Origin of the sequence: Streptomyces sp. NPDC102274, from assembly GCF_044766385.1 — a bacterium.
GTDB lineage: Bacteria > Actinomycetota > Actinomycetes > Streptomycetales > Streptomycetaceae > Streptomyces.
In genome coordinates, this window is the sequence record NZ_JBIWLW010000012.1 from 112883 (window position 1) to 170295 (window position 57413).

Below are 57413 nucleotides of genomic sequence, written 5' to 3' on the forward strand. Positions count from 1 at the left end.
GCCTCGCCGCCATCTACGACCCACTCGATCCGGACCGCAGCGATCTCGACGCGTATCTCGCGATGGCGGAGGAGTTCGGCGCGCGGTCCGTGCTGGACATCGGGTGCGGTACGGGCGTGTTCGCACTGCTGCTCGCCGGGCGCGGGATTACGGTCAGCGGGATCGATCCCGCGCGGGCGTCCGTCGACGTCGCGCGTGGCAAGCCGGGCGCGGAGCGGGTGCGCTGGCTCGACGGCGACGCGGGGGACCTGCCGCCCATGCAGATCGACCTGGTGACGATGACCGGGAACGTCGCCCAGGCGATCGCCGATCCGCAGGCGTGGCGTACGACGCTGCGCGGCGCGTACGAGGCGCTGCGGCCCGGCGGGCGGCTTGTCTTCGAGACGCGCGATCCGGCGCAGCGCGTGTGGGGGGAGTGGGCGGAGTGGACGCGCGAGACCACGTACCGCATGACGGACATCCCGGGCGTCGGCCACGTCGAGACCTGGGCCGAGCTGACGGACGTGAGCCTGCCGCTGGTGAGCTTCCGGGGTACGCACGTGTTCGCCGCGGACGGGGACGTACTGACCTCGGAATCGACACTTCGCTTCCGCGAACGTACGGAGATCGAGCGGGACTTGCACGAGCATGGCTTCGTCGTCGAGGACGTACGCGACGCACCCGACCGGCCGGGCAGGGAGTTCGTGTTCGTGGCGCGGCGCGGTACCGCGGAGCCCGTCCCTCCCGGAATGCCCTAGATGAATGAGTCCAAGGGGTCAGTGGTCATACTTCGTGAGCGAGCGGAGGGTGGCTTGTCCGGTTGCGTCGTTGTGCCAGATCGCGGTGGTCAGGGCGAGGATGCGTTGCATGACCCGGACGATGACGCCGCCGGCTGTGCGGCCTCGGTGGCGTTCGAGGTCGAGCTGGCCCTTGAAGGTTTCGTTGATCGACTCGATGATCTGCCGGAGTGGCTTGAACAGGTGTGCGCCGGGCCGTTCGTTTTCCGTCAGGCGCTGCTGGAACCGACGTGCGGCATCATCTGCCTACGACGGTTACGAACCTCATTCTGAAACGCCCGGTACCGAGTCTCCGATGTCAGCTTGTTTTGAAGTTGCTTGAGGGTTTGCGGCGGAAGCGGATCGACCTGTGGCTTGTGCTCGGTACCGCCCCGGTGTAGTGCCGAACTCCCTCTCGAAGGCGTGGGAAAGTGCGTACGGGCTGCCGTAGCCGACTCGGCCGGCGATGGTGGCCAGGGTTTCCCTGGTGTCGCGGAGCAGGGTGGCGGCAAGGATCACGCGCCACCAGGTGAGGTACGTCATCGGAGGGCGGCCGACCAGGGTGGTGAACCGGCGCGCCAGAGTCGGGCGGGAGACGCCCGCCTCTGCTGCCAGATGGTCATTGCTCCACGGCGCGGCCGGCTTGGAGTGCATCGCCCGTAGGGCGGCGGCTGTCACCGGGTCGCCCAGTGCGCGGGGCCAGGCTCCGCTGGTGGTCTCGTTCATCCAGGAGCGGATCATGTAGATGAGGAGAAGGTCGAGCAGGTTCGGAAGCGCCACGCAGGAGCCGGGCCGCATTTCGTCCTGCTCCCCGGCGAGCAGGTCGATCGCGGCACGGAGTTCGAGGTGGCTGCCCACGCGGCTGGGAAGGTGGACGACCTCAGGCAGCTCTGCCATGAGCGGGTGCATGCGGCTGCAGTCGAGCCAGTACTTCCCACAGAGCATCTCTATCTCGTCGCGATCAGCCCGGGCTCGCGGCCCTGTCCCCGCAAGCCATTGCTCGAACGGCACCGCCTTCTCCTCCGCGACCGCCGCGTCGACGGGAGAATCGGCGATCACATGGCCAGAGCCGTGAGGCAGCAGCACCGCGTCACCCACACCGAGAGGTATCGAGGCGCCGCCGTCGGTCAGCAGCCAGCAGTTGCCCTTCATGACGACGTAGAAGCCCGCACCGTCGTAGCGGTCCAGCCGCGCGCACCAGCTCCCGCTCGTCCGCACCCGGTGGGACCAGGGGTGTCCAAGGTGCACGGCAGAGATCGCGTCACTCACCACATCCATCCGCCCAGGATATCTCCCGGCATAGAGCATGAGACGGATACGTATTTTATTGAGCAAGATAAACATTGAGGGGATCGTTCGGCCTTTTTAAGGTCGAGCACATGACGAACGAGAACGAGAGTGTGCAGAGCATGGTGCTGGGGGATGTCGAGGTCATCCGGGTCGTTGAGTGGCACGAACCGTTCCTGCCCACATCCGGCATGTTCCCGGGAGCCGGTGCCGATGTGTGGAAGGACAACGAGGACTGGCTTGCACCGGACCACTGGGAGCCGGAAAGCGACGTGGCGGTGCTTGCTCTGCAGAGCTGGGTGCTGCGCAGCGGCGGGCGGACTGTCCTGGTCGACACCGGAGCGGGCAAGGGGCGCGAGCGACCGGGCATGGGACCGTTCCACCACTCTCGGAGTGATTTCCTCGGTCTCCTGGGGAGGGCCGGTGTTCGCCCGCAGGATGTCGACGTCGTCGTGAACACTCACCTGCACGTCGATCACGTCGGCTGGAACACCGTCGACGCGGACGGTGAGTGGGTACCGACGTTCCCCAACGCCCAATACCTCCTTCCGGCCGCCGACGACTTCCATTACGGTCCGGAAAACGCGTACGGGAACGGCGCGCGTGAGGCCGACCGCCTGGTCTACGAAGACAGCATCACGCCCATACACCAGGCTGGACAGACCGTGCTGTGGGACGGCTCCCACCACATCGACGAACACCTCATCCTGGAGTCCGCCCCCGGCCACACTCCCGGCTCGTCCGTGCTGCGACTCGCGTCCGGGAGTGACCGGGCGGTCTTCGTCGGAGATCTGCTGCACAGCCCGGTGCAGATCCTCGATCCCTGCTGCAACAGCAACGCCTGCCTGGCCCCGGAACAAGCGGTGGCCAGCCGCCGTCGGATTCTCGGGCGGGCGGCTGATGAACGGGAGCTGCTCGTCCCCGCACACTTCGGTGGTGCGGGTGCCCTGGAAGTCCGACGGGACAGTGACGGGTTCGCCCTCGGTCCATGGGTAACAGCCGGCCCGAAGAAGAGTGCGTCCGCCTCTGAGTGAGCCTCGGCCCCACCCCGCTCACCGCGCCGTCCGCCGAGGCTCTCAACGCCTCGGCGGACGGCGCGACCGGATCCGCCTGGTTCAGCCCGTGGGAGTCCACGGGCTGAACCAGGCGGATCCGGCATCCACACGGAACCCCCGGCCTGGAGGCCGTCCCTCATGACGCACACGCTGACCGACCGGCCCGCAGCCAGAGCGAGCAGCGCTCTTGTCCCGGTGCTCGCCTTCACGGGCATCGTGGTCTCCGCGATGCAGACCGTGCTCGTCCCGGTGATCAAAGATCTGCCGCAACTGCTGGGCACCGAGCCGGGCAACGCGACCTGGGTCATCACCTCGACTCTGCTTTCCGGCGCCGTCGCCACGCCGATCATGGGCCGCCTCGGCGACCTCCACGGCAAGCGCCGCATGCTGATCCTCAGCCTCGCGATGATGGTCGTCGGCGCGCTCGTCAGCGCCCTCACCGGCGATCTGCTCACGATGGTCGCAGGCCGAAGCCTCCAGGGCTTCGCGATGAGTGCGATACCCCTCAGCATCGGCCTGACGCGCGACATACTCCCCCGCGAGAAGCTCGGCTCGGCGATGGCCCTGATGAGCTCTTCCATGGGTGTCGGCGGCAGCCTCGCCCTGCCCGCTGCGGCCGTGGTCGCCCAGCACACCGACTGGCACGCGCTCTTCTACGGCACCGCCGGCCTCGGCGTCCTCTGCATCGCCCTCACCATCCTCTTCGTCCCCGAGTCCCCGACCCGCGCGCAAGGCACTTTCGACGTTCTCGGCGCGATCGGGCTGTCTCTCGTGCTCGTCGTCTTCCTGCTGCCGATCAACAAAGGCGCCGACTGGGGCTGGACCTCCGGCACCACCCTCGGACTGTTCGCCGCGGCGGCGGTCGTGCTCGTCCCGTGGAGCGTGACGGAACTGCGTCTCAAGGCACCGCTGGTGGACCTGCGCACCACGACCCGCCCTGCGGTGCTCTTCACAAACCTCGCCTCGATCATGGTCGGCGCCTCGTTTCTGGTCGTCTCGCTGGTCCTTCCCCAACTGCTCCAGCTGCCGAAGGCCACCGGCTACGGCCTCGGCCAGTCAATGGTGATCGCGGGCCTGTGCATGGCGCCGCTCGGCCTGACCATGATGCTCACGGCCCCCGTCTACGCCCGGCTGTCCGCGAAATACGGCCCCAAGGTCACCCTGATCCTCGGCATGGTGATGATCGCGATCGGCTACGGCGCCGGCCTCGGCCTGATGAGCGCCCCCTGGCAGAGCCTCGTCATTACAGCGATCCTGGGCGTGGGCATCGGCCTCGCCTACTCCTCCCTTCCTGCCCTGATCGTCGGCGCGGTCCCCGCCACGGAGACGGGCTCGGCCAACGGTCTCAACACCCTCATGCGCTCGATCGGCTCCTCGGTCTCCAGCGCCGTCATCGGCATGGTTCTCGCCAACACCGCGCACCCTGTGAACGGCGTCACCGTCCCGACCATGCACGGCTTCCGTGTTTCCTTCCTGATCGCGACAGGCGCGATGGCGATCGGCCTGCTCACAGCCCTCTTCCTGCCCCGGGCCGACCCGCCCGACCCGTCGCAGCACCGCGCCGGCAGCGAGGAGCACGCCAACCTGGAGCCAGCCGAAAGGGCCCCCTCCAGCGCTACCGCGGCCGTGTCATGGACGCCGACGGAACCCCGGTCGCCCGCGCCAAGGTCACCCTGATCGACCGCTGCGGCAGCCAGGCCGGCGCCACCCTCGAAGATTTTCACCGTCCGGCTGCGAACGGTGGCGGCGGGCCCGGCGTTCTTTTCGGTTCCTGAACAGGCGGGCTCCAGCAATGGGAAGAGACCGGGCGTCCCGCCACCTGCACCCCCGCGCTGGTCCCCACCGGCGACGGCTGGAACCTGCGGCTCTCCCGCTCACGCATGTTGCCTAAGGGGTGCCCACGGAGATGAGAACGAGGGTGTCCAAGATCGTTGTGTGACGAACGACGTGGACACCCTCGCAACAGCACTCTATGCGACGACCGACGACCTGCTGAAGAAGCGCCCTGACCTTGCACCGTGGCGCCCCGGGGTCGGGATCGCGCCTCGTCTGAGCGATCCTGAACTGGTCACTCTCGCGATGATGCAGGCCATGCTCGGCTTCACCTCCGAGGCGAGATGGTTGCGCCATGCCCGCCTTCACCTGCGGCATCTCTTCCCGTATCTGCCCCAGCAGTCCGGTTACAACAAGCGACTACGCAAAGACGCCGGACTGATGCGGAGTATCACCCGATTCCTGGCCACGGACACCTCGGTATGGAGCGACGACGTGTGGATGGTGGACTCCACGCCGGTGGAATGTGGCCGCTCCCGCGAAACGGCCAAACGCTCCGACCTGGCCGGATGGGCCGAGTACGGCTACTGCGCGAGTCACAGCCGCTTCTTCTGGGGCCTGCGCCTGCATCTGGTCTGCACTCTCCAGGGCCTGCCCATCGCCTTCGCCCTGACCGGAGCCAAGGCCGACGAACGCGAGACCCTCCTCGACCTCCTCGCCGCCGATCCCGACCTCCTCAGCGAGCGTGCCGGACAGACAGTCATCGGCGACAAGAACTACTTCGGCCGCGACTTCGAACATGAACTCGCTCAAACCGGCGCCCAGTTGTTGCGGCCGGCCCGAAAGGGCGAACGCGAACGGCCCGGCGCACACCTGTTCAAGCCACTCCGACAGATCATCGAGTCGATCAACGAAACCTTCAAGGGCCAGCTCGACCTCGAACGCCACCGAGGCCGCACAGCCGGCGGCGTCATCGTCCGGGTCATGCAACGCATCCTCGCCCTGACCACCGCGATCTGGCACAACGACGCAACCGGACAAGCCACCCTCCGCTCGCTCACGAAGTATGACCACTGACCCCTTGGACTCATTCATCTAGGGAGCGTGCGCACCACACAGCACCGCGCAGACGGAACTTTGAAGACACTCCCTAGCGGGTGGCGACCACGTAGTCCTACTTGATGTGGGTGAGGAAGAAGTCGCGGATATCCCCGGCGAGCAGCTCCGGCACCTCCATCGCGGCGAAGTGGCCGCCGCGGTCGAACTCCGACCAGTGCCTGATGTCGTACAGCCGCTCGGCCAGCGGTCGCACCGACTGGGTGATGTCGTGCGCGAACACCGCCACGCCGACCGGTACCCGGCACGGCTCTGTCCGCCGCGGGGCATCGTGGTGCAGCCGTGCCGAGGAAGCCGCGGTGGCGGTCAGCCAGTACAGCGAGATGTTGGTGAGCATCCGCTCGTCACTGATCGGCGAGCGAGGGTCGGTCCACTGCGCGAAGCGCTCGGCGATCCAGGCCAGCTGGCCGACCGGCGAGTCGGTCAGCGCGTAGCCGATGGTCTGCGGGGTGAGGGCCTGCAGAGCCTGGTACGGCGGACGATTCGCCATCAGCTGCCTGACCTTGTCCAACCGAGCTTCATCCGTCTCGGACAGTTCGATGTCGGCGTCCGGAACCGGTGCGGTCGGCAGGTAGTTGACGTGCACCCCGACGACCTGCTCGGGTGCCACCGCGCCGAGCGCCATTGAGATGCCCGAGCCGAAGTCGCCACCCTGCGCGCCGTAGCGCTCGTACCCGAGACGGCGCATCAGCTCGGCCCAGGCCCGCGCGATCCGGACGACGTCCCAGCCGCGCTCGTGGGTCGGCCCGGAGAAGCCGTAGCCCGGGATGGACGGGATCACCAGGTGGAAGTCGCGCGACAGCGGCTCGATCACATCGAGGAACTCCAGGAACGAACCGGGCCAGCCGTGGGTGAGGACCAGCGCGAGCGCGTCCGGTTTCGGGGACCGGACGTGTACGAAGTGGATGCTCTGGCCGTCGATCTCGGTGGTGAAGTGCGGAAGCTCGTTGAGCTCGGCCTCGTGCTCGCGCCAGTCGTAGCCGGTGCGCCAGTATTCGGCCAGTTCCTTGAGCCGCGCCAGCGGGAAGCCGTAGTCCCACCCGGCGTCGGCGACCTCGTTGGGCCAGCGGGTGCGGGAGAGCCGGTCGGTCAGGTCGTCGAGGTCGGCCTGGGGGATGCCGATGCGGAACGGCTTGATCATGGTCATAACTCCAGGGATTCATCAGCCCTCAAATGTTGGGGCGACCAACGTTTGACGCCCAAACGATATCACGATCGTAGGTGCACCCAACGATTCGATAGACTTGCCCCATGGAGAACCCATTCGAGGAGACGCCCGCCAGGTGGGAGAGCCTGCCAAGCTGGCTGCTCACCCAGACCGCCACCCACGCGCACCGCCTGGTGGCCGACGGGTTCTCGGCCGTCCACGCCCGCGGCTACCACTACCGCCTGCTGGCGACACTGGAGGACTTCGGCCCGGCCAGCCAGGCCGGGTTGAGCCGCCGTAGCGGCATCCACGTCAGCGACATAGTCGGCGCGATCAACGAGCTCGCCGATCGCGAACTGGTCGAGCGCGCCCCGGACCCCTCCGATCGGCGGCGCAACATCATCTCGCTGACCGCCGCGGGCAAGCAGCGGCTGCGGCGGCTGGAGAAGCCGCTGGCCGAGTGCCAGGACGAACTGCTGGCTCCGCTGTCACCCGAGGAACGACAGCGGTTGACCGAGCTCCTGTCCAAGCTGTTGGACCACCACAACCGGTGAACCGGCACCCCTGAAGAGCCCTGGAGCCGACTGGGAACGCGCCCGAGAATTCCTCGAAAGAGAGAGTGGGAGGGGCAGCCACACCACCGCGAGCACCGCGCCGAACGTCGCCGGCGTCGCGACCTGATCGATGGAAGTCACCGAGCACCCCCGGCGACAGCGTGGGTGCGGAGAAGGTCGGACGCTCAGTCCCGCTGCCCGCCGGTCGGTGCCTTCAGCAGCCGGTTCAGCTCGTCCCCGGCCTCGTCGTACCCGGAGTCGGAGATCCGTTGCAGCTCGCGCAGGTCGCCGGCCAAGGCCGCGCGTCGAGTGAGCAGGAACCCGGCACGCATGGATCCCTCGTCCAACAGCTCGCTCAGCTCCCCGAGATCGCCGGCCGTGTCGGCGAGGTCCGCCAGCCGGTCCAAAGCGGTCTCGTTGCCCTCATCGGCCAGCTCGCGCAGGGTCTCGCGATCAATACTCGTATTCGCCATGGCGTCATGCTGCAACCCTGCCCCAGGGGAAAGGTCAAGTGGGACGATGGATGGGACGATAGCCAGGTGATCACCATCGGGCAGCTGGCCAGGTACGTCGGAGTGTCGATCAAGACCATCCGCGTCTATCACGACAAGGGCCTGCTCCCCGAGCCCGACCGCGACGCGTCCGGCTACCGCCGGTACGGCGCGAACGACGCCATCGACCTGATCAAGATCCGGACGCTCGCCGAAGCCGGCATCCCCCTGGCCCGTATCCGGGACCTGAGATCAGCGACCGACGAGGAGTTCCAGCAGGCGCTGCGCGAGATCGACGACGAGCTCACCGCCCGCATCCGCGGCCTGCGGGCGACCCAGGGGCGTCTGCGCCGGCTCGCCGTCGGGCGTCTGGCGCCGCTGCCCACCGAGGTCGGTGCCTACCTGGAGGACCTGGCCCGCTGGGGATTCACGCCTCGCTGGGTGGACCTGCAACGCGATCTGTGGATCCTCATGTTCGCCGCCCACCCGGACCGTGCGATCACACTGTTCCGCGACCAGGCCGAGGCCCTGGCCGACCCTGCACTACGGCAGCTCTTCCTCGGCTATGACCGCGCGCACGACCTCGATGCCGACGATCCCAGCATCGACGACCTCGCCCGCCGGATCGCCGAGGCGAATCGGGAACGCTACGGACCCGATGAACTGCCGCAGCTGGATGCAGGCTCGGAGATCCCCGCTCTCATCCAGGGCACGGTCAACGCCTCTTCCCCGGCGTGGCGGCGGCTCGACACACTCATTCGCACACAACTGGACGCATGACTCGACGTGCGTGGACGCACGGTCCCGGCTACGTGTGGAAATCAGTCAGCCACGAACTACAGGGCGGGTCGAGCGTCCGGTGCCGGATGAGCTGTGGCAGCTGCGGGAGCTGTAGGAGCTGTCCGCAGGGTTGTTCACCCGTGGTCAGCGGCGCGTGAGCGCGAAGATGCCCCAGCCGAGGTACTCGCATTCATAGCGCGGTTTCAGGAAGTCGACCGCGTACACCCGGACCCTCATCCAATGCTCCCCCACTCGCTCACACGATCACCAACCACCTTCCCGACCCGCTTCGGCCAGGCCGCTATCCCCTTGCGATCAGTTCTTCGCGGCGGGGGACAACTGCTTCCCGCGCTCCGGATCTTCAGCTCCGTGAGGTAATCGTCAACGGCTCCGCGTGTGCAGTCACTGCGCCCGTAGACGCTGTGTCCCGCGCCCTCGTACGGCAGCAGGACAGTCGTCCCGCAGGTCTGTCGGCGCACACGGGGTCGCCCACGTGTAGTGGTTCGCCGGGTCGTGCAGCGAATCAGGCGAGACGGGAATCGGGGAAGGCACCGGGACATGGGCGGGGTTGACTCAGGGGGGCGCCTTAGGAGTGTCTCTTCGTAAGAGTCTTTCTTGGATGTGCTCAGGCATGCTGATCGGTAGCCGGCATCAGCGCGCGGTCCGGCCGATTGCGTCGAGGAGCCTGAGCTCTTCCTCTGCCAGCAGCAGTGCGCCTGCCGCCAGATTGTCGATGAGGTGGTCCGGGTTGCCGGTTCCTGGAATGGCCAGCACATGTCGGCCCTGCTGCAGGGTCCATGCCAGACGTATCTGTGACGGCGAGACTCCGTGTGCACGGGCAAGGGTGAGAATCTGTTCGCGCTCGGTGCGGACGGCTCCCGACTCCCGTCCCTCACCGGCGATGGAGAAGAAGGGCACGAACGCCACGCCGCGTGCCGCGCATTCGTGGAGCATCTGTTCGTCACCGCGCGCGTCGATACCATAGCGGTTCTGGACACACACCACCGGTGCGATCGTCCGGGCCTCGGCCAAGTGGCTCGGGCGGGCGCCGGAGATGCCGAGGTGGCGGATGAGCCCGGCGCCGCGCAGCTCGGCCAGGGCCCCGAAGTGTTCGCCGATGGAGTCCTGGCCCATGATGCGCAGATTGACCACGTCGAGGTGGTCGCGGCCGAGCTGGCGCAGGTTCTCCTCGACCTGGCCGCGCAGTTGGTCGGGCCGTGCCGGGGTGGTCCACTCGCCGGACGCGTCTCGTGTGGGACCGACCTTGGTGGCGATGACCAGGTCGTCCGGGTACGGGGTCAGGGCTGCGTTGATCAGCTCGTTGGCGGAGCGCAGCCGGGAGAAGTAGAACGCCGCGGTGTCGATGTGGTTGACGCCGAGTTCGACCGCGCGGCGCAGCACGCTGATTGCCTGGCCGCGGTCACGGGGGGTTCCGTCGTGGAAAGCGGCGCTGCCGGTCAGGCGCATGGCGCCGAAGCCGATCCGGTTGACGGTGAGGTCCCCGAGCAGCCATGTGCCCGGGGCCTCCGCAGCGATCATGTCCGACGTCATCTATGTCATCAGCTCCTTCCGAACAGTCCTCACCTCTGGGCGGTTTGAGGCGAGGCAGGCGTGGAGTATGCGCAGACGAGAGCAGTGGCGAGAAGGCATTTGGGGTCGGGTGAACGTCACAGTGAAACCGGGAATCTGCGTCCGCCGCGCCGGGTTGGAAATGGTGATGTTTCCTCGCACGGACTCCCGCAGGCGTCTGAGTCTTCCCCGGACTTGGTGCGGCGCCGCCAGGAGCGGGGTGGTATCGATCCGCCGGGCCTGACGTCCCTGCCGGCACCGACACCCTGCCGAGCTGTCCCTGATCGACTTCAGAACACCCCGTACTGAGGTCTTCGGACTGCTCAAGCCATCCAGCGTCAGGCAGGGGCAGGACACAACGTCCGGCCCCTGCCTGACGCTTGCAGCGGCCCGGTGCTCTCCGTCGTCCACTTCCTCGGGCGTTTCACCTTCAGGAGGGGTCGTCCGGGGCGGTTGGTCGGCGTAGTCCCGCGATGACGAGCTCGACCAGTCGACGCGCGTCGTAGTGGGGATCGCTGTCCGCGTCCACGCAGAGGTTCCCGACGCCGCGCATGAGCTCGTAGGCCTCCAAGTCTGAGCGGATCTCGCCAGAACTGGCCGCGGCGTCGAGCAGTTGGGCGCACACGGGCACGAGGCGGTCGAGGAAGTAGGCGTGCAGCGTGTCGAAGCCGGCGCTGTCGGACCGCAGCACGGCGGAGAGTCCGTGCTTGGTGACGAGGAAATCGACGAAGAGGTTGATCCATTGCCCCAGTGCGGCATGCGGAGTCGCGCTGGTCGCCAGCAGGGCTGGACCGGCCTCGGCGCAGGCGTCGACCTGGTGCCGGTAGACAGCGATGATGAGATCCGCCCGCGTCGGGAAGTGGCGGTAGATCGTGCCCAGCCCGACGCCTGCCCTGGCCGCGATGTCGCGTACCGGCGCTTCCACGCCTGACGTGACGAAGACCGCGGCGGCCGCGTCGAGCAGGGTCTCCTTGTTGCGCCGGGCATCCGCCCGCTTGGAGGGGGCAGCGCGCCCCGCGCCCCCGTCACTGTCGTTCATCGCGCCGCTCCCTCCGCCACCGAACCCGTCAGACGGACACCGTTCCACATCCTTCCGGAACGAGGTTCCGTTTGCTCATGATGCCAGAGCAGGGCCCGGCGACCAAACCACGCTTTGTCACCACCCAATGCCGACAGGACCACCAGCTCCATGTCGCACTACCGCGGTACCGCGGTGCCCGGGCGGACGTCGGATTCGGCTCCGCGAACACGAAATGGGAGCCGGTCTTGTGGGAGCCGGTCCTTGAGCCGCGACGGCGGCGCCGTCATGGCCGAATCGATGACCGGACGGCTCAGCGAAGCTCCTGGATGCGGACCAGGTTGCCGGCGGGATCGCGGAAGGCGCAGTCGCGGATGCCGTAGGGCTGCTCGGTCGGTTCCTGGACGACCTCCGCGTCGCCCGCCTGCACCTTCTCGAAAGTATCGTCGAGGTCCCGGGTGGCCAGCAGGATCCAGCCATAGGCGCCCTTGGCCATCATCTCGACGATGGTGCGGCGCTCGTCCTCGGTGATCCCTGGGTCGGCGGCAGGCGGCGCCAGGAGGATGGACGTGCTGGGCTGACCGACGGGGCCGACCGTGATCCAGCGCATCTTGCCCTGTCCGACGTCGCTGCGGACCTCGAAGCCGAGGACGTCGCGGTAGAAGGCCACGGACGCGTCCGGGTCGTCATGCGGGAGGAAGCTCGTGTGAATGGTGATGTCCATGTGGATCAGGCTAAGCGCGGCTCCGTGACCCGCGCTTCTCGATTCCTGACCGCCGGCATGAGGGCGACCGCGCCGCGACTCAGAGGTCTGCCCTCACGCTTCGGAGAGGAGCTCCTGATCGGAGGGAGGTTCCTGGTGATCGGCAGGAGGACCCGGAAGCGGGTGTTCCCCGGCTGGGACTGTACGCGGATGTCGCCCCGGTGCTTGTTGACGACGATGCGGTACGAGATGTCGAGGCCGAGGCCGGTGCCGTCGCCCACGGACTTGGTCGTGAAGAAGGGTTCGAAGATCCGGGGCCTGATCTCCATCCCGGTGACCGTGGGGCGCGCCGTGTTCCGGCTGCCGTACGTCTGGTCCCGTATGACCATCGACCGCGATGGCGACGTCCTCGGTGGGGGCGCCCTCACGTACACCAGCCGACGGCGCCGGCCCGGCCCGCGGGGCGCGTACAGCAGGATCCGTATTCGCGTCGGTGAACCGGTCGGGGAACCCACCACTCTGGAGCACTTCGTGACCGCGCGCTGGGGGATGCACACCACCGTTCGGGGCCGCGCGGTGTATCTTCCGAACACCCGCCCGCGCTGGCCGCTGTACCACACCGAACTTACCGAGTGCGTCGAGGACTTGGTGGCGGCCGGAGGGCTGCCCGCACCCGCCGGGGATCCGGTGAGCGTGCTGTACTCGCCGGGAGTGCCGGTACGGTTCGGCCTCCCCGCCCGCGCCGACGGGCCGCCGACCGCCTGATCCCCGCTGCCACACTCCGGCTCACACTGCCCCACCGCCATAGGAGACCACCCGGAACCGCGATGGTATAATGGTATGACAGTTAACCTCAGTTGGAGATCTTCGACCGGAGAGGACACCCGATGCCGCCCGAAGACCAGCGACGCAGCCCCCGACAGGACATAGGACATGGCACACCGGAAGCGGGGTACCGGTGAGCGGCACGGCCGCGGGCGGCGGCACGCTGATCGTCGGCGCGAGCCAAGCGGGCTTGCAACTCGCCGTATCACTAAGGCAATTGGGCGATACAACACCGATCACCCTGGTGGGCGAGGAACCGCATCCGCCCTATCAGCGGCCACCCCTGTCGAAGGAGTTCCTGACCGGTGAGGCGGATCTCGCGTCACTGGACTTTCGTGTGCCCGGCTTCTACGAGGGCGCGGGGATCGACCTCATCCGTGGCGAGCGGGTCACCGATGTCTCGCTGAGCACCGCCGGCCGGCCCGGTTCCGGTGTCGCGGTGACGGCGGGCGGGCGCACCCTGGCGTTCGACCGGCTGGCCCTCACGGTGGGTTCCACTCCACGACGGCTCACCCTGCCCGGCTCGGACCTCGGCGGCATCTGCGTACTGCGGGACCGCGACGAGGCGGCCCATCTGCGCTCGCGGCTCCTGACCGCCGGGCGGGTCGTGGTGGTGGGCGGCGGTTTCATCGGGCTGGAGACGGCGGCGGTGGCCCGGGCGCTCGGCAAGGAGGTCACCGTCGTCGAGACGGCGCCCCGGCTGCTCGGCCGCGCCGTGGCCCCGGTCGTCTCCGACTTCTATCTGCGGGCGCACCGGCGGCGCGGGATCCGCGTGCTTCTGTCGGGCTCGGTCACCGGGTTCGACGGGACGGCCGGGCAGGTGACCGGGGTGGTACTCGCCGACGGCACCCGTCTCCCGGCCGATCTGGTGCTCGTCGGGGTCGGCGCTGTTCCCCGTACGGAACTCGCCGAGCGGCTCGGGCTGGAGTGCGACCAGGGCATCGTCGTCGACACCGACGCCCGTACCAGTGATCCCGCGATCTGCGCCGCGGGCGACTGCACCGTACAGCCGCATCCCACGACAGGACTCGGCAGGGTACGGCTGGAGTCCGTACAGAACGCCGTCGCCCAGGCCACCATCGCGGCGGCGACCCTCCTCGGGCTGCCGGCGGGGCCGAGGGCGGTGCCGTGGTTCTGGTCGTACCAAGGCGATCTGAAGCTCCAGATCGCCGGGCTCTCCACGGGTTACGACGAGTATGTGGTGCGTGGCGATCCGGACAGCGAGCGGTTCTCGGTCCTCTACTACCGGGACGGCCGGCTCCTGGCGGCCGACTCCGTCAACAGCCCGGCCGACTATATGGCCGTACGCGGGGCGCTCACCCGGGGCGCCACCGTCGAGCCCGGCGCGGCGGCCGATACGGCCACCTCCCTGAAGCTTCTGGTCACCGGCTCGCGCACCGACGCCGTACTGCCGAACTGACACCTGGCACGCGACAGCGGCGCACACAGGTCCGGCCCCGTCCTCCCACAGCGAGGACGGGGCCGGACCTGTGTCGGAAGGCCGTCAGATGACCGCCGCTTCGAGTGACTCCGGAGCGAACAGTTCCTCGGGGGTCCACAGCCGCGCGGAGAGCCCCTGTTCATGGTGATAGCGCAGAAAGGTGGCCAGGGTCTCGTGGTTGTCCTTGACCCCGTACGACCAGTAGTCCCTGCCCAGCAGGGTCCTGGCCTCCTCGAGCTGCGGGATCAGCCAGGGCAGCATGAAACGCAGCGCCGAGGTGTCGTACAGGCTCGCGTACGCCTCGTCCCTGGCGGTCAGCAGCGCCTTGTTGAGCGACTGCGCGACCCACGGATACCTCTCGTACACATCGCGCCTGATCACGACCACATGCATGATCGGGAAGATACCGGTCTCCCGGTAGTACTCCTTCTCACTGGCGACGACATCGGTGAACACCCGCCGGACCCGGGGGTCCCCCGCGACGAACGGGCTGGGGACACGCGGGGTGCACAGCGCGTCGATCTCGCCCTCGGCGAGCATCTCGGAGAGCGTCCGGTCCTCGCGGATACGGCTGATCCGCACCGAGTCCGGCAGGTCGACGCCGGCCTTCTCCACTCGCCCCGCGGTCTCCTGCCCGCCCGTGAGATAGGTGACCGAGTCGTACGGAACGCCGTGCCGGTCCCCCAGGATGCCGCGCATCCACACGCCTGCGGTGAGCTGGTACTCGGGCGTGCCGATCCGCTTGCCGCGCAGGTCCTCCGGTGCGGAGATACCGGAGTCGGTGTGGCAGTACAGCGAGCCGTGCCGGAACATCCGGGAGGTGAAAACGGGCAGGGCCACAAAGGGCGAGGGGTCGGCCCGCAGCGACAGGACGTACGAGGAGAGCGACATCTCCGCCACCTCGAACTCCCGGTGCCGCATCATCCGAAAGAATGTTTCCTCGACGGGCAGCCTGAGATAGTTCAGCTCGATGCCGTCGGCACGGACCGTCCCCTCGGCGAGGGCGCGGGTACGGTCGTAGTCGCCGCAGGCGAAGGTGAGACGCAGTCGTGACATGGGATACCTACCTGCCTTCCGCAGTGAGCCTGGCGTCGAGTCGCGGGTAGACCCGGCGGGCGTTCTCCTCGAAGACCTTGCGGCGCTGGCCCTCTGTCAGTCCCGTACGGTCGAGATAGCGCTTGGTGTCGTCCCAGGCGATACCGGTCTCCGGGTCGACACCGCGCACCGCGCCGAGCATCTCCGACGCGAAGAGCATGCTGTCGGCTCCGATCACCTGGTGGAGCAGGTCGATACCGGGCTGGTGGTAGACGCAGGTGTCGAAGAAGACGTTGCGCGCGAGCAGTTCGGCGGGGTCGGGCCGGCCGAGCCGGACGGCGAGACCGCGGTAGCGGCCCCAGTGGTACGGCACCGCGCCGCCGCCGTGCGGGATCACGAACCGGAGCGCGGGGAAGCGTGCGAAGAGGTCGCCCTGGACGAACTGCATGAACACCGAGGTGTCCGCGTTGAGGTAATGGGCGCCGAGCGTATGGAAGCTGGGGTTGTGGGAGGTGGAGACATGGACCATCGCGGGGACGTCCAGCTCCACCATCGCCTCGTACAGCGGGAACCAGTACGGGTCGGTCAGCGGTGGCGAGTCCCAGCGGCCGCCGGACGGGTCGGGGTTCAGATTGCAGCCCACGAAGCCCAGTTCGGTGACACACCGGCGCAGCTCGGCGACCGAGTCGTCGATCGGGCCGCCGGGGGTCTGGGGCAACTGGCACACTCCGGCGAAGTTTCGCGGGAACAGGCCGACGATTCGGTGGACGAGATCGTTGTTCACCCGGGCCCAGGACCGGGCCGTGGCCGGGTCGGGCACATGGTGCTCCATTCCGGAGGCCTTCGGGGAGAAGAGCATGAGATCGCCGCCCCGCCGGCGGAGCACCTGGAGCTGGTTGCTCTCGACGCTCTCCCTGATCTCGTCGTCGCTCATGACGGAGGGCACCGGCAGCGGCAGGGCGGGGTCCCGGAGGCGGGCGAGCTGTGCGTCGCGGAACTCCTGGTGCCGGGGCGGGGCGGTGGTGTAGTGGCCGTGACAGTCGATGATCATCGATATGCGGTCCTCGTTCGTCGTCTGCCGGATCTGCCGGGGCTGCCAGATCTGCCGGGGCTGCCAGATCTGCCGGGGCTGCCGGGGCTGCCGGGGCTGACCCGTCTCATCGGCTGTGGCTCAGTGGTCCGGTGCCCGGTCCACATAGGTGAGCCCCTTGCGCGCCAGCCTGTCGCGCATGTCGTGGACATCGAGGCCGAGTTCACCGGCCGTGTACCGCGCGCGGGAGACGGCTTCCTTCTCCTCGCGGGCGCGGGAAGCCTCCAGCACCTGGGCCGCGCGGAGCCGGGGTACGACCACCACACCGTCGTCGTCGGCCACGATCACATCGCCGGCTTCGACGCGCTGACCCGCGCAGACGACGGGGGTGTTGACATCGCCCAGGGTCTCCTTGACGGTGCCGTACGCGCAGATATGGCGCGCCCATACCGGGAAGCCCATCTTCTGCAGCTCGGCCACGTCACGGCAGCCGGCGTCGATGACCACGCCGCGGACTCCACGGGCGGCGACGGCGGTGGCGAGGAGTTCGCCGAAGTAGCCCGCCTCGGAGGGCGAGGTGGGGGCGACCACAAGGATGTCCCCCTCCCCGCACTGTTCCACCGCGACATGCAGCATCCAGTTGTCCGCGGGCGGCACACTCACCGTCACCGCGGTGCCCGCGATGTGCGCGCCGCGGTAGACCGGCCGCAGTGCGGGCGAGAGAAGTCCGGTACGGCCTTGGGCCTCGTGCACGGTGGCGACACCGTACGCGCCGAATCCGTCGGCGGTCGCCCGGTCCGTACGGAGGGGATCGCGCACCACGACGCTCATATCGCCGCCTCCGCCCAGGGCAGCAGGGACACATGGACGACGTCCTCGCCGTAATCCCCGCCGACGGTCCGGATGGCGCGGTCGGTGTCGCCGAGGCCGAAGCTGTGGGTACTCAGCTTCTCCAGCGGGAAGCGTCCCGAGGCGAGCTGCTCCAGGGCGAGTTCGCAGGAGCGGAAGCTGTGGCCGCGGGCGCTCAGGACGCTGATGGACTTCTCGGTGATCTTCTTCAGCGGGAAGTCGGGGAAGGCGGCCAGCTCGCCCTGGACCACCATCGTGCCCTCGCGGCGCTTGAGCACCTCGACACCGAGCAGGACGGGAGCGGTGCCGGCGCCCGCGGTGCAGTCCAGCACCACATCGACACCCCGGCGGCCGGTGATCTCCCGCACCCGGGCGACCGCGTCCTCGCGCCGTACGTCGATGACATGGTCGGCGCCGAGTTCCTTGGCGAGGGCCAGCCGGGCGGTGTCCCGGGTGGTGCCGGTGACGATGATCAGGGAGGCGCCCGCCTGCTTGCAGGCAACGATCTGGGAGAGGCCCTGCTGTCCCGGGCCCTGGATGAGCACCGTCGAGGCATAACCGACGCCCGCGGTGACCAGGGCCCACTCGATGCCGTTCGACAAGGGGGTGACCAGGCCGGCGAGTTCGGGGGAGACACCGTCCGGCACGCGGTGGATCACCGCGTTCCAGGGCAGGTACAGATACTGCGAGAAGCCGCCCCAGAGGTGGTACGGATTGTTCGCCGAGGTGTAGCCGTAGCGCCGGGCGTCCGGGTTGGTGCGCCAGTCGGTGGCCTCACAGTGGCGGTATTCGCCCTGGTGGCACCACTCGCAGCGGAAGCATCCGACATAGTGCTCGACGAAGACACGGTCGCCCTCGGCGAGTCCCCTGCGCTCCATGAAGGTACGGCCGGCGCGGGCGATGACCCCGACATTCTCGTGTCCCATGATCACCGGGTCGGCAAACGGCGGCTTCGCGTACATCTTCACGTCCGTGCCGCAGATTCCGGCGACCTCGACCTTGAGCAGCGCTCCGTCGTCCGGAATATCCGGCATCGGGAACTCGCGCAGCTCGGTCGTTCCCGGCGCGGTCCTGACCGCCGCCAGCACCTGCTCCGCCATGGCTTCTCCTCACCCTCGGGGGCTGTCGGGCCGCCACACTACTCTATGGACTGATGGACTGACCATGGTACCTTTCGGGCGTCAGCCTGCCGGCGGGCCGTCGGCGGACCGCCACGAGAGACACGAGAGAGCCGAGCAGACACCATGGCCGCACCTCAGCTCAGGACCGTGACCCGCACCCAGGGCAACAACGAAGCACTCAAGACCGGCGAGGTGGTTCCGCGGGGCTTCCGCTTCGACTTCGAGGAAGTGCCCGTACTCGTCGACGCCTTCCGGCGCATGGTCCGGGGGCTGGAGTTCGACATCAGCGAGATGGCGCTGACCACCTATCTGGTGGCCAAGGCGCACGGCGTACGGTTCACGGCGCTGCCGGTGTTCCTGGTACGCGGCTTCCACCATGGCGCGATCCTGCGCGACCCGGCGTCGGACATCCGGGTCCCCAGGGATCTGGAGGGCCGCCGGGTCGGTGTGCAGCGCGGCTATACGGTCACCACCGGCGTCTGGGCACGGGCGGTGCTGCGCGACGAGTACGGGGTGGATCCCGGCCGCGTGCGGTGGGTGCTGTCCGGCGACGAGCATGTGAGCGCGTACCGGCCGCCGGAGAATGTCGAACCCATGGCTGGGCAGCGCTCCCTGGCGGAGCGGGTGCTCGACGGCGAACTCGCCGCGGTGATCGGCGCGGTCTCCGGCCCGGACGCGGAGCGGCTGACACCGCTGATCCCGCACCCCGAGGAGGCGGGCTTCACGGCCCTGCGCGAGCGCGGGTTCTACCCCGTCAACCATCTCGTGGTGGTACGGGACGAGCTGCTGGCCGAGCGACCGGAGCTGGGCGCGGAGGTCTTCGACGCCTTCGCCAGGGCGAAACAGCTGTACACCGACCGGCTGCGCGAGGGGGTTCCGGCGAGGCGTGACGCGGCGGACCTGATGTACGGGCGGGTCATGGAGACGACCGGCGCCGATCCGCTCCCGTACGGCATCGGGCCGAACCGGGCGGTGCTGGAGACGCTGATACGGCACGCGGTCGACCAGCGGATCCTCGACCGGGCGCCGGTGCTCGAAGAGCTCTTCGCCGAGAGCACGCTCGGTCTGGAGGCCTGAGGACCCGCACGGTCCTGGGGCGTGTCTTCAAAGTCCCGCCTGCCCGGCGCTCGGGCGGACGGCGCCACTTTGAAGACACGCCCCAGCGGGCCTCGGACCCGTACTGTCCGCGGCCCGTATCCATCTCTGAAGCCGCACTCGCCACTGGAGGAGAGACCATGCACATCGTCATCGCCGCGGACCACAACGGCGTGGTACTCAAAGGCCATCTGGCGGTATGGCTGGCGGCGCGAGGCCACACCGTCGACGACCGCGGCGCCTACGGGGACGCCGAGGAGTTGGTGGACTATCCGCCGCTCTGCGCCGATGTCTGCTGGCAGGTCACCGATGGTCCCGCGGACCGCGGGATCGTCCTGGGCGGCAGCGGGCTGGGCGAGACCATCGCCTGCAACAAGTTCCCCGGGGTACGGGCCGGCCTCTGCCACGATCTGTGGAGCACCAGGATCTCGCGCGGCAACAACGACTCCAATGTCCTGGTGCTGGCCGCGAAGGTGGTGACACCGGGGGCCGCCGAGGAGATCGTGGCCGCGTGGCTGGACACACCGTTCAAGGGCGGGGTGCACCGACGGCGGCTCGACCAGATCGCGGCGATCGAACGCGGCGGCGGGGCACGGGCGCTCCGCGACAGCGGACCGCGCTAAGACCGCAGGCCGCGCCCCGTGAGGCGTCCGGGGCGCGGCCTGCCGTAACCCTTCGGGGCGCTACTCCCCTACCCCGTCCAGGAATTCGAGCACTCTGGCCGACGCGCTGCGCTCCGTCTGCTCGGTCACGGGGACGCCCCAGTACTCCGCCAGCGGAAGGCATTCCTGGAGGTAGCGGGCCGCGGACGGCGCGTGCGAGTCGTCCTGGCCGGGCACCACGAGCGCCGGGACATCGAGGGTCAGCAGGTCCTCGGGTTCGGGGCCCGGCACCGTATCGCGGTCGAAGAGCAGCCGTGCCATACCGCTGACCGTCACCTGGTACCGGTCGGCGTCCGTCCGCGCGTACCGCTCGGCGAACTCGTCGTCCCGGCGGATGACGCGCGCCCAGGGGCCCACCCGGGGATCGGCGGTGAAGCCCGCGTCGGTGCTCCGCGCCAGATCCACCACCCCGGCCGGGCCGTGCTCCTCGGCATGGGCGAGGTGCCGCAGGAAGCGGGCGTGCTGTTTCAGCCGGTACTTGGCCCCGCCCGCGGGCGAGTAGAGCACCATGCTCAGCACCCGGTCGGGGCGGGCCACGGCGAGCGCCGCCGCGGTCGAGCAGCCGACGCAGCCACCCATCAGATGCGCCCGGCCGATTCCCAGGTGGTCGAGGAGGCCCACGCCCTGGGCGGCGTAGTCGGCCCAGGAGATCCGCTCCAGCCTGCCTCCGGACCGGCCGGACTCACGGCGGTCGAAGGTGATGCAGGTGTACCGCTCGGTGAGATGGGCGAGGAGGCGCAGCCGCCGGTAGATGCCGACCTCGCGCCAGCCTTCGAGCGAGGAGTCGAAGCCGCCCGGGGAGAACATCAGCAGCGGCGGGCCGTCGCCGGCCACCTCGTATCGGGTGGGAATCCCGTCGATAACGGCGGTGGGCATGGCGCGGTTCCTCTCTTGTCGGCCAGGCGGTATCCGATAAACAGCGTCGCCCGCCCGGGGGGCCGGGCGGGATGTGTCGGACAAGGCCCAGGGTGTGTTTCAGAAGTAGCGTCGTCCACCCGCGGGGCGGGCACCGCGGCGGCCGGTGCGTTCGACAACGCGGCGAGTGTGCGCGCCGGGTGTCGCGGTGCGGACGGGACGTCCGAAACACGCCCTGGGCGGCTGGCGCTCAGTCCGTGGCAGGGGGTGGTACGGGGATGCCTCCGGCGATCTGCCGCACGGCCCGGACATCCCCGGCGTAGGCCGTGATCGCGTCGAGCGTGACCTGGGCGACGTTCGCATAGGTGTCGGGCGGGTCGTCGAGGGCCGAGGCGGCATAGCCGATGGCCGCGTTGACCATGCGCATCCGGCCGTCGAGCCAGGGCCCGCCGCCGAATCCGCCCACGACCGGGACGGAGACCGCCTCGGCGACGGCGGCTCCGACGACCGGGCCCGAGTTGGTGAAGTTCAGCAGCGCGGCGCCCGCCTCCTCCAGCCGTCTGGCCTCGGCGACCAGCGCGTCCTTCATCGCCTCGGGCACCTGGTCGGCGGCGGAGGGGATCGCGCGGTACTCGACGCCGTACCGCAGAGCGGTCTGCGGGGTGATGCCGAACTGCGCGCACACCGGGATGCCCGCGCGGGTGATGGCCGTGACCGCCTCGGGGAAGTCCGAGGCGCCGTCGAGTTTGACCATGTCGGCGCCGGCCTCCTTGACGAACCGGATCGCCGCGCGCACCGCGCTGTCGGTGCCCTCCTGGAGGGGGCCGAACGGGAAGTCCGCGCTGACCAGAGCGCGGCGCACCCCGCGCCGTACCGCCCGGGTCACCACGAGCATCTCGTCCATGGTGACCTCGAAGGGGTTCGACTGCCCCCAGAGATTCACCCCGACCGTGTCGCCGACCGAGACGAGGTCGACCCCGGCCCGGTCCACGATCCGTGCCATCTGGTAATCCCAGGCCACCACGCCGACGATCTTGCGGCCGTCCTCCTTCATCCGCTGAAGCGTGCGCGGAGTGATCCTCTCGGTCATGATGCTGTCGGTCATGGTGGGCTCGTCTTCCCGGTTGTCTGGAGGAAGGCCGCGCAAGGCCTGGGGCGTGTTCAGAAGTAGTGTCATCCGCCCCAAGGGCGGGCCCGGCGCCTGCCCTTGGGGCGGCAGCGAGATGTTGCCGCGGTGTGTGCGATCGCAGGACGGAGGATCCCCCCGGTACCGGATGTACAGGCCTCCCCAGTACTGGATGTACTGGGGAGACCCGACAACGCGGCGAGCGTGCGTGCCGGACAACGCCGGGCAGGCGGGACTCCGAGGACACGCCCTAGGGCGTGTCTGATAAATAGCGCCGTCCGCCCGGAGGGCGGGGCTCACGGCGTCTGGTGCGTGCGATCGCAAGGCGGAGGGTCGTCCTCGTAGCGGAGCTACGTGGACGGGCCCGACAACGCAGCGAGCGCGCGTGCCAGACGCCGTGAGCCAGGAGGGATTTGTCAGACACGCCCTAGACCCTGAGGGCCGTGAGCAGTTCGAACACATCGCTCTCGTCGGCGGACAGCAGCAGCACCCGGGCGTACGGGCGGAGCGCGGCGATGGCGTCACCGGCCTCGAAGCCGTCGCCGAGCACCACCCCCGCGGTCGTGATGCCGTTCCTGCCGCAGTGCCGCCCGATCGCGGCGGCCGTGGCCCAGCCGCCGTCCTCGGTGGCGAGGACGACCACCACATCGGTGTCCGTCAGCACCCGTTCGAGCGGTGCGGGCGGACCGTCGAGCTCGCGCAGCAGCACGGCGCCGCCGGACGCGTCCACGCCTCCCGGGCTCCGGTTCGCGTAGAAGCGCGCGTTGTTCCACGCCCGGCCGGCCAGCCGGTGCGCGACGCCTTCGGCCCGCTCGTCCAGGGCGATGATCCGCGCGGCCCTGGCCGGCGCGATGCGCGTCCGGATCCGGAACCGCGACTCGCCGGGCGCGGTCGCCCGCGCGCATTCGCTGAGATACGCCGTCGGCACCGGCATGTCAGACCGACGACTGGGGTACGCCGGGCACCGACTTGACCGCCTCGCGGCACGAGTCGAGGAACGACTCGGCCTGCGGCAGGACCACCGCGGCCGACCGCACCCTGTGGTGCGCGGGATCCACCCCGGGCGGGGTCACTCCCTCGTCCCGCAGGGCTGTCACGGCCTTGCGGAGCTTCTGCCGGGCCTTGATGATCCCGCTGTCGGCGGGTACGAGACGCTCCCGGGTACGGTCCACGATCGGCCCCATGCTCTCCTGGAGGGAGGCGTCCTGCATGGCGATGCCCGCGACCCCCGAGTAGGTGTCGCCGCGCTTCTGGGCCTCACGGTCGATCAGATAGTCGTTGTCCATATTGGCCTCGGGCCTGAAGGTGCCCGGGATGTTCTTGCTGTGGACACCGTGCCCGTCGATCATCGCCTGGCGCTCCGCGTCCGTGAGCGCGCGGACCGGGTGGTAGTCGAACGAGTAGGCCCAGCAGTTCTCGTCGTCGATCGGCACCCAGAAGTGGCCGTGGATGGGGTGGTCGCCGCGCGGTGGCACCATGGTGAAGTTGGGCATCACCCAGGGCGTGATCCGCCAGTAGTAGGTGCCCTCCTCCGCGTTGCGCCGGGCGCCCACGAAGAGCCCGCCGTCGCTGTCGGCGACCTCGAAGAACGGCTTGGTGTCGTTCATGTTGTACTCGTTGCCCTTGGCGCCCCGGAACAGCGGGTCGGTCTTCAGCCCGCCGGAGTGCAGGAAGGTGACATGGCTGGAGTCGATGCCCCCCTCGAACGCCTGGAGCCAGTTGCACTGTTGCGAGCGCTTGGAGGTGTAGGTCTGCTCCGGCGGCACCAGGGCGAACTCGAACTCCGGGAGAGCGGGCCGGGTGGCCGCGTCCCCCATATGGGTCCACAGCACATCGCCGATCTTCACGAGCGGATACGCGGTGAGCTGCACGTTCTGGCAGAAGCTGCTGTTGTCGGCCTCCGAGGGCACCTCGACGCACTGTCCGGTGACGTCGTACTTCCAGCCGTGGTACGGGCAGCGCAGTCCGGATCCCTCGTTGCGGCCGAACCACAGCGAGGCGCCGCGGTGTGCGCAGAATTCGTCGACCAGGCCGTATCGTCCCTCGCTGTCACGGAAGGCGATCATGCGCTCCGAGAGGAGCTTGACGCGTACGGGCGGGGAGTCGTTCTCCGGAAGCTCCTCGGCCAGCAGCGCGGGGATCCAGTACTGCCGGAACAACTCCCCCATGGGGGTTCCGGGACCGGTCTGCGTCAGCAGCTCGTTGATGTCTTGTCTTAGCACAGCCGTTTCCCTTTCAGGTACTGACCTCGGGTACTGAGCGCTCAGGGCTGCTCGGGCGGAATGTCGACGGTCAGCCCGTCCAGCTCCGGAGTGACACGGATCTGACAGGAGAGGCGACTGGTGCTCCTGCGGTCGGACACACCCATGTCGAGCAGGTCGTCCTCCATGTCACCGGGCGGGCCGACGAGCGGCGCGAACTCCTCCCGTACCCAGACATGGCAGGTGGCGCAGGAGCAGTTGCCCCCGCACTCCGCCACGATTCCCGGGACGCCGTTCTTGACCGCGGCCGCCATCACCGAATCCCCCGCCGTCGCGTCGACGGTGTGCGAGGAACCGGCACTGCCGACGAAGATCACCTTGGGCAAGGTCCTACTTCCTCTCAGGGCTGGTCTCTGGGCTGGTCTTTTCCGAAGCGACGGACGCGGCACCGAGCCATCCATCCCGCCCTTGGTCCGACCATTAGACCAGATTGCTGAGAGGTGAACAAGGAGGTGGCGCGACCACCGTCGCGCGTGCTCACAATCGGGCCCATGCACACGCTGATCCTGCTCCGCCACGGCGAGAGCGAGTGGAACTCCAGAAACCTCTTCACCGGCTGGGTCGATGTGGATCTGACCTCGCACGGCGAGGAACAGGCACGTCACGCTGGCCGGCTGCTCCGTACCGCCGGACTGCTCCCGGACGTCGCGCACACCTCCGTACTGCGGCGTTCGGTACACACCGGCACCCTCGCACTGGCCGCGCTCGGCCGCCCCGAGGTGCCGCTCACCCGGAGCCCGCGGCTCAACGAACGGCATTACGGCGCGCTTCAGGGCAAGGACAAGAGCGCGGTGCTGCGGGAGTACGGCGAGGAGAGGTTCCGGCTCTGGCGTCGATCGTACGAGGTGGCTCCGCCACCGCTCGACCCCGACGACGAGCCGGGACTCGCGGGCGCCGGCGAGGAGCGGGCGCCACGCACCGAGTCCCTCGCCGATGTCAGCGCCCGGCTGCTCCCCCACTGGCGCGAGGTCATCGCACCCGACCTGCGCGCCGGGCGGACCGTCCTGGTCGTGGCGCACAGCAACTCGCTCCGCGCCCTCGCCGCGCATCTCGACGGGCTGGACCGCGACGAGCTGATGGAGCTGAACATCCCCACCGGCATCCCGCTGCTCTACACCCTCGACGAGCGGCTCACGCCGGTTGCCCGCGGGGGCCGCTATCTCGATCCGGTGACCGCCGCCGAGGCCGCCCGCGCGGTGGCCCGGGAGGGGCACCGGAGCACGCCGGCGACCGGTCGTACCGGCTCCTGAGCCTCTGCGAGCCTTCGCGGGCAAGACCCCTGACCTGTCGTACCCAAGGCTCTGACCTGCGCGCTCGGATCCCGTACGACTCGTTGACACCAAAAAAGCAGTGGCCTTATGGTTCTACCAATCCAGATGCTCGTGGCAGAGAAGCCGACCAGGAAAGGCCGTGGTATGGCCCAGGACGCAATCGTCGACGACAAACTGGCGGCAAAGTTCGCCACCGAAAAAGACTCCCCCTATACGCGCTGGGTCGCCGCGGAGGGGCTGGACATCATCGCCGCCCACTACGTGCCCGACCTGCGTACGGTCGAACTGAAGCCGTGGGAGCGGCGCGGTGGCCGGGGTGTGTTCATCAACCACGAGGCCACCCGCACCTCGAACGACTGTTATGTCTGCGAGATCCCCGCGGGCGGCCAACTGGCGCCCCAGCGGCAGCTCTTCGAAGAGATGATCCTCGTCCTCGACGGGCAGGGCTCGACAACGGTGTGGAACGACGCCGGTGCCGAGGTCACCTTCGAATGGCAGGCCGGATCGATCTTCGCCATCCCGCTCAACACCCGTCACCAGCACTTCAACGGCTCCGGGCTGAAGACCGCGCGCTTCGTCTCCTCGACGAACATGCCTCCGGTCATCAATCTCTACGACGATGTGGACTTCGTCTTCGGCACCGCGCACGACTTCCCGGACCGCTTCAACGGCGAGCCCGACTACTTCTCCCCCAGGGGCGAGCAGAAGGGCCTGCTGCTGGACACCAACTTCGTCGCCGACGCCGTCAGCCTGCCGCTGATCGAGGCGAAGGAGCGCGGCGCGGGCGGCGGTCATATCCGCTTCGCGATGGCCAAGGGGTCGATGAACAGCCATATCTCGCAGTTCCCGACGGCCACCTACAAGAAGGGGCACCGGCACGGTCCCGGCGCCCATGTGATCATTCTGTCGGGCGAGGGCTACAGCCTGATGTGGCCGGAGGGCGAGGAGCCGCGGCGCTACGAATGGGGCCCCGGCTCGCTGATCGTGCCGCCGAACATGTGGTTCCACCAGCACTTCAACACCGGCCCCGAGCCGGGCCGCTATCTCGCCTTCAAGCACGAGGTGGTCTCCATCCGCAACGCGCAGGGGGTGCCGAAGGCCTGGATCAGCCGGCGGGTCGGCGGCGACCAGATCGACTACGCCGACGAGTCGCAGCTGGTACGGGAGACCTTCCGCGAGGCTCTGGCCAAGCACGGCATGGAGCCGCGGATGGACGAGGTGTACGCGGCGGAACTGCCCACCCTCGCGCCCCTGCCGGAGGGCACGGTCACCGGCTGAGGTCCGGCTTCCCCCCGGGTGTGCGGCCCGGCCTCCCCGGGGGCCGCACGCTCTCGTACGGGCGCGGACTCGGCCGCCCGAGCCGCGCCGCGATCACGACGAGGAGCGTCATCGTGAGCCATGCCGGGCCGCACAACACAGACCATCCCGACCAGCACAGCCACCACACCCACCATCACAACGAACACACCGCGGCACACGCGCATACGCATGACGACGAGGAGCCCGGCGCGCTGGAGGACAACCCGATCTGGCAGCAGGACAATGTCTCGCTGAACAGCGTCGGGATGGACATCGGGTCCTCCGGCACCCAGGTTGTCTTCTCCCGGCTGCTGCTGCGGCGTATCGGCGAGGACCTGACCAGCCGGTACATCGTCGTGCGCAGGGAGACCGTCTACCGCTCCCCCGTCGTCCTCACCCCGTACGCGAGCGCCGAGCGCATCGACGCCGAGGCGCTGGGCTCGGTCATCGACCGGGCGTACCGGGACGCGGCCGTGGATCCCGCCGCGGTCGACACCGGTGTGGTGATCCTCACCGGGGAGGCGCTGCGCCGCCGCAACGCCGAGGCCATCGCGGGTGTGCTCGCCGAGCGCGGCGGCGATCTGGTCACCGCGACCGCGGGGCACACTATGGAGGCCATGCTCGCGGCCTACGGTTCGGGCGCGGCGAAGGTCTCGTACGACACCGGGCAGCGCATCCTCAATATCGATATCGGCGGCGGCACGACCAAGCTGGCGGTGCTCGACCGGGGCGAGGTGGTGTCGACCGCCGCCGTGCACATCGGCGGGCGGCTCCAGGTCATGGACGACGCGGGCCGGATCGTACGGCTCGATCCGGCCGGCCGGCGTCACGCGGCGCGGGCGGGGTTCGACTGGGAGCCGGGCGATCTCGCACACCCCGCGGAGGCCGGGCGGGTCGCGGAGGCCATGGCGGACGCGCTGGTCGCGGCCGTCACCGGCGATCCTCCGCCGCCGGAGGTCGCGGAGCTGCTCCTGACGGCGCCGCTCCTGATGCCCGGCCCCATCGACGGGGTGATGTTCTCGGGCGGGGTCGCCGAGTATGTGTACGGGCGGCAGAACGAGGGGTTCGGGGATCTCGGGCTGCCGCTCGGCCGGGCGGTGCGCCGCCGGGTCGACTCCGGCGCGCTGCCCTTCCCGCTGCTGCCCGCGGGCGAGTGCATCCGCGCGACCGCGCTGGGCGCCTCGGAGTACAGCGTCCAGCTCAGCGGGAACACCGGCTTCGTCTCCGACCCGGGCGCCCTCCTGCCCCGCCGTGATCTGCGGGTCGTACGTCCGGTCCTCGCGCTCGGGAAGAGCGTCGACGCGGATGCGGTCGAGGCCGCCGTGCGCCACCGTCTGACCGCCGTCGACGAGGTGGCGGCCGATGCGGAAGTAGCGGTCGCCCTGTCGTGGAGCGGGCCGCCGAGCCATCAGCGACTGCTGGCCTTCGCCCGGGGTCTGCGGGACGCGCTCGCCGAGCGCACCGCACGGGGCAGAGCCGTGCTCATCGTCCTCGACGGCGATGTCGCCCTGACCCTCGGCAGACTGCTCCGGGACGAACTCGGGGTCACCGGACCGCTCCTGGTCATCGACGGTCTGCGGCTGCGGGACTTCGACCACATCGACATCGGACGCGTCCGCCATCCCTCCAACACCGTGCCCGTCACCATCAAGTCCCTGGTCTTCGGCGAGGATCCCCGCGTCTGACCCCGGTACCGCCGGGACGTGTTTCAGAAGTACGTCCGGCTCATGACGCCCGGCACGCACGCTCGCCGCGTTGCCGGCGACGTCCACGTACGTCCGAGCCGTCAACGAAGCCGATCGTCCGCCGTGCGATCGCGCCCGCCATCCGCAGGACAGCTCCATCTGCCGAGACGGAGCGAGCGAAGCGACCGCAGTGCACCGCGGTGACAACAGCCGCTCCGCGGGGCGGCCCCGAGCCCCGCCCCGCGGGCGGACGACGCCACTTCCAGAACACGCCCCGGGCCGCGTTCTCCGGTACCCCGACGGCTTGCCAGAGACCTGACGAGATGTCCGAAACGTATCTGGTCAATCTCCCGATAATCCGTTGGTAACAATGGGATAACACCGTCGTCGCATGGTTAGACCATAAGACCGAACTTGGTGTTTCATGCAGGGACCCAAGCGGCAACGCTCGGATATCTCAACCGCACGAACAGCCCGCTGCCCGGTCCCCTCCCTTAACGCCCGCGCTTCACTCGCCTGCCGATGAGGGCCCGCGACCGGCTTCGCCCAGGAGTGTGCGATGCGACATGGTGTTCTTACGGTCGGCCTTGTGGCCGCCGGATTGATCCTCACGGGTTGCGGTTCCTCCCCCACGTCCCAGTCCCCCGGCGGCCGGGCCGCCACCACCGACCCCTACGCCCCCTACGCCTCACTGACCGGACAGGCGCGGACGGACAAGCTGCTCGCCGACGTGAAGAAGGACGGCGCCCAGCTCGACCTCTACACCTCGAACACCGATATCCAGGATCTCGTCGACGGCTTCAAGAAGGCCTACCCGGAGATCAAGGTCAACGCGTTCCGGGCCAACTCCGAGACGGTTCTCCAGCGGATATCACAGGAGAACCAGGCCAATAAGCCGCAGAACGACGTCGTCGACACCAATGACCTCGAACTTCGCGCACTGGACTCGCAGGGCCTGCTCACGCCGTACAACGGTCCCTCCGTGGCCGGCCTCCGGGACGCCGCGAAGGGGCTCGGCGGCTGGACCGCTGAGCGCTTCAACGCGTTCGTCATCGGCTGGAACACCAACCTGGTCCAGAAGGGCCAGGAGCCGAAGAACTTCGCCGACCTGGCCGATCCCCGCTGGAAAGGCAGGCTGTCCGTCGAGATCGGCGACTGGGACTGGTACGCGTCGATGCACACGTACGTCACCGAAGAGCAGGGAATGAGCCAATCCGATGCGGACGACCTCTTCAAAAGGATCGCCGCCAATGTCAAGGTGATCAAGGGCCACACGGTGCAGGGCGAACTGCTCAGTGCGGGACAGTTCGCCGTCGCCCTGTCCGTATACAGCCACACCGTCGACAAGGCCGCCGCGAAGGGCGCGCCCGTGGCATGGCGACCCGTGGTGGAACCAGTGATCCTGCGACCCAATGGAGTCGGCCTCATGTCCCACCCCCGGCACCCCGCCGCAGCGCTGCTGTGGACCGACTGGGTTCTCGGCGACGGGCAGAAGGCGATCGCCGAGTCCCTGCGTATCCCGGCCGCAAAGTCCGTACCGGGGTTCAAGGACCCCATTCCGGCCGGCACCACCACCTACAGCCTCTCGAAGTCCGCCGAGACGGACGGCACCCGGTGGAGCGCCGACTACGACGCGCTGCTGCGCGGCGTACCCAAGGCCGGCTGACCCACTCACCGTTTGCACCTCTTTACAGGAGCGCACCCGTATGAGGACCCGTAACTTGACCTTCTCCGTGTCCTGTCTGCTGGCCGCGACACTCGTCGCGGGATGCGGCGGCATGCCGGGCCAGACCGGCGCGGACTCGGACAAGGTCTACGGCCAGCTCCAGGGACTGGCCGGCACCGAGCAACGCGCGCAGGCAGAGGAGCTGGCCAGGAAGGAGGGAAACACCCTCTCCCTCTACACCTCGATGACCGCAGACATAGCGACCCCGATCGCCAAGGCCTTCGAGAAGAAGTACGGCATCCGCGTCAGCGTCTTCCGCGGCAACTCGGAGACGGTCCTCCAGCGGACCTTGCAGGAACAGGAGGCCGGCCGCCCGGGGGCCGACGTCGTCGAGACCAACTTCGCGGAGATGGCCATTCTCTCCGATCAGGGCCATCTCGCGGACTACAACGGCTCCGCTCTCGACAAGGTCCAGCCGACCGGGAAGTTCGACCACTGGACGGCCACCCGCTTCAACGTGTTCCAGCCCGCCTGGAACACCACGAAGATCAAGCCCGGTGACGAGCCCCGGAGCTGGGAGGACCTGGCCCTGCCCAAGTACCGGGGCAAGATCACCCTGGAGGTCAGCGACAGCGACTGGTTCGAGAACGTCACCAAGTACTGGCTCGATCACGGAAAGTCACAGGCCGAGGTGGACACCCTCTGGAAGGCGATCGCCGCCAACTCCAAGGTGGCCAAGGGCCACACCACGATGATGCAGTTCCTGACCTCCGGCCAGACCTCGATGGAGGCGATGAACTACACCTACATCACCACCAGGGCCGCCGAGGACGGCGCGCCCGTGACCTATCTGCCCGCGAGCGGCGTCTCCACCATCCCCGCCTTCGCCCGGCCCAACGGAGTCGGCATGGTCAAGGGCGCGCAGCACCCGGCCACCGCCTGGCTGTTCTACGACTGGCTGCTCACCGACGGCCAGAAGACCCTCGTGGACCTGCACCTCACCCCCTCCACCAAGGTCCCCGGCGACAAGAGCGTCGCGGGACTCACCCTCGTACCGTTCGATGTCGAGGGCCTGACCAAGGACGACACCATCTGGGACGAGAAGTACGACGCGCTGCTCCGCGGCACCGACACGGTGGGGCGGTGACGCGCGATGGCACTCGCCTCCACAGCCACCAGCCCGCAGGGCGGCCAGGGAACACCGGGCAAGGGGGCCTCCCCCGAGCCCGCTTCCCCCGGAAGGATCGCGGGGCTGCTGCGGCGGCTGCTCTCCTTCCAGGGGCTCCTGGTCGGCGGCGCCGTTCTGATCGTCGGCTATCTCGCCCTCGTGCCGCTGGGCTATCTCATCCATGACACCTTTCTGAACACCACCGGCAGCGGAGTCTCGTTCGGCGCGTTCAGCCGCGCCTACGGGGGCAACTCCCAGGCCGGCTCGATGTTGCTCAACTCGCTGGGATTCGCCCTCGGCTCGGCGGCGCTGGCGCTGGTGCTAGGTACGGTGCTGGCCTATGTCCAGGTCCGTACCGACACCCCCTTCAAGGGACTGTTCTTCGCTGCCTCGATGGTGCCGCTCATCGTGCCCGGCATCCTCTACGCCACCTCGTGGATCTTCCTCGGCGACCCGTCGAGCGGGGTCATCAACACCCTGATCCTCAAACCGCTGTTCGGCATCTCGCCGGTCAACATCTTCAGTGTGTGGGGCATGATCTGGGTTCAGGGACTGCATCTCGCCCCTGTCACCTTCCTCCTCATGGTCGCCGCGTTCCGGGCGATGGACCCCTCGCTGGAGGAGTCCGCCGCGATGTCCGGGGCCCGGCGGCTCACCGTGCTGCGGCGGATCACCGTCCCGCTGCTGCGTCCGGCGATGATCTCCGCGGCACTGCTGATGTTCGTCCAGTCGCTGGAGAGCTTCGAGGTGCCGGGCCTACTGGGGCTCCAGAACGGCATCTACGTCTTCACCAGCCGGATCTACTTCGTCCTGCGCGCCTATCCGATCGACTACGGGGCCGCCGGCGCCCTCGCCATCGGACTGCTGGTCATCGCGGCGGCCGGGGTGCTCCTCTCCGGCTGGCTCCAGCGCTCCTCGCGCAACTTCCAGACGGTGACCGGCAAGGCGTTCCGGCCCCGGCCGGTGGACCTGGGCCGTGCGCGGCCCTGGGTCGGCGCCGGAGTGATCGTGTACTTCCTGGTCACGGTGGTCCTGCCGGTCGCGGTCCTCGTCTACGCGTCCCTGCTCAAGTACTACGCCGCGCCTTCCCGAGAGACGCTCAGCTCGATGTCGCTGGAGAACTACAGCGAAGTCCTGCACATGCCCCTCGCCTTCACCGCGCTGAAGAACTCGCTGATCGTCGGCGTCGGCGCGGCCACGGCGGTCATGCTGCTGACCTCGGTCGTCTCCTGGGTGGTGCTGCGCACCAGGGCACCGGGGCGGCGGGTGCTCGACCTGCTCGCCTTCACCCCCATCGTGATCCCCGGGCTGGTCCTCGGCCTGGCGCTCTCCTTCGTCTATCTGCGGATGCCGCTGCCGATCTACGGCACGCTGCTGATCCTGCTGGTGTCGTACTGCACGCGCTATCTGCCGTACGGCATGCGCTACTCGTCCGCGGCGATGGCCCAGATGTCGCCGGAACTGGAGGAGTCGGCGGCGGTCTCGGGCGCCTCGTGGTTCCAGACCTTCCGACGGGTGCTGCTGCCGCTGATGAGCAGCGGCATCCTGGCCGGCTGGGTCTACATCCTCGTCGTGTCCTTCCGCGAGCTGTCGAGCACGATCCTGCTCTACAGCCCCGGCAAGGAAGTGCTCTCGGTCCTGATCTGGGAGCAGTTCGAGAACGGCCAGTTCACCACGCTCGCCGCGCTCGGTGTCTGCATGGTCCTGATCCTCGTCCTGCTCGTCTCCATCGCCTACCGCCTCGGAGCCCGCTTCGGGCTGCAGGGCGACTCGTCGAACTAGCACCTGCCCGAAGGGACACCAGGGATGCTGACTGTCGAATCCCTCGCCAAGAGCTACGAATCGTCCGCGGGCTCGGCACGCCGCCGCAAGTCCGCCGACAGCACCCGTGTCTTCGCCGTCGACGGGGTCGACTTCGAAGTGCACGACGGTGAGCTGTTCACGCTGCTCGGTCCGTCCGGCTGCGGCAAAACCACGACCCTGCGCTCCATCGCGGGCCTCGAACACCCCACGGCCGGCCGGGTCAGCCTCGGCGACCGGGTGCTGTTCGACGCCGCGAAGGGGATCAATCTGGGGGCCAACCGTCGTGGTTTCGGCATGGTCTTCCAGTCGTACGCGATCTGGCCGCACATGTCGGTCTTCAAGAACGTCTCGTTCCCGCTCGATGTGATGCCCCGTGCCAAACGGCCGGAGCGCAAAGAGATCGAGGAGCGCGTCCAGCAGGTGCTCGAAGTGATCGAACTGGGCGCGTACGCCTCCCGGCCGGCCACCAAGCTCTCCGGCGGCCAGCAGCAGCGCCTCGCGCTGGCGCGGGCACTGGTGACGCAGCCGGAGCTGATGCTGCTCGACGAGCCGCTCTCCAATCTGGACGCCAAGCTGCGCGAGAGCATGCGCTTCGAACTCAAGCGGCTCCAGCGGGAGCTGAACCTCACCGCGATCTATGTGACCCACGACCAGTCCGAGGCGCTGGTGATGTCCAACCGGATAGCGGTGATGAACAAGGGGCGCATCGAGCAGATCGGCAAGCCGCGCGAGATCTACACCAAGCCGGCCACCCGGTTCGTCGCCGAGTTCATCGGCTCGTCCAACTTCATCGAGGCCAAGGTGGTGTCGGTGACGGGCGACGAGGTGACCGTCGAGACCACACAGGGGCGGCTGGTGGCCCGGGATTGTCCGAAGACGCCCGCCGCGGGGGACTCGGTTCTGCTGTCGATCCGGCCGGAGTCGATCGATGTCTCCACCACACCGCGGGGCAATGTGCCCAACGAGTGGTCGGGGAAGGTCCGTACGCGTGCCTTCCTCGGCGATGCCATCGATCACATCACCGGGGTCGGCGACCTGGAGATCCGCAGCCGCTCCAACCCGACGGTGTCGATACCACCGGGCACCGAGGTGCATCTCACCGTGGCACCGGAGAAGGTCACGCTCGTACCGGTCGACTGAGATGTACGTGGCACCTGTGCGGCTCTTCCGGGACCGGCCCGGCCCCGGAAGAGCCGCCCGGTCACACCGGCCCAGGAGCGGACGCCGGAACAAGGGAGAGGCGTAGTGTCCCGCATGGCGATACCCGAGGTGCTGCGCAACCGCGACTTCACCCTCTACTGGAGCGGTGTGATCCTGTCCCAGATCGGGACGCGGGGAGCCATCGCCGCCAATCTCTACCAGGTCTACCAACTCACCGGCTCCACCGCGCAGGTGGGCCTCGTCGGCCTCGCGCAGGCCGTCGCCCTGCTGGTGCTGTCGCCGCTCGGCGGGATCTACGCCGACCGGCTCGACCGGCGGCGCCTGTTGCAGGTGACCCAGTGTCTGGCACTCGTCGTGTCGGTGGGGCTCGCCGCCGTCACCCTCGCCGACGCGGCCACCGTTTGGACGGTCGTCGTCTCCTCGCTGCTGGCCACGGCGGCGGCGACCTTCGACCAGCCGGCCCGCCAGGCGCTGATCCCCGCGATGGTGCCGAGGGAGCGGCTCGTCGACGCCTTCGCCCTGCTCAACCCCTCGCGCGAACTGGCGGTTCTCGTGGGCCCGGCGCTCGCGGGTCTGCTCATCGCGGCCGGCGGGCCCGGCGCGGTCTATGTCTTCGACGCCGTGACGTACGGGGCGCTCGTCGCCGTCCTCGCGGTGCTGCGGGTTCCGCCGCTGGCCGTGGCCGACGAGCGGCGGTCGCTGCTGGAGAGCCTGCGGGAGGGCGTGGCGTACGTCAGCCACAAGCCGCTGGTATGGCAGCTCATGGGGCTCGATCTGGCGGCCACGGTGTTCGGCGCCTACAGGGTGCTGCTGCCCGCGTTCGCCGCGGACGTTCTGCACACCGGAGCCACCGGGTACGGTCTGCTCAGCGCCGCGCCCTCGGCGGGGGCGCTGATCGGTTCCGTATGGGTCTTCAAGCTGGTGCGTACGGCGCGCTCGGGCCGGATCGTCCTGTGGGGCACGGCCGCGTACGGGCTGGCCGTGACGGGTCTCGCGCAGTCCCGGGTGTTCCCGGTGGCGATCGTGATGGCCCTCGCCCTCGGCGCCGCGGACGCGCTCGCCACCACCGTCCGGCATGCCGCGGTGCAGGTGGAAACACCGGACACACTGCGCGGACGGGTCTCCGCCATCTACCAGATGTGCTCGCGGGGCGGTCCCGCGATCGGGGACTCGGTGATCGGCGCGCTCGCCGGAGTGGCGGGTCCCGTACTCACCCTCACGCTCGGCGGCCTGGTCCCCGCCGCCGCGTCCGGGCTGAGCGCCCTCGGCAGCCGTACGGTCCGCGACTACAGCGTGCCGAAGGCGCAGCCCGCCTCCCCCTGACCCGCCGCGCCCCTCCTCCTCATACCTCTCGTACACCTCTCGTCGTACATCTCCCGCCCATCGACACCGGGAAGGCACCATGAGTACGCACACCACGACCGAAACCACCCACTACCACGTGCAGAAACGCCGCCGCGCCCAGTTCATCGAGGAGTGGCGGAAGAACCACCGCACCGTCGTCGCGCACGAGGACGTCGAGACCCATCCCACCTCGCGCGGCAGCAGGGTGGGGGTGTACGTCGGCGCCGACGGCGACCGGCCGACCCGCACCATGGATGCCCTGGTCCATGAACTCGACCCCGGGACGACAAGCACAACACACCGGCACTCGTGGGACGCCATGGTGTTCGTGGTGGCCGGGCACGGCTGGTCGGAGATCGACGGGGAGCACATCGAGTGGGGGCCGGGCGACTCGCTGCACTTCCCGGCCTGGTCCTGGCACCGCAGTGGCAATGCCGGGGAGCCGGGGGACGCGACCGCCCGGTATCTGACCTTCTCCAGTGAACCGCTCCTGGAGACGATGGGCATGGCCGTCATCGAGGACGCGGGACACACTCCCTGGGAGGAACTCCCGCCGCGCCCGCCGTACTCCGAGGGACGCGACGGGGCCGACCCGTACGCGGCGCGGCTTCGCCGGCTCGCCCGCGACCAGCGGGCCCGCCGCTCGGGACGGCTGCACACGAGTTGGGACGAGCTGGAACTGCGCAACACCCCGCGCGGCACCCGTACCACCTTCCTGCTCGACCGGGCCATCGGCTACCAGGCCTCGGGCATCACCATGGCCATGTTCGAAATCGGGCCGGGCCGCGCCCAGTCGATGCACCGGCACCCGGGCGAGGCCTGGCTTTATGTGGTGGAGGGCTCGGGCGAGAGCTATCTGGGCACCGAGCCGGAGGGCGGCGAGCGGCACCCCTGGAAGAAGGGCGACCTGATCGTCGTCGACCACTTCCTGTGGCACCAGCACATCAACACCGACCCGTCGCAGACGGCGAAGGTGGTGCGCATCCATATGTTCGACAGCCTGCTGGAGACAATGCGGGCGTTGTGCGATCCGCTGGTGCTCTTCGAGGAGCCGCCGGACCACATCCGGGACGCCCAGGCCGGTGACCCGACGACCATCGAGTGGCCGCCGCTGCAGCGGCCCACCTGGCCATGAGCGCTCGCGTCATGAGCAGGAGCGCGGTGGGCGCGAACGGAAGGTGTACGAGGTGACAGTGGCGTTGCCACACGGTGTGGCGGGGATCCATGCCCTGCCCGCCGGGCACCACGACGGCCCGTGGGACGCGGTGATCACCGATCCCCGGGTCAAGGAACGGCTGCTCGCGACCGCTGTCCTCGTGCTCCGGCACGGGGCGCGGCTCGCGGGCTCCGCCGTGGCCCCGCACGGTCTGATCGTCCTGGCGGGGCCACCGGGCACGGGCAAGACGACCCTGGCCCAAGGCCTCGCGCAGGCCGCCGCGCGGACCCTGGCGCCGCACGGCGCGACCACTCTGGTCGAGGTCGATCCGCACGCCTTCCCCAGCGAGATGCTGGGCGAGAGTCAGCGCTCGGTGTCCCGGCTCTTCCGGGACACCCTGCCGGAACTGGCCGCGCGCCGTCCGCACACCGTGGTCCTCGTGGACGAGGTGGAGGCGCTGGCGGTGCGCCGGCAGGCCGCCTCGTTCGACACCAATCCCGTCGATGTCCACCGGGCGACCGATGCCGTCCTCAGCGGGCTGGACACGCTGCGCGCCGAGCGCCCCGGCACACTGCTGGTGGTCACGACGAACTTCGCCGAGGCGGTCGACGACGCCTTCCTCTCCCGCGCCGACCTGGTCGTACGGACCGCTCTGCCGGACGAGTCCGTGATCCCCCTGATCGTGGCCGACTCGCTGCGTGAACTCGCGGCGCAGTGGCCCGCGTTGGGGCCGCTGGCCGAGGACAACGCGGTGCACCGGCGTGTGGGCGAACTGCTCACCGGTCTGGACGGACGGCGCATACGCAAGACGGTGCACGGCGCCCTCGCCCTGCGGCTGGAGACCGCGCGTGAACCGTCCCTGCTGGGGGCGGACGATCTGATCGCGGCGGCGGAGGAGAGCGCGGCGGGCGGGCCCTGGGCCGGTGTGTGAGCCCCGGGCCGGTGTGTGAAACGTACGCGAGTGTGAACGCACGACGAGGCCGCGTCCCCCGACCGGGGGGCGCGGCCTCGTGCGTGGCGGGCGTTTCGGCCGTTACCGCTCGCTGTACTCGGGAGCGTCCTCCAGGAAGTGGACGTTGTCGTAACCGAGGTGCTTGAAGACACGGTTCTGCGAGGAGAAGACGCGCAGCGGTGTGCCGTCGGCGGCGAAGAGCTGGCAGATGTGGTTCTGCGGTACGTAGAGGGTGTCGCCCTGCGTGATCTCGTACCGGGTGGGCTCCAGGGCGATCCGCGCGTAGTACTTCTCGGCGATCTCGGCCTCGACCTCCCACTGGAGGGCGTAGCCGCCGCCTTCGAGGACGTAGAAGACCTCGTCGGCCATCTTCCAGTACTTGCCCGAGCGGCTGCCGGCGGGGATGTCGAGTTCGAAGGCGTCGACGGAGAAGATCCGCGCGTCGGTGCGCTCCGGGGAGGACATCACCCGGACCCGGCCGAGCGGGGTGTTCTCCCACTTGGTGTCCGCCGGGCTGATGACCTTCTTGCGGTCCAGGACACCCGGGGTCCAGATGCTGGACCAGTCCTCGCGGGGCCCGAACTCGGCCTCACGCTTCACCGGGCCGCTGCGGCCCTGCTGCCACAGGCCCATGAACATCCACGTGCTCTTGGCCTTGACGACCAGTGCGGTGGCCGTCTCGCCGTACGGGTTGAAGTGGCGGTGGACGGAGTCGGTGTGGACGAAGACGAGGTCGTCCTTGGCCCAGTCGTAGCGCTGGTCGTCGTGGATCTCGTAACCGCGCCCGCGCAGGATGTAGAAGGCCGCCTCGTTCTGGTGACCGTGTCCGTGATTGCTGGACTCGGGCGGAAGTTCCACGAAGTGGACCTGGATCGTCTGGGTGAGGAAGTCCTCGTCACCGGGGCCGACACGCCACCAGGTACGGGACTGCTCGCTGTCGCCGGAGTGGCCGACCTTGGCGTCGTCGACGACCACCGAGTCGTCGCGCACTCTCTCCACCGCGAGCTGCCGCTGGCGGAATTCGTCGAGACCGTAGGTCTCGGACGTCAGGCCGCGGACGAAGACTCGTCCTTTCGCTCCCATGGGTCCTCCTGTGCTGTGCGGGCATAGTGGTGCGTCATCTGCAGTTCGGTTCAGTGGTCTAACCATAATACCTGCGAGGTCGCCCGTCACCCCTTGGAACGGCCCGGCCTCCGGATGTCCCGTCCCTCCGAAGCTGAGGCAGCCTCGGTCTGTGTGAGGCATCTGGGCAGGCTGGCATCTGGGCAGGCTCCTCATCCGCCGGGCGTGCGATCCCTGTGGCTGACGGTCCGGAAGCGGCGGCGAGCCCATCCGCGTGCACACACGTGGGTTCCACGACAACGTCTGCGTCCAAGCCGGGCAGGCAGCCGATCTCAGTCGCCGGAGGCGTTGGTTCTCGCGAGAAGAAGGGCGATGTCGTCGTCGGACGGGCCATGGGGCACCAGAGTGGCGACGACCGATGCGCACAGGTCGTCCAGGACAGGGACGGGGCACGCGAGCGCCGCGCGCAGCCGCTCCAGTCCCTCGTCGACGTCGCGGTCGCGAGTCTCTATCAGACCGTCGCTGTACAGCGCGATCACGCTGTCCTCCGCCAGCTCCACCTCGATCGCCTCTCCGAAGGAGCCCATGCCCACCCCGAGTGGTGCGCCCGGTGGCACGTCGGCGAAGTCGACCGCTCCGCCCGGGGAGACGATCGCGGGCGGAGGGTGACCGGCACTGGCCATGGTCAAGCGCCGGGTCGAGGGGTCGTACACGCCATACAGGCAGGTGGCCCAGACCATCGACGACGACGTGGAACTGTCGTCGTCGAATCGGTCACGGGCGATGTCGACGGCGAGTTCGTCCATGAGGGCCAGCAGTTCGTCGGGCGGCACCTCCAACTTGGTGAGCGCGCGCACCATGGCGCGAAGGCGCCCCATGGTGACTGCCGCGTTGATGCCGTGACCGAGGACGTCTCCGACGACCAACGCGACGCGGGCGCCGGACAGCGGGATGACGTCGACCCAGTCCCCGCCGACGCCGCCATCCGCGGGCAGGTAGCGGGAGGCCACCTCGACCGCGCTGCCACCGGAGAGACGGTGCGGCATCAGATCGCGCTGCATCGCGAGGGCTGCCGTTCGCTCGCGTGTGTAGCGCAAGGCGTTGTCCAGGCTCACGGATGCCCGAGCCGCGAGAGCCTCGGCGAGGACGAGGTCGGCTCTGCTGAACGGGACCGGGTTCTCATAGCGCCAGAATTGGGCGATGCCGAGTGTCGTTCCGTGGGCCTGCAGGGGGACGATCATCAGAGAGTGCATCCCGGTCCGGCGAATGATCCCGGCGCGGAACGGGTCGTTGTCGAGCCAGGTGCCGCGAGAGGTGTCGAGGACAGGCTCGAAGTGGGATGTCCGGCTGCTGAGCACGCTGGTGAAAGGGGATGCCGGGGGGACGAAGACCGGCGTTCCGGGCGCCCAGAGGGACTCGCGCAGGTCGCCATGGAGGGAGGCGACCCCGCCACGGTAGAAGCCGGAGATGCTGGTGTCGGTGGACGTGAGGTGCTCCAGCGGCTCCTTCCCCAGTGTCACGGCATCGACGAGGTCGACCGTGACGTGGTCGGCCACGTTCGACACCGCGGTCTCCGCCAGTTCCTGGCTGGTGACCATCGGGTCGAGACTGGTACCGATGCGGCTTTCCGCTTCGCTGAGCAAGGCCATCCGCCCGCTCTCCCGCCCGCCGCTGACCTGCACAACCAGCGAACACGCGCCCACTGACCGGTCATCCGGCCCGCCGAGTCGAACGATGGCGATCCAGTAGTAGTGGGCTGTGCGCTTCGCTCTCGGGGTCGGCCACAGCGCGTGCCCGAGCAGCGGCACGCCGCTCTCCAGCACCTCCGCCATGGTGGATTCCACGAACTCGGGGTGACGGGCGTCCACCAGGTCGGTGACGTGGCCGCCCACCACCGGACCAGAGCGGTAGATGTCCTGGTTGTGGACGCTGGGGTTGAACCATAGGCAACGCAGGTCCCGGTCCCAGACGGCCAGACTGATCGGCGCATAGGCGAAGAAGCTGTTCAAGACCGCCGGCTCCAACCCAGGGCGGGCCGACGGATCAAGCCCCCACACGAGCCATCCCGCGCCGCCATCGGCGCTCAGGGGAACGACCCGAAGATCCGCGGATGCCTCGATGCCGTTGCGGCGGCTGACCCGCGCACGCCCCGACCACAGGTCACCCGCGAAGACGTCGGAAGGAGCAGGGCCGCCCGATGCCAACAACCCCTCAGCGGGGCGATGGAGCGCCTCATCGACCGAATAGCCCCAAAGGCGCTCGGCGGACGCGGTCCACACGGCCACCGTCCGATCGGCACCTACAACCGCCAGGACGTCGACCGAGCCGGGGACCACCTCTTTTACCGAGGGTACGAAAGGGTCACAAGCGGCCATCGTTCAACTATGCCTCGCGTCTGCGGCCGCTTGACAGGGCCCACCCCTGCCCACCCCTGAAAGTTGCTGAGACTCGGCGCTGGGCGAACCAGATCGTTGGAGACTCCGGGCACACAGAAAGGCGCCCCATGACGGGGTATCGTCATGGGGCGCCGGTGGGGCTCGACGGGTGCTCCGTGGGTGCCGGCCGGATAGGTGTCAGTCCGTGGCAGCGCCACCTTCCGTGTGTTCGTCCTTGACACGGGACGCCGTCCGCTGAAGGTGGGCGTTCATGGTCGCGGTCGCGGCGTCGAGGTCGCGTGCGGCGACGGCTTCGACGAAGTCCCGGTGCTCCTTCGAGCCGAGCCGGCCCATCTGCGGCTCGACGGTCTGGGCCTGCCTCAGGCTCATCAGCAGCGGGCCGTGGAAGGACTCCACCAGCATCTTGATCGCGGCGTTGTGCGTACAGGCCGCGACACGGGTGTGGAAGTCGGCGGACAGTTCCATGGTGTACTCGCCGCGCTCCAGCGCCTCGGCATGCTCGTCGCACATCGCCCGCAGGGCGTCCAGGTCCTCCTGTGTCGCCCGTTCGACGATCAGGGGGACGATGCCCAGCTCGACGACGAGGCGCGCCTCGGTGACCTCGGCGGCGGTGAGCGGCGACAGGGACAGCAGGGTGGCGAGACCCTCCCCCACCTGACGCGCGTCCGGCGTGGTGACGAAGGCGCCGCCCCGGGCACCGACCCGGATCTCCACGAGTCCGCTCGCCTCAAGGATGCGAAGCGCTTCGCGTACGGTCACCCGGCTGACCCCGAAGTGCACGCACAGCTCGCGCTCACTGGGCAGTCGGTCGCCGGGTTTCAGCCGCTCCTCCTTCAGCAGAAGCCGGATCTGATCGACGATGACCTGCGAGACACGGCTGGAGGAAACGGTCTTGAACAGCTCTTCGGGCACGGGAAGTCGCCCGGCAGGCGTCTCGCCACCGGTTTGAGCTGCCGAAGGCTGGCTCCTGGGTCGGGTTGGCATGCGCACAGTGTCCCATGACGGGACGCTCGATTGACGACCCTGAGACCAATGGTTTAAGGTCATACCAAAATACCAACAAGGTTGCCGGGAGGGCGCCCGATGACCCACGGTGTGCCGGGTGACGAGGCACCGCGCGAGGAGTACGGGTACGAGTACGAGGCACTGCGCGAACGCGTCGCCGTGGCGTGCCGGGTGCTGGCCGTCACGGGACTGGTCGAGCACATCCTCGGCCACGTCAGCGCGCGCGTGGGCGCGGAGAGGCTGTTGGTACGAGGACGGGGGCCCCGGGAACGGGGGCTGGCCTTCACCGTCGCCGACGATGTCCAGGAGGTGGACCTCGACGGCCGCAGGGCGGAGCACGGCGCCACCGACGGATGGGCGCCGCCCAACGAACTTCCCCTCCACACCGAGATCCTGCGCGCCCGGCCGGATGTCACCGCGGTCGTGCACGCGCATCCGCCCGCGGTCGTCGCCGCCTCGGTCGCCGGGCTCCCCTGGCTCCCGCTGGTCGGCTCGTACGACATCCCCGCCGCCCGCCTCGCCCGCGATGGCATCCCGGTCTGGCCCCGCTCGGCCCTGATCCGCCGCCGCGATCTGGCCGCACCGATGACCGCCGCGCTCGGCGACCGCCCGGTGGTGGTACTCAGAGGACACGGCCTGGTGACCGTGGGCACCGGCGATCCCGCCGATGCCGTCGCCACTGCCATCACCCTGGCCCTGGCGGTGAATTCACTGGCGAAAATGACCCTGTCCGTCGCCGCCACCGGCGCCCCTCTCCGCCCGATCAGCGACGAGGACCTGGCCGAACTCCCCGACCTGGGCCCCTCGTTCACGACCACAACGATGTGGCACCACCTGGAAGCCCGGGCCGCGCAGGAGGGTCCCAGTACCCCACTGCGCTGACCACCGGCCGGGACGCTTCGAGGTCCAGGACGAGCGCGGAGCGCACGGGATGCCGACCGAGTTGCTTCCGACTCGGGGTGCTCCACCCGTCGAAGCCCGGAGCGTCCGGGATTTGATGGGGTATCAGGTGGTGATGGGGGCGGTCCGGGCGCAGTTCTTCCACTCGACCCTGGGTTCGCCTCGGCGCTCGTCCTGGTGATATCGACGTCCGGCGCCCGCTCCGACACGGCGGCTGGATTGACGGATTGGGGTCACTCCGCTCTGGGCAGTGAGCAGGAAAGTCATGTCATGTGCACGACTAACTCTCCTGCAAGGAGGTCGACCATGCACGTCCGCAAGCTGACCAGCGGGTTCGCTGCCGCCCTGGCCCTGACCCTTTCTCTGATGGGTGGCCAGGCCGTGGCCGCTCCTTCCGCGGACGCGGACCGAGCCTTGGCCGCGCGTGTTGTCACCTACGACGCCGGCGGTTCCGCGGAATTCAGGTCCGCGGTCGACCGGGGCGCGGCAATCTGGAACGAAAGCGTCGACGCTGTCGAACTACGACCGGCCGCTGCCGGACAACGCGCCAACATACGGGTCCTGGCGGACGACGGCTGGCCCCGGGCCATCACCACGTCACTCGGCAACGGAACCGTCTACATCGGGCGGCAGGCGGTGGACCAGGGCCACAACACGATCCGCATCTCGGCTCACGAACTGGGCCACATTCTGGGCCTGCCGGACCGCAAGCCCGGCCCCTGTTCGAGCCTGATGTCCGGTTCCAGCGCGGGAACCACCTGCACGAACCCCTACCCGAACACGGCTGAGAAGGCGGAGGTCGAGGGCAACTTCGGCGGCGCGTTCGCGCCGACGGCCGGAGCGGTGCCGCTCAACGTCCTGATCGTGGACTGACACGCGGCACGGGACCCCCGAGCCGGAGCGGCCGTACGCCTCGGAGCGCGGATCGCGTTCCGAGGCGTGCGCGGTGCTGGGATGCCGAGCGGCCCGGACCAGGTCGTGAGGGAGGGGTGCGGTCCTGAAGTCCGCCATGGGTGACCTTGCCGCGGTGCGGCAGGTGAGACGCGCATCACATCCGGTCCTGTCACGTCTCCCCGAGCAGTTCCGTCAGTGAGGTGTCATCACCAACAACGGCAAGGATTGCACCATGGATGCTCGCTTGAACCTCTTCGGCAACCCGCTCGTGGCCCGGTCCCTGAAGCACATCGCCTCCGCGGGCAAGGTGCTCTCGGACTCGACGCTGCCGGCCGCGACGCAGGAGCTGGTGAAGCTCCGCGCCAGTCAGATCAACGGCTGCGGTTTCTGCACCGACATGCACACCAAGGAAGCCGCGCACGCCGGTGAGACCGCCACCCGCCTCAATCTGGTCGCGGCCTGGCGGGAGGCCACGGTGTTCACCGACGCCGAGCGCGCCGCCCTGGAGCTGGCGGAACAGGGCACCCGCATCGCCGACGCGGCCGGCGGCGTCACCGACGAGGCCTGGGCGGACGCCGCCAAGCACTACGACGAGGAACAGCTCGGCGCCCTGGTGTTGGCGATCGCCCTCATCAACACCTTCAACCGCATGAACGTCATCGTCCAGCAGCCCGCCGGCGACTACCAGCCCGGACAGTTCGGATAACGAGGAGTGTCGGAGTGACTGCCGGTGCCGTCTCGCACCGGCAGGCCACGCCCTGGGCATCCCTCACCGGGGCCCAGGGCGAAACCATGCCCTACCGGTCCAGGCTCTGCCAGAAGGAAGCCACCGTGAGAGAGCGGCTCGCCGGGCGGGAAATCGGGTCCCAGCTGACCGCTCACATCGAGCGGAGCCTGCGTAAGGCACGGCGTCTGGATGCTGAGGCTCCGGTGGGCACCGTCCTGATCCCGACGGACGGTCGGTCAGTTCAGGACATCGCCATTCACGTGCTCCAGGCAGCCGCTTGGTAGAGGTGAGGGCGACAACCGAGCCTGAGAGAGCAAGGCCGTCCGGCCGTTGTCAGTGCCTGCTGGCAGGATCAGCGGCATGACACCATTGCTTCTCACCGACATCGAACAAGCCATTCGCAGCAGTTGGAGTGCCAGGACGTGCACGCCCGAGTTCCGGTCGCGCTGGAACATGGAGAATCCGGCTCGGGACCAGTGCGGGGTGACCGCCATGGTGCTCAATGACCTGCTGGGAGGAGAGTTGATCCGGGGAGAGGTCCACGTCAACGCGGAGCGGGTGGACTACCACTGGTGGAACCGTCTGGGCATGGGCATCGAGATCGACCTCACCCGCGAGCAGTTCGGGCCGGAGGAGACCGTTGTCGGAGGCATCGTCATTGCCCGCCCGCCGGAGACCGAGTGGCGCAGGCTCCATGAGGAGTACGAGCTTCTCCGCGACCGTGTCATGGAGAAGCTCAACCGGTAGCCGACGACGGCCTCTGCGGCAAGGTGCCTATGAGCTCAAGTCAGGGGATTCTGACGGCGAGTGTGGCCATGTCGTCGTCGCGGGGGCCACCGGTCCAGTGGTGGATGGCGTGGGTGAGTTCGTCGAGTACGGCGGCCGGGTTGGGCCCGGGGTGTCCTCGGTTGATCACCAGCAGCGTCTGGTCCCGGTGGTCGATCTGAGCGATCAGTGCCGTGGCGAATTCCTCGTGGCGTGACTCCGGTGGATGCTGTCGACTGTCGGACGGAGGTGTCGAGGATGACGTGGAAATCCCTGCGTGACGCTCTGGACATGCGCCGTGCGTCCACGCCATCCGGACCCCGGTCCACTGAGGCCGGCGCGCTGGCCCTGGTCTATCGGGGGCGCACTCAGGAGGACATGGACTGTGCCGATACGGTGGTCGGTCTGCTCTCGCGCGGTCCCTGGGGTCTGGACGTCCGTACCTCGGGGCCACGGGGAGAACTGCCTCTGTCTTCCGGCACTCTGGCGCGGGCCCGGATGTACGCGCAGCCCGGCGGCGGCTCCCTGAGCCCCGCTTATCAGGAATTGAGGCAGCACTCCGGGGCGATCCGTGACTTCGTCGAAGACGGTGGCCGCTACCTGGGCTTCTGTCTCGGCGGCTATCTCGCCGGACGGGACGAGGGATTCGGTCTGCTGTCCGGCGAGGTCGACCAGTACATCGTCTCACCGGGCGCCACGGTCACCACCGAGGACAACGCCCTGGTCGAGATCGAGTGGCGGGGCCGGCCGCGCACGGTCTTCTTCCAGGACGGACCGTACTTCTCGCTCCGTCGGGATCCGGGTACGACAGTGCTCGCCAGGTACACGAACGGCCTGGCCGCCGCGCTCGTCACCTCCTACGGGGCGGGCAGGGTCGCCGTCGTGGGGCCTCACCCGGAGGCCACCGGGGACTGGTTCGAGGACCCCCCGCTTCCCTTCCAGGACACGCGTGATCTGGCCGTGGATTTCGCCGGCAGCGCACTGGACGGCTGACCGAGCCGGGCCGCCGGAGAGTTCCGCCTCGGGGTCGGCGTGCGGCGTCGTCTCGTGGACGACCGGAGGATCCCCGGCTCGGACGTCGCGTTCTTCGGTTACTGGCGTCGGGGCCGCTCCAGCCCGGGACCCGCGCCCGTCAGCCTGTCGTGATCTCCACCGACAGGTCGTTGTCGACCGTGTAGTACGGGCGCGCCTTCAGGCCGTCGAGTGCCGTGTCCGGGTACACGAAGACCTTCTTGCGGTCCGCGAGGTCGTCCAGGAGCCGGGCCATCCGCACCGGGGGCGCGGCGGCGCACGGGCGTACGAACACGTCCCACACCGCCGGGCCCGCGCCGCTGCCCGGTGTGCTCAGCAGGTCGCGGTAGCCGACGGTGAAGGAGAAGGCGTGATCGCTCTCCGCGGCCAGGTCCACCTCCCGTACGGTGCCGCCCTTTCCCCGGCGGCGCAGCAGTGCCACCGCTCCGGTGCCCAGTTCGGCGCCGAAAAGCCGGCCCCGTACGGTTGTCGCGCCGTCGGCGACACGGATACGGTCCGCTTCCGCGTGTGTGGGGCGCAGCCAGGCGCGTACGGCGAAGTAGCCGTCCAGGGTGGCGTACGGGATCCGGACCGCCAGGGGTGAGTGAGTGCTGTCGGGAGCGCGGCCCGTCACCAGGGCCCGCAGGTCACGGATGCCGGGGAGGAGCCGCCGCCGCGGTTCGCCGGGCGAGGGCAGGACGTAGGCGTCCCACCGGCCCTCCTCGAAGGCGGGCGCCGCGTCGATGGTCGCCCGCCAGCGGTCCCGGCCGGGTACCGGTTCCAGGTCGAACACGCGCCTGACCTCTTCGGGTTGTCCCTTCGGCGGGCGCAGACGCAGCAACAGTCGGGGCGCGGAGGCCGGGGTGTTCGGCGTGTCCGGGGAGGTGAGCCGTATGACGATGCGGTTCTCCGCGTCCACCGTGCAGTCGGCGCGGGGGCGCGGTCTCTCGGCGGCCGGCCCTTCCTCACGCGGGATCCCGCCGCCTACGCTCCCGTCCTCGGCTCTCCCGTCCTTGGCACTCTCGCCCCGCGTGTTCTCCCCACGCGGGATTCCGTCGCGGAGGCTTTCGTCGCGGGCCGGGCTCATCGCTTCGCCTTTCTTACGGTCTTGAGGATGGTGCTGGCCGCCGAGTAGGCGGCGTCGCGGGCCGCGTAGCCGCCGGTCACCAGAGCGCGGTCGATGCCGGTGGTGCGCGCGGCCGGAGGGCGGCCGGCCGCCCTCGCCGACCTCAGCGCGTCGAACAGTTCTTCGGCCTGTGCCACGACCGGCCCGGGGGCGTACCGCTCGGAGTTCTTCAGCGCCGTGCGCCCCATCCGGCGGCGTGTCTCGTCGTCGCGTACGAGGTCGAGCAGGGCGGCCGAGAGGGCTTCGCGGTCGCCGACGGGTACCAGCCTGCCGTCCGCGCCGTCCGCGATGATCTCGGCCGGACCGTGCGGACAGTCGGTGCTGACGACGGGGAGACCGCAGCGCATCGCCTCGACGATCGTCATGCCGAAGGGCTCGAAGTTCGATGTCGCGGCGGCGATCGAGCCCTTGGCCCACTCGGCCTCCATCGGGGTCGCGGCGCCCATCAGGAAAACGTTGTCGTACAGGCCGAGTTCCTCGATGAGCCGTCTCAGCCGGTCGTGTTCCTCGCCCTTGCCGTAGACGCGCAACTGCCAGTCGGGACGCTCGGCCACCACTGCCGCGAACGCCTCGATGAGCAGGTCGTACCGCTTCACCCGAACCAGCCGGCCCGCGGCCACCACAACGGGGGCGGTGCCGTCCGAGGGCGGGAGCGACGGGTCGGGGACACTGTTGGGCAGCGCTTCCACGCGGACGCCCGGCAGCCACATCTTCTTGCGGTACGCGGCGGCGTCGGCGTGGGTGACGGTGGTCAGGGCGTCCAGGCGCGGATAGACCCGGCGCAGTACGCGGCGCAGTCTCGGCGGGTGGTTGTCCAGGGTGAGATGTTCCTGCCCCACCCGAACGGTCCGGGCCGGAGTCTGGAGGGCGATGTGCACGTTCAGGCCCGGACGCGTGCCCACCACGACATCGGCGTCCGTCGCCCCCAGGAACTCCCCGAGCCGCTGGTCGGTGAGTTCGCTGTACTGCCCGTAGCGGTATTCGTATGAGGGGAACACCTTCGCCGGGCTCAGATGCAGTGGATGTTCGCTCTCCTGCCGCAGGTCCACGAGCGGGCGCAGCCGTATTCGTGGGTCCGGTGTCAGGTTCGGGCTCTCCCGGTGCCGGAACACGGAGACGATTTCCACCTCATGCCGCTCGGCCAGCGCACCGGCCAGGTTGTACGTCGTGGTGATGGTCCCCCCTATCCCGTAGGCGTTATGAATGAGAAAAGAAATCTTCATGCAGCTATGGACCGCGTTGTTCACCGTGGCGTTCCACGCGTTATGCGATCTTGAGGCAACCGCGTCGATTCCGTGTCCGGTGACCGGCGCACATCGCCCGCCCGTCATCCGCCCGTCCCCAAGTGCCCACAGGCACGGGGCGCGTGGTGGTCACCGGGATCCCAGACAGAGCGGAAGGACGGCCCAGGCCCGCGGCGGGCGTTCCCGTCAGTCCCTCAGCGCGACCGGCCCGTCCGTGGAGAAGTCCGAGGAGAAGTGCGTGAAGTCCTCCGGCACACCGTGGCGTTCGTTCCCCTCGTCATCGCAATAGTGCCATTCGAACGGCACACCCCGGGCAGTCATCACGTCCGGGCCGTCCATCAGCTGGAAGTGCAGATGCGGCTCGGACGAGTTGCCGGAGTTCCCGCACTCCGCGAGCTCCTGTCCCGCCGTGACGCGGTCGCCCACGCCTACCCGGAGGGAGCCGCGCCGCAGATGCGCGTAGACCGCGTACCGACTGTCGCCGATATCCAGCACGAGGTAATTCCCCAGCAGATGGCACGGCCACCCCGTGATCCGCACAAAGGCCTCCACGTAGAGGAGGGCCAGGCCGGGCAGTGATGTCCGGCTCAGGTGGTCGCGCTGACGGCTCGCGGCCGCGACGACCACCGCGTCGGCCGGGGCGAGCAGGGGCCTGCCGAAGGACGGGTAGGAACGCGGACGCCGGCCGAAGGGCCACCACCAGTTGGGGGGCGGCGTGTGCGGTGTGTCCGCGTCGCCCTGCGGCGGGTCGTACTTCAGGTCGATGGCGTAGGTCTGAGCATGGCTGTGCGTATGGCTCGGGACCTTCGTGGCAGGCCCGTTGAGCGCTGTCCACCGGCCGGTGGCGGGCAGCAGGACCAGCTCGGGTCTCCGGTCCCGGGGCGGGCGTTGGGTCCGTACCAGGGCCCAGCGCAGGAGCAGCCCGACGGCGAGCAACGCGACGCCCGTGTACCACAGCGGTCCGATGCCTTGGACGTTCATCGCGATGCACAGTGTTCCGGCACCGAACAGCAGGCCGTGGCGCTTCCACACTGTCACCATCAGGCACACCCCTCGCGCGTTCCCGGAAGCGGGGGCGCCTCCGGCAGACGGACGATCCGTCAGTCACGAGCCGACATCAGCTCCACCGTCAGCAAACCATCCGATGTCCCGTTATGGCCAACGGTTGTCAGGCCGGGGTGTCGGACGTCTCCCGCAGTGTGCGCGGACGCATATCGGTCCAGTGCTCATTGACGAAGTCGATGGCGGTCTGACGGTCCACATCGTTCAGCGCGGCCGTCCAGCCCGCCGGGGCCGGGCTGAAGGAAGGCCACAGGGAATGCTGGCCCTCGTCGTTGACCAGGACATGGAAGACACCGTCCGTGTCGTCGAAGGGGTTCGTGTTCACAACAGATCGTTCCTCTCAGCGGGGCGGGACAATGGCCGGGAAAGGGGAGGGAGTTCAGGGATCCGGGGATCCGTGGTTCAGGGGCCGGGAGCCAGGGCTCGGGGCTCGGGGCTCAGGGCTCGGGGCTCAGGGCTCGGGGCTCAGGGCTCGGCGCCGAGCAGGCGGGCCACCGGATCGTGGGGCGCGGCGGCGACCGCCTCCAGCAGGTGTCGGAGCTCCGCCGCGATCCGCTCGGCCCGGGGGCCGTCCACCGCGTCCGGGCGGTGGCTCAGCCGCAGCGTCAGCGGGCCGTCGCCGGCGAAGGCCGCCAGCGTCAGCGGATAGTGCGTGGCGTCCCGCCCCTCACTGTGTACCAGCCGCAGCCCCGGCGCGGCACGGGCCAGGCTTACGCGGTCCAGCGGATAGTTCTCGAAGACCACATGCGTGTCGAACAGTTCACGCCGTCCCACCAGCCGCTGGATGTCCCCCAGCCCCAGATGTTGGTGCGCCAGCAGCCCGGCCTGCTCGTCCTGGAAGCGCACCAGCAAGTCCCTTACCGACTCGGCCGGATCGATCGTCAGCCGCACGGGAACAGTGTTGATGAAGAGCCCGATCATCGACTCCACACCGGGGATCTCCGGGCGGCGACCCGAGACCGTGGTGCCGAACACCACGTCCCGCGCCCCGCCCTGCCGGGCCAGCAGCAGCGCCCAGGCCCCCTGGACCACCGTATTGAGCGTCAGACCGTGCGCGCCCAGGCCGCGCAGCGACGCGGTCAGCGCGTCCGGCAGCGTGAACTCCTCGGACCGTACGGGCACCGCGCCGCCACTGACAACGGTCTCGGTCCCGGCGTCGGTCCCGGCGAGGAGGGACGGCGCCTGCGCGCCGGCGAGAGCGGTCCGCCAGGCGTCCCGGGCCGCGTCACGGTCCTGGGCCGCCAGCATGGACAGATGCTCACCGTACGGTGTCACCGCGGGCAGCGCGCCGGGGGCGCCCCCGTGTGCGTACAGCGCGAACAACTCACCGATCAGCAGCGACACGGACCAGCCGTCCAGCACCAGATGGTGGTGGGTCAGCACCAGCCGGTGTTCACCAGGACCCCAGGAGAACAGGGTGAAGCGCAGCAGCGGCGGGCGGTCCAGCTCGAAGCGCCTGCGCAGATCGGCGTGGGTGAGCCGGTCGAAGACACGCTCCCGGCGCCCGTCCGACACCGGACCGAGGTCGAGTTCACGCCACTCCGGCACGAGCGCACCCGGCACCACCTGGACCGGACGGGGCAGATCGTGGTGGACGAACGCCGCCCGCAGATTGGGGTGCCGCTCCAGCAGCGCCGCCCCCGCGGCACGCAGCGCGTCCGCGTCCACGTCTCCCCGCAGATGCAGGACGAGCTGCGCCTGATAGACGTCCGGGCTGTCCGGGGCGTACAGCGAGTGGAAAAGCAGCCCCTGCTGAAGCGGGGTCAGCGGAAGGACGTCCGCGAGCCCGGGGTAGGCCGATTCCAGCTGCTCGATCTCCGTCTGCTGGAGCGGAACCAGCGGCAGATCGGAGGGGCTGTGTCCGCCCGCCCCCGGGGTTCTGGCGTGCACGACAAGGGCGTCGAGCGCGGTGAACCACAGCTCCGCCAGCTCCCGGATCTCCGCCTCCGTGAACGCCGCGTCCACCCATGACCACTCGGCGCTCAGCCGGGGACCGGCCGGACCGTCGACGGTCACCGCGTTGAGGTCAAGGAGGTGCGTGCCGGGCGGCGGGAGCGTCCCGTCCGTCGCGGGCAGGGTGGTGAACTCCGCGGTGATGTCCCAGTCGTCGCGGCCCTCCGCGGCGATCCGGCCCAGGTAGTTGAACCCGGCCCGGGGCGCGTCAAGAGCGGACAGCTCCGGCGCCGCCACCGGGTCGAGATGCCGCAGCACCCCGTAACCGATGCCCAGATCGGGCACGGCCCGCAATCGCTCCTTGACCCGCTTGAGGGCCCGGCCGAGCGCCGAGCCCGCCGTCCGCACATCCGCCCAGACACATCCGGTGTTCTCCAGCCGGACCGGGAACATGCTGGTGAACCACCCCACCGTGCGCGACAGATCCACCCCCGCCACCTCGGCACGGCCATGCGACTCCAGCTCGACGACCACACCACGGGAGTCCCCGCCGGGCGCCCGGCCGGGGCGCCGCCGCCACTCCTCCATCGCGAGGGCCAGCCCGGTCAGCAGTACGGGCTCCACACCGCAGCGGAAGGCAGCCCCCACCTCCGTCAGCAGGGGGCGGGTGCGCTCCGGCGGCAGCGTCACCGCCAACCGCCGCACCGCGCCCCCCGCTTCCCGCACCGGTGCGTCCGTCAGCGCGTCGCCCCCGGACAGCGCCTCCTTCCACAGCGCCAGTTCACCCTGCCGCGCACCGCTCTCGCCCTGCCGGGCGAGGTAACCGGCCCAGTCGCGGAACGGAGTCCCGGCGGCGGGCGGTACGGGAGTCCGGCCGGCGGCTACGGCCCGATGAGCGGCGGCCAGGTCCGGCAGCAGAACGCGCCAGGACACCCCGTCGACGGCCAGGTGATGTATGACGAGGACCAGCCGGCCCGGCCGGACGGGACCGGCGTCGAGGAACAACGCCGCCACCACCCCTCCCACGGTGGGATCCAGGCGGCTCCGGGCCGCGCGGGCCGCGTTGGCGAGCAGTACGGGCAGCCGAGCCCAGTCATCGGCGGCATCGACCCGGCGTACCCGGTCGCCCGCCCGCACCGCTCCGGGCGGCAGGGCCTCCAGCGTCCACCCCGCCGGCTCACCCGGACCGCCCGGTCCATGGGGCAGGTCCGCTCCGCCCGGGGTGTCCGAGCCGTCCGGGCCTCCCGGGTTCAGGCGCAGGCGCAGCGCCGCATGGTGGTCCAGCAGGGCCTGTACGGAGTCGGCCAGCTGCTCGTGGGTCAGTCCGGGCGGGGTCCGCAGCGTGACGCACTGGCTGAAGGAGGCCGGATCGCCGCCTGGTCGCTCCCGCCACCAGCGCATGATCGGCGTCAGCGGTAGCACACCGCTGCCATTGCCCTCCCCGGGCGGCGCCGCGACGGCGTCGGTCTCGAACTCCTCTGCTTTCTCGGCCAGTTGGGACATACTGGGGTAGCGGAAGACATCGCGCACACTGATCCGCAGACCCGCGTCGCGGGCCCGGCTGACCAGCTGAATGGCCATAATGCTGTCGCCCCCGAGACGGAAGAACCCGTCACCGACACCCACCGACTCCTCGCCGAGCAGCTCCGCGACAATGCCGCACAGCACTCGCTCACGCTCGGTCCGCGGCGCCGCCGAATCCACAACGGCCCGGGGCGGTGCGGGCAGCGCGGCCCGGTCGAGTTTGTGATGACGGGTCAGCGGCAGCCGGTCCAGGACGACGACGGCCCGCGGCACCATGTACTCGGGCAGCACACCGGCCGCGTGATCGCGCACCGCGGCCTCGTCGACCCCCCGGCCCTCCTCCGGGACCACATACGCCACCAGCCGTCGCTCCCCGGGCCGGTCCTCCCGTACCACCGCCACCGCCTGGCCCACCCCGCCGTGCCCGGCCAGTACCGAAGCGACCTCGTCGGTCTCGATCCGGAACCCCCGCAGCTTCACCTGACCATCCACACGGCCCACGAACGCCAGCACGCCGTCGGGCAGCCACCGGACCAGATCGCCGGTACGGTACATCCGCGCCCCCGGCGGCCCGAACGGGTCGGCCACGAACCGCTCGGCGGTCAGCCCGGGGCGGTTCAGATAGCCCCGCACGACACCCGCGCCCGCCACATACAGCTCACCCGTCACCCCGGCCGGTACGGGCCGCAGGAAGCCGTCGAATACGTAGACGCCGACGCCGTCCAGCGGACGCCCGATCGGCACACCCGACCGGAAGGTCCGGTCCCCGGGACCGGCGGGGAGGGGGCCGGTGACCGGGTACCGGGTCGTGAACGTCGTCGCCTCCGCCGGCCCGTAACCGTTCACCACGCGGGTGGCCGGGCAGTGCCTGCGCACCGCGCTCACGGCGCGCGGCGCCACCACGTCTCCCCCGGTCCATACCGCGTCCAGGTCACGCAGACAGCCCGGGTTCTCCTCGGCGACGAGCTGGAAGAGACCGGCCGTGAGCCACAGGGTGGTGACACCCGTACCGGTGATCAGGCGCTCCAGCGTCGCCAGGTCCAGTTCGCCGGGCGGGGCCACCACCACTTCCCCGCCGTTCAGCAGCGGAACCCACAGCTCCAACGTCACGGCGTCGAAGGACAGCGGGGAGTGCATCAGAATCCGCTGCGGCCGGCTCTCCTCCCAGCACCTGTCCAGGGCGAGAGCGAGCACATCGCCATGGGTGACGGCCACTCCCTTGGGCACACCGGTCGAACCGGAGGTGTAGATGACCTGGGCCAGACCCGCCGGGCTGCCCACCGGAAGCGTGCATCCCGTACCGGACGCCGCCGCCGGGCCCGTGTCGCGTACGTCGATGAGGCGCGGACCGCCACCGGGCGCGTCGCCGAGGGGCGCGTCGCCGGGGAGCACGGTGTCAGGGGGCGTGCCCTCGCCGATGACCATCACCCGCGCGCCCGACTCGGCCACCACCCGCTCGCGCCGGGCACGCGGCGAGCGCGAGTCCAACGGCACGTACGCGCCACCGCACTTGAGGACCGCCAGCGCCGCCACCGCGAAGTCCGCGCCGCGCTCCATCAGGATCGCGACCCTGGTCTCGGCGCCGACACCGTGGGCGGCCAGCCGGCCGGCCAGCCGGTCGGACCGCGCGTCCAGCTCCGCGTAGGTCAGCACCTGCCCGGCTGTCCGGACCGCCGGGGCGTCGGGCGTGCGGCGCGCCTGCTCGGCGAATCTCCGTGGCACGGTGTCATGCGTGAGCGGCACAGGGGCCGGGGAGGCGCCCCACGTGGTGAGCAGCCGGTCGCGCTCCCCGTTCTCCAAAATACCGACGAGGTGGACGGGCCGGTCGGGATCGGCGGCCACGCACGCCAGCAGACGCGCGAATCGGTCACCGATCGCCTGTGCGGTGGCCCGGTCGAACAGTCCCGTCCGGAAGTCCAGTACGCCGTCCATTCCCAGGCAGGTGCCGTCCGGGCCGCGGTGTTCGTGCAGACTCACGGAGAGATCGAACTTGGCGGCGCCGGTACCGACCGTGCCGATCTCGGCCGACAGCCCGGGGAGTTCGAGCCGTCGCGGAGGGGCCGCGGTGACGACCAGCATCACCTGGAACAGCGCCTGCCCGCTCGCGGAACGGCGCGGTGCGAGCGCCTCCACCACCAGGTCGAAGGGAATGTCCCGATGAGCGAAAGCCGACAGATCGGACTCCCGGACCCGCCCGAGCAGCTGACGGAACGTCACGGTTCCGGAGGGGTCGGAGGTATCGGTGCGCAGCACCAGCGTGTTCACGAAGAATCCGACGATCTCGTCCCAGCGCGCGTCGGCGCGGTCCGAGACCGCCGTTCCCACCGGGATGTCCGTACCCGCGCCGAGCCGGGTCAGCAGTGCCGCCAGTCCGGCGTGCACCACCATGAACACACTGGCGCGCTCCGCCGCCGCCAGCCGCGCGAGCCCGGTGTGCACCGCCGCGGGGACGCGGAATGTCACGGTGTCTCCGTCGTCCACCGCTTCTTCGTCCGCCGCTCCCGGCGTCCGGTCGGTGGGCAGCTGGATCCGTTCCGGCAGTCCGTCGAGCACCCGGGTCCAGTGCGCGAGTCCGCGCCCCGCCCGCGGTGTGGGGCGACCGTCCGTACCGAGCGTCCCGCGCTGCCACAGGGTGAAATCCGTGTATCGCACCGGCAGGGGCGACCAGTCGGGCACCAGACCCCGCAGGCGGGCCGCGTAGGCCGTACGGAGATCGGCCAGCAGCGGAGCGAGGGAGGCATGGTCGCAGGCGATGTGGTGCAGCAGGAGCAGGAGCACCTGTTCACCGGAGCCGGTGATGAACAGCTCGGCGCGCAACGGGCATTCGGTATCCAGCCGGAAGGCGTACCGGGCACTCGCGGCGAGCGCCTCCTCCGCCGCCTCCGCGGGCCCGGTCCGCGTCACGATCAGCCGGGGACGGGCGTCCTCCGGTGACAGGACCCGCTGGACGGGCCTGCCCGCCGCCTCCTGGACAACGGTACGCAGCGTCTCATGACGCGTCGTCAGGTCGGTGAGTGCCGCCCGCAGCGCGTCCTCGTCGGCCTCGCCGGTCAGCCGCAGCACCATCGGCACGTTGTAGGAGCTGTCCGGCCCCGTGAGCGAGTGCAGGAACCACAACCGCCGTTGTGCGAAGGAGAGCGGGATGTGCTCGGTGCGGCCGTCCGTCACCGCGTCGGAAGCGGCATCCGCGTCCTGGGTCCCGCCCGTGTTCGGGGCCGGGCCGGCGTCCGGAGCGTGCCGCCACAGGTGCGCGGCGAGATCCGCCACGGTCGGACGCGCGAACACATCCCGTACGTCCAGCTCCACCCGGAACCTCTCGCGCACCGCGCTGACCAGCCGCGTCGCACGGAGACTGTCACCACCGAGATCGAAGAAACCGTCCTCCGGCCCGACGTGTCCCGTACCGAGGAGTTCCGCGTACAGGGCGGCGAGCCACCGCTCCTGAGGGGTGCCGGGTGAGCCCGCGGCGCGTACGGGCGCCGCCGGAACGGGAGCGGGCAGCGCCGCCCGGTCCAGCTTGCCGTTGGCGGTGAGCGGCAACGACTCCAGCGGCACGAACAACGCCGGGACCAGGTGGCCGGGCAGCCGCTCGCGCAGGTGTTCCCGCAGACGCGCGGTGAAGGGGCCGGGATCGCCCAGCGCCGCCGTCGCACCGCGCGCGGGAACCACGTACCCCACCAGCCGCGCGTCACCGCCGCCACCGCCGTGCTCGCCGTCGTCCGGTACGGCGGCCACCACCGCCTGAGCCACC

49 protein-coding genes and 4 pseudogenes (2 of these 53 running past the window's edge) are annotated in these 57413 nt (G+C 69.5%); 26 read left to right on the plus strand and 27 right to left on the minus strand.

The features are described 5' to 3' along the window. Window positions 1-737, plus strand: the 3' portion of a protein-coding gene (locus ACIRQP_RS18665) for a class I SAM-dependent methyltransferase (protein WP_403890920.1). 28 nt of this gene lie to the left of the window's left edge; only the last 737 of its 765 coding nucleotides appear in the window; its start codon lies off the left edge, out of view; it ends in the stop codon at window positions 735-737. Between the two features lie 18 nt (window positions 738-755). Here ACIRQP_RS18665 and ACIRQP_RS18670 read toward each other — a convergent pair. Together ACIRQP_RS18670 and ACIRQP_RS18675 are read right to left on the minus strand one after the other, a co-directional pair. After that, window positions 756-992, minus strand: a pseudogene (locus ACIRQP_RS18670) (IS982 family transposase); the annotation flags it as partial. A gap of 48 nt (window positions 993-1040) precedes the next feature. Then, on the minus strand, window positions 1041-2033 hold the full coding sequence (locus ACIRQP_RS18675) for a cupin domain-containing protein (RefSeq protein WP_403890923.1): 993 nt from the start codon (window positions 2031-2033) through the stop codon (window positions 1041-1043). Between the two features lie 101 nt (window positions 2034-2134). On the opposite strand from ACIRQP_RS18675, the gene ACIRQP_RS18680 reads away from it, so the two are divergent. The 3 genes and pseudogenes from ACIRQP_RS18680 (at window position 2135) to ACIRQP_RS18690 (ending at window position 5947) form a co-directional block, all read left to right on the plus strand. Continuing rightward, window positions 2135-3076, plus strand: a complete 942-nt coding sequence (locus tag ACIRQP_RS18680) for an MBL fold metallo-hydrolase (RefSeq protein ID WP_403890926.1) — start codon at window positions 2135-2137, stop codon at window positions 3074-3076. A 159-nt stretch (window positions 3077-3235) separates the two neighbouring features. Then, window positions 3236-4809 (plus strand): annotated as a pseudogene (locus ACIRQP_RS18685) (MFS transporter); the annotation flags it as partial. A gap of 223 nt (window positions 4810-5032) precedes the next feature. After that, window positions 5033-5947, plus strand: coding sequence for an IS982 family transposase (locus ACIRQP_RS18690; RefSeq protein WP_403890928.1), 915 nt, complete (start codon window positions 5033-5035; stop codon window positions 5945-5947). A 97-nt stretch (window positions 5948-6044) separates the two neighbouring features. On the opposite strand, the gene ACIRQP_RS18695 is transcribed toward ACIRQP_RS18690, so the two are convergent. Continuing rightward, window positions 6045-7127, minus strand: coding sequence for an epoxide hydrolase family protein (locus ACIRQP_RS18695; protein WP_403890931.1), 1083 nt, complete (start codon window positions 7125-7127; stop codon window positions 6045-6047). A 110-nt stretch (window positions 7128-7237) separates the two neighbouring features. Here ACIRQP_RS18695 and ACIRQP_RS18700 point away from each other — a divergent pair, with 110 nt between their 5' ends. Further along, the gene (locus tag ACIRQP_RS18700) at window positions 7238-7687 is read left to right on the plus strand and encodes a MarR family winged helix-turn-helix transcriptional regulator (protein ID WP_403890934.1); all 450 of its coding nucleotides are present in this window, start codon (window positions 7238-7240) and stop codon (window positions 7685-7687) included. Window positions 7688-7872: 185 nt separating this feature from the next. Here the strand turns inward: ACIRQP_RS18700 and ACIRQP_RS18705 are convergent, their stop codons facing one another. After that, window positions 7873-8160, minus strand: coding sequence for a hypothetical protein (locus tag ACIRQP_RS18705; protein ID WP_403890936.1), 288 nt, complete (start codon window positions 8158-8160; stop codon window positions 7873-7875). Between the two features lie 66 nt (window positions 8161-8226). Between ACIRQP_RS18705 and ACIRQP_RS18710 the strand changes: the two genes are divergently transcribed. After that, complete coding sequence (locus tag ACIRQP_RS18710) at window positions 8227-8958, plus strand: MerR family transcriptional regulator (RefSeq protein ID WP_403890939.1); 732 nt, start codon at window positions 8227-8229, stop codon at window positions 8956-8958. A 233-nt stretch (window positions 8959-9191) separates the two neighbouring features. Here the strand turns inward: ACIRQP_RS18710 and ACIRQP_RS18715 are convergent, their stop codons facing one another. From ACIRQP_RS18715 to ACIRQP_RS18735, 5 genes and pseudogenes are all read right to left on the minus strand, one after another. Further along, window positions 9192-9518, minus strand: a complete 327-nt coding sequence (locus ACIRQP_RS18715) for an alpha/beta hydrolase (protein WP_403890942.1) — start codon at window positions 9516-9518, stop codon at window positions 9192-9194. Between the two features lie 91 nt (window positions 9519-9609). Continuing rightward, window positions 9610-10509 carry an oxidoreductase gene (locus ACIRQP_RS18720; RefSeq protein ID WP_403890945.1) on the minus strand — a complete coding sequence of 300 codons (900 nt, stop codon included), beginning with the start codon at window positions 10507-10509 and terminating at the stop codon, window positions 9610-9612. A gap of 448 nt (window positions 10510-10957) precedes the next feature. Beyond that, on the minus strand, window positions 10958-11566 hold the full coding sequence (locus ACIRQP_RS18725) for a TetR/AcrR family transcriptional regulator (RefSeq protein ID WP_403890946.1): 609 nt from the start codon (window positions 11564-11566) through the stop codon (window positions 10958-10960). Between the two features lie 292 nt (window positions 11567-11858). After that, entirely contained in the window at window positions 11859-12269 is a 411-nt protein-coding gene (locus ACIRQP_RS18730; protein WP_403890949.1) for a VOC family protein, read from the minus strand. Window positions 12270-12400: 131 nt separating this feature from the next. Beyond that, window positions 12401-12574: pseudogene (locus ACIRQP_RS18735) on the minus strand (ATP-binding protein); the annotation flags it as partial. A gap of 1 nt (window position 12575) precedes the next feature. On the opposite strand from ACIRQP_RS18735, the pseudogene ACIRQP_RS18740 reads away from it, so the two are divergent. After that, window positions 12576-13013 (plus strand): annotated as a pseudogene (locus ACIRQP_RS18740) (DUF2071 domain-containing protein); the annotation flags it as partial. Between the two features lie 193 nt (window positions 13014-13206). Continuing rightward, window positions 13207-14493 carry an NAD(P)/FAD-dependent oxidoreductase gene (locus tag ACIRQP_RS18745; RefSeq protein WP_403890952.1) on the plus strand — a complete coding sequence of 429 codons (1287 nt, stop codon included), beginning with the start codon at window positions 13207-13209 and terminating at the stop codon, window positions 14491-14493. A gap of 84 nt (window positions 14494-14577) precedes the next feature. Here the strand turns inward: ACIRQP_RS18745 and ACIRQP_RS18750 are convergent, their stop codons facing one another. From ACIRQP_RS18750 to ACIRQP_RS18765, 4 genes are all read right to left on the minus strand, one after another. Further along, window positions 14578-15570 carry an ABC transporter substrate-binding protein gene (locus ACIRQP_RS18750; protein WP_403890954.1) on the minus strand — a complete coding sequence of 331 codons (993 nt, stop codon included), beginning with the start codon at window positions 15568-15570 and terminating at the stop codon, window positions 14578-14580. A 7-nt stretch (window positions 15571-15577) separates the two neighbouring features. Next, a complete protein-coding gene (locus ACIRQP_RS18755) occupies window positions 15578-16600 on the minus strand; it encodes an amidohydrolase family protein (protein WP_403890957.1) in 1023 nt (340 codons plus the stop codon). Window positions 16601-16720: 120 nt separating this feature from the next. After that, window positions 16721-17410 (minus strand): 4-carboxy-4-hydroxy-2-oxoadipate aldolase/oxaloacetate decarboxylase, encoded by a 690-nt coding sequence (locus tag ACIRQP_RS18760; RefSeq protein ID WP_403890959.1) that lies wholly within the window; start codon window positions 17408-17410, stop codon window positions 16721-16723. Beyond that, window positions 17407-18528: a zinc-binding dehydrogenase gene (locus tag ACIRQP_RS18765; RefSeq protein WP_403890962.1), complete on the minus strand. Its 1122-nt coding sequence runs from the start codon at window positions 18526-18528 to the stop codon at window positions 17407-17409. The genes ACIRQP_RS18760 and ACIRQP_RS18765 overlap by 4 nt, the downstream gene beginning before the upstream one ends. A 144-nt stretch (window positions 18529-18672) precedes the next feature. Between ACIRQP_RS18765 and ACIRQP_RS18770 the strand changes: the two genes are divergently transcribed. Both ACIRQP_RS18770 and ACIRQP_RS18775 read left to right on the plus strand, forming a co-directional pair. Further along, window positions 18673-19626, plus strand: a complete 954-nt coding sequence (locus ACIRQP_RS18770; protein ID WP_403890964.1) for an ABC transporter substrate-binding protein — start codon at window positions 18673-18675, stop codon at window positions 19624-19626. A 158-nt stretch (window positions 19627-19784) separates the two neighbouring features. Beyond that, window positions 19785-20267, plus strand: a complete 483-nt coding sequence (locus tag ACIRQP_RS18775) for an RpiB/LacA/LacB family sugar-phosphate isomerase (RefSeq protein ID WP_403890966.1) — start codon at window positions 19785-19787, stop codon at window positions 20265-20267. Window positions 20268-20327: 60 nt separating this feature from the next. Here ACIRQP_RS18775 and ACIRQP_RS18780 read toward each other — a convergent pair whose 3' ends face one another. The 5 genes from ACIRQP_RS18780 to ACIRQP_RS18800 form a co-directional block, all read right to left on the minus strand. Further along, the gene (locus ACIRQP_RS18780) at window positions 20328-21182 is read right to left on the minus strand and encodes an alpha/beta fold hydrolase (RefSeq protein ID WP_403890969.1); all 855 of its coding nucleotides are present in this window, start codon (window positions 21180-21182) and stop codon (window positions 20328-20330) included. Between the two features lie 229 nt (window positions 21183-21411). Next, window positions 21412-22266 carry a 3-methyl-2-oxobutanoate hydroxymethyltransferase gene (locus ACIRQP_RS18785; RefSeq protein ID WP_403890972.1) on the minus strand — a complete coding sequence of 285 codons (855 nt, stop codon included), beginning with the start codon at window positions 22264-22266 and terminating at the stop codon, window positions 21412-21414. Between the two features lie 448 nt (window positions 22267-22714). After that, window positions 22715-23221, minus strand: a complete 507-nt coding sequence (locus ACIRQP_RS18790; RefSeq protein ID WP_403890975.1) for a 3-methyl-2-oxobutanoate hydroxymethyltransferase — start codon at window positions 23219-23221, stop codon at window positions 22715-22717. A 1-nt stretch (window position 23222) separates the two neighbouring features. Further along, window positions 23223-24509 (minus strand): Rieske 2Fe-2S domain-containing protein, encoded by a 1287-nt coding sequence (locus tag ACIRQP_RS18795; RefSeq protein ID WP_403890978.1) that lies wholly within the window; start codon window positions 24507-24509, stop codon window positions 23223-23225. A 41-nt stretch (window positions 24510-24550) separates the two neighbouring features. Further along, window positions 24551-24874: a 2Fe-2S iron-sulfur cluster-binding protein gene (locus ACIRQP_RS18800; RefSeq protein WP_403890980.1), complete on the minus strand. Its 324-nt coding sequence runs from the start codon at window positions 24872-24874 to the stop codon at window positions 24551-24553. Window positions 24875-25039: 165 nt separating this feature from the next. On the opposite strand from ACIRQP_RS18800, the gene ACIRQP_RS18805 reads away from it, so the two are divergent. The 10 genes from ACIRQP_RS18805 to ACIRQP_RS18850 all read left to right on the plus strand — a co-directional run bounded on the left by ACIRQP_RS18805 (window position 25040) and on the right by ACIRQP_RS18850 (window position 38032). Next, on the plus strand, window positions 25040-25798 hold the full coding sequence (locus ACIRQP_RS18805) for a 2,3-diphosphoglycerate-dependent phosphoglycerate mutase (protein ID WP_403890985.1): 759 nt from the start codon (window positions 25040-25042) through the stop codon (window positions 25796-25798). A 165-nt stretch (window positions 25799-25963) separates the two neighbouring features. Continuing rightward, window positions 25964-27097 (plus strand): ethanolamine ammonia lyase-activating protein, encoded by a 1134-nt coding sequence (locus tag ACIRQP_RS18810; RefSeq protein ID WP_403890988.1) that lies wholly within the window; start codon window positions 25964-25966, stop codon window positions 27095-27097. Window positions 27098-27210: 113 nt separating this feature from the next. Beyond that, the gene (locus tag ACIRQP_RS18815) at window positions 27211-28803 is read left to right on the plus strand and encodes an ethanolamine ammonia-lyase reactivating factor EutA (RefSeq protein ID WP_403890990.1); all 1593 of its coding nucleotides are present in this window, start codon (window positions 27211-27213) and stop codon (window positions 28801-28803) included. A 589-nt stretch (window positions 28804-29392) separates the two neighbouring features. Next, window positions 29393-30469 (plus strand): ABC transporter substrate-binding protein, encoded by a 1077-nt coding sequence (locus tag ACIRQP_RS18820; protein WP_403890993.1) that lies wholly within the window; start codon window positions 29393-29395, stop codon window positions 30467-30469. A gap of 40 nt (window positions 30470-30509) precedes the next feature. Further along, window positions 30510-31616 (plus strand): ABC transporter substrate-binding protein, encoded by a 1107-nt coding sequence (locus tag ACIRQP_RS18825; protein WP_403890995.1) that lies wholly within the window; start codon window positions 30510-30512, stop codon window positions 31614-31616. 6 nt (window positions 31617-31622) lie between these two features. After that, window positions 31623-33419 carry an ABC transporter permease gene (locus tag ACIRQP_RS18830; protein WP_403890998.1) on the plus strand — a complete coding sequence of 599 codons (1797 nt, stop codon included), beginning with the start codon at window positions 31623-31625 and terminating at the stop codon, window positions 33417-33419. A gap of 24 nt (window positions 33420-33443) precedes the next feature. After that, entirely contained in the window at window positions 33444-34580 is a 1137-nt protein-coding gene (locus ACIRQP_RS18835; RefSeq protein WP_403891001.1) for an ABC transporter ATP-binding protein, read from the plus strand. A 114-nt stretch (window positions 34581-34694) separates the two neighbouring features. After that, window positions 34695-35924, plus strand: coding sequence for an MFS transporter (locus ACIRQP_RS18840; protein WP_403891003.1), 1230 nt, complete (start codon window positions 34695-34697; stop codon window positions 35922-35924). Between the two features lie 79 nt (window positions 35925-36003). Continuing rightward, complete coding sequence (locus ACIRQP_RS18845; protein WP_403891006.1) at window positions 36004-37080, plus strand: cupin domain-containing protein; 1077 nt, start codon at window positions 36004-36006, stop codon at window positions 37078-37080. A 52-nt stretch (window positions 37081-37132) separates the two neighbouring features. Further along, on the plus strand, window positions 37133-38032 hold the full coding sequence (locus tag ACIRQP_RS18850) for an AAA family ATPase (protein ID WP_403891009.1): 900 nt from the start codon (window positions 37133-37135) through the stop codon (window positions 38030-38032). Window positions 38033-38134: 102 nt separating this feature from the next. On the opposite strand, the gene ACIRQP_RS18855 is transcribed toward ACIRQP_RS18850, so the two are convergent. From ACIRQP_RS18855 to ACIRQP_RS18865, 3 genes are all read right to left on the minus strand, one after another. Then, on the minus strand, window positions 38135-39136 hold the full coding sequence (locus tag ACIRQP_RS18855; protein ID WP_403891011.1) for a cupin domain-containing protein: 1002 nt from the start codon (window positions 39134-39136) through the stop codon (window positions 38135-38137). Window positions 39137-39447: 311 nt separating this feature from the next. Beyond that, on the minus strand, window positions 39448-41124 hold the full coding sequence (locus ACIRQP_RS18860) for a PP2C family protein-serine/threonine phosphatase (RefSeq protein ID WP_403891014.1): 1677 nt from the start codon (window positions 41122-41124) through the stop codon (window positions 39448-39450). A gap of 564 nt (window positions 41125-41688) precedes the next feature. After that, entirely contained in the window at window positions 41689-42495 is an 807-nt protein-coding gene (locus ACIRQP_RS18865; RefSeq protein WP_403891017.1) for a FadR/GntR family transcriptional regulator, read from the minus strand. A 99-nt stretch (window positions 42496-42594) separates the two neighbouring features. On the opposite strand from ACIRQP_RS18865, the gene ACIRQP_RS18870 reads away from it, so the two are divergent. The 5 genes from ACIRQP_RS18870 to ACIRQP_RS18890 all read left to right on the plus strand — a co-directional run bounded on the left by ACIRQP_RS18870 (window position 42595) and on the right by ACIRQP_RS18890 (window position 45784). After that, complete coding sequence (locus tag ACIRQP_RS18870; protein WP_403891019.1) at window positions 42595-43398, plus strand: class II aldolase/adducin family protein; 804 nt, start codon at window positions 42595-42597, stop codon at window positions 43396-43398. Window positions 43399-43722: 324 nt separating this feature from the next. Then, window positions 43723-44289: a snapalysin family zinc-dependent metalloprotease gene (locus tag ACIRQP_RS18875; protein WP_403891022.1), complete on the plus strand. Its 567-nt coding sequence runs from the start codon at window positions 43723-43725 to the stop codon at window positions 44287-44289. A 253-nt stretch (window positions 44290-44542) separates the two neighbouring features. Then, window positions 44543-45016: a carboxymuconolactone decarboxylase family protein gene (locus ACIRQP_RS18880; RefSeq protein WP_403891025.1), complete on the plus strand. Its 474-nt coding sequence runs from the start codon at window positions 44543-44545 to the stop codon at window positions 45014-45016. A 14-nt stretch (window positions 45017-45030) separates the two neighbouring features. Continuing rightward, window positions 45031-45321 carry a hypothetical protein gene (locus ACIRQP_RS18885; RefSeq protein WP_403891028.1) on the plus strand — a complete coding sequence of 97 codons (291 nt, stop codon included), beginning with the start codon at window positions 45031-45033 and terminating at the stop codon, window positions 45319-45321. A gap of 76 nt (window positions 45322-45397) precedes the next feature. Next, a complete protein-coding gene (locus tag ACIRQP_RS18890) occupies window positions 45398-45784 on the plus strand; it encodes a hypothetical protein (protein WP_403891031.1) in 387 nt (128 codons plus the stop codon). Window positions 45785-45824: 40 nt separating this feature from the next. On the opposite strand, the gene ACIRQP_RS18895 is transcribed toward ACIRQP_RS18890, so the two are convergent. Beyond that, complete coding sequence (locus ACIRQP_RS18895; protein ID WP_403891033.1) at window positions 45825-45953, minus strand: hypothetical protein; 129 nt, start codon at window positions 45951-45953, stop codon at window positions 45825-45827. 107 nt (window positions 45954-46060) lie between these two features. On the opposite strand from ACIRQP_RS18895, the gene ACIRQP_RS18900 reads away from it, so the two are divergent. Then, window positions 46061-46795: a BPL-N domain-containing protein gene (locus tag ACIRQP_RS18900; RefSeq protein ID WP_403891036.1), complete on the plus strand. Its 735-nt coding sequence runs from the start codon at window positions 46061-46063 to the stop codon at window positions 46793-46795. A gap of 139 nt (window positions 46796-46934) precedes the next feature. Here ACIRQP_RS18900 and ACIRQP_RS18905 read toward each other — a convergent pair whose 3' ends face one another. The 5 genes from ACIRQP_RS18905 to ACIRQP_RS18925 all read right to left on the minus strand — a co-directional run. After that, window positions 46935-47900, minus strand: a complete 966-nt coding sequence (locus ACIRQP_RS18905; RefSeq protein ID WP_403891039.1) for a hypothetical protein — start codon at window positions 47898-47900, stop codon at window positions 46935-46937. Beyond that, on the minus strand, window positions 47897-49162 hold the full coding sequence (locus ACIRQP_RS18910; protein ID WP_403891042.1) for a glycosyltransferase family 4 protein: 1266 nt from the start codon (window positions 49160-49162) through the stop codon (window positions 47897-47899). The genes ACIRQP_RS18905 and ACIRQP_RS18910 overlap by 4 nt, the downstream gene beginning before the upstream one ends. Window positions 49163-49369: 207 nt before the next feature. Further along, entirely contained in the window at window positions 49370-50224 is an 855-nt protein-coding gene (locus tag ACIRQP_RS18915) for a M23 family metallopeptidase (protein WP_403891045.1), read from the minus strand. A 127-nt stretch (window positions 50225-50351) separates the two neighbouring features. Next, on the minus strand, window positions 50352-50570 hold the full coding sequence (locus ACIRQP_RS18920) for an MbtH family protein (protein ID WP_403891048.1): 219 nt from the start codon (window positions 50568-50570) through the stop codon (window positions 50352-50354). Between the two features lie 140 nt (window positions 50571-50710). Next, window positions 50711-57413: the 3' portion of an amino acid adenylation domain-containing protein gene (locus ACIRQP_RS18925; RefSeq protein WP_403891050.1), read on the minus strand. The gene runs 2696 nt beyond the window's last position; only the last 6703 of its 9399 coding nucleotides appear in the window; the start codon falls outside the window, past its right edge; the stop codon is at window positions 50711-50713.

Coding starts and splice junctions, on each gene's coding strand:
- ACIRQP_RS18805 (WP_403890985.1), top strand. CDS start 25,040: ATGCACACGCTGATCCTGCTCCGCCACGGCGAGAGCGAGTGGAACTCC.
- ACIRQP_RS18700 (WP_403890934.1), top strand. CDS start 7,238: ATGGAGAACCCATTCGAGGAGACGCCCGCCAGGTGGGAGAGCCTGCCA.
- ACIRQP_RS18865 (WP_403891017.1), bottom strand. CDS start 42,495: ATGCCAACCCGACCCAGGAGCCAGCCTTCGGCAGCTCAAACCGGTGGC.
- ACIRQP_RS18775 (WP_403890966.1), top strand. CDS start 19,785: ATGCACATCGTCATCGCCGCGGACCACAACGGCGTGGTACTCAAAGGC.
- ACIRQP_RS18725 (WP_403890946.1), bottom strand. CDS start 11,566: ATGAACGACAGTGACGGGGGCGCGGGGCGCGCTGCCCCCTCCAAGCGG.
- ACIRQP_RS18890 (WP_403891031.1), top strand. CDS start 45,398: ATGACACCATTGCTTCTCACCGACATCGAACAAGCCATTCGCAGCAGT.
- ACIRQP_RS18905 (WP_403891039.1), bottom strand. CDS start 47,900: ATGAGCCCGGCCCGCGACGAAAGCCTCCGCGACGGAATCCCGCGTGGG.
- ACIRQP_RS18900 (WP_403891036.1), top strand. CDS start 46,061: ATGACGTGGAAATCCCTGCGTGACGCTCTGGACATGCGCCGTGCGTCC.
- ACIRQP_RS18875 (WP_403891022.1), top strand. CDS start 43,723: ATGCACGTCCGCAAGCTGACCAGCGGGTTCGCTGCCGCCCTGGCCCTG.
- ACIRQP_RS18755 (WP_403890957.1), bottom strand. CDS start 16,600: ATGATCATCGACTGTCACGGCCACTACACCACCGCCCCGCCCCGGCAC.
- ACIRQP_RS18695 (WP_403890931.1), bottom strand. CDS start 7,127: ATGATCAAGCCGTTCCGCATCGGCATCCCCCAGGCCGACCTCGACGAC.
- ACIRQP_RS18785 (WP_403890972.1), bottom strand. CDS start 22,266: ATGACCGACAGCATCATGACCGAGAGGATCACTCCGCGCACGCTTCAG.
- ACIRQP_RS18770 (WP_403890964.1), top strand. CDS start 18,673: ATGGCCGCACCTCAGCTCAGGACCGTGACCCGCACCCAGGGCAACAAC.
- ACIRQP_RS18760 (WP_403890959.1), bottom strand. CDS start 17,410: ATGAGCGTCGTGGTGCGCGATCCCCTCCGTACGGACCGGGCGACCGCC.
- ACIRQP_RS18780 (WP_403890969.1), bottom strand. CDS start 21,182: ATGCCCACCGCCGTTATCGACGGGATTCCCACCCGATACGAGGTGGCC.
- ACIRQP_RS18765 (WP_403890962.1), bottom strand. CDS start 18,528: ATGGCGGAGCAGGTGCTGGCGGCGGTCAGGACCGCGCCGGGAACGACC.
- ACIRQP_RS18835 (WP_403891001.1), top strand. CDS start 33,444: ATGCTGACTGTCGAATCCCTCGCCAAGAGCTACGAATCGTCCGCGGGC.
- ACIRQP_RS18810 (WP_403890988.1), top strand. CDS start 25,964: ATGGCCCAGGACGCAATCGTCGACGACAAACTGGCGGCAAAGTTCGCC.
- ACIRQP_RS18840 (WP_403891003.1), top strand. CDS start 34,695: ATGGCGATACCCGAGGTGCTGCGCAACCGCGACTTCACCCTCTACTGG.
- ACIRQP_RS18715 (WP_403890942.1), bottom strand. CDS start 9,518: ATGTCCCGGTGCCTTCCCCGATTCCCGTCTCGCCTGATTCGCTGCACG.
- ACIRQP_RS18680 (WP_403890926.1), top strand. CDS start 2,135: ATGACGAACGAGAACGAGAGTGTGCAGAGCATGGTGCTGGGGGATGTC.
- ACIRQP_RS18705 (WP_403890936.1), bottom strand. CDS start 8,160: ATGGCGAATACGAGTATTGATCGCGAGACCCTGCGCGAGCTGGCCGAT.
- ACIRQP_RS18870 (WP_403891019.1), top strand. CDS start 42,595: ATGACCCACGGTGTGCCGGGTGACGAGGCACCGCGCGAGGAGTACGGG.
- ACIRQP_RS18750 (WP_403890954.1), bottom strand. CDS start 15,570: ATGTCACGACTGCGTCTCACCTTCGCCTGCGGCGACTACGACCGTACC.
- ACIRQP_RS18825 (WP_403890995.1), top strand. CDS start 30,510: ATGAGGACCCGTAACTTGACCTTCTCCGTGTCCTGTCTGCTGGCCGCG.
- ACIRQP_RS18910 (WP_403891042.1), bottom strand. CDS start 49,162: ATGAAGATTTCTTTTCTCATTCATAACGCCTACGGGATAGGGGGGACC.
- ACIRQP_RS18790 (WP_403890975.1), bottom strand. CDS start 23,221: ATGCCGGTGCCGACGGCGTATCTCAGCGAATGCGCGCGGGCGACCGCG.
- ACIRQP_RS18830 (WP_403890998.1), top strand. CDS start 31,623: ATGGCACTCGCCTCCACAGCCACCAGCCCGCAGGGCGGCCAGGGAACA.
- ACIRQP_RS18675 (WP_403890923.1), bottom strand. CDS start 2,033: ATGGATGTGGTGAGTGACGCGATCTCTGCCGTGCACCTTGGACACCCC.
- ACIRQP_RS18855 (WP_403891011.1), bottom strand. CDS start 39,136: ATGGGAGCGAAAGGACGAGTCTTCGTCCGCGGCCTGACGTCCGAGACC.
- ACIRQP_RS18880 (WP_403891025.1), top strand. CDS start 44,543: ATGGATGCTCGCTTGAACCTCTTCGGCAACCCGCTCGTGGCCCGGTCC.
- ACIRQP_RS18845 (WP_403891006.1), top strand. CDS start 36,004: ATGAGTACGCACACCACGACCGAAACCACCCACTACCACGTGCAGAAA.
- ACIRQP_RS18730 (WP_403890949.1), bottom strand. CDS start 12,269: ATGGACATCACCATTCACACGAGCTTCCTCCCGCATGACGACCCGGAC.
- ACIRQP_RS18915 (WP_403891045.1), bottom strand. CDS start 50,224: ATGGTGACAGTGTGGAAGCGCCACGGCCTGCTGTTCGGTGCCGGAACA.
- ACIRQP_RS18720 (WP_403890945.1), bottom strand. CDS start 10,509: ATGACGTCGGACATGATCGCTGCGGAGGCCCCGGGCACATGGCTGCTC.